Here is a 55,891-nt window from a genome sequence, read left to right as displayed (position 1 = left end):
TTCTGCACGGAAGCCAAGGTAAGACCTCTCTGCTTACGTATTGTCTTAATGCTTTTTCCGAGCTCTGATACGTTCATTTCAATTGATTTTTTGCTAAAATTGTGCAAAATATTTGCACAATTTTTGATTGAAGGCGAGCGCCATGGCAGTCTATGTTGACGCAGAAGGAATCAAGTGGCGCGGGCGAGAATGGAGCCATCTGGTTGCCGATTCGCTGAATGAGCTGCATGCCTTTGCCGACAAGCTAGGGTTGCGGCGCAGCTGGTTCCAATCCAAGACCCTCTATCCGCACTACGATGTCACCAAGTCAGTCAGGACGCGGGCGTTGGCCATGGGTGCTCATGGGGCTGACAGAGAAAAAATTGTCAGTTGCGCAAGGCAGATGCGATCCGAGATGATTCAGGCTCATCGAGATGCCATCTGCGGCATCTGACCGTTGGAAAGGGACCTTCCATGCCAGTACCGACACCGCAGCTACCTTCACTATCAATTCCTCAATATCGTCTGAAAGCCGGCGGCACAAATCAGTTTCAGACCGATGAAAGTGGGTACCAGAAACTGAAGTTTGGCTATTTCGGTGAAGTGGGCGGCCTGCTTTCAGCGGTCAAAAAAGTTGGCCGCGACCGGCTGGCAGCTACCGTTAGCGAGTTGGCTGCCGAGGAGCTAGGAGATGCGCTGTGGTATCTGATCAACATCGCTGCTGCCGTTGATGTCGGCCCGGACATGATAGGCGCCAGTTGCATTGCCTACCTACGCTCCCACTATGGCGAGAGCGAGCTGGACCCCACTCTGCCGGTGACCTTTCGTCACATCGACAGTCTCATGGAGATGCGCAGAAGCCCGGACAATGTCGATCGTTCCGTCCAGCTCGCCAGACTGGCCAACCGTGCAGGCGCCTTAGCAGAGGTGTCGTTTACTTCCATGTGGGCAATGTCTCCCCCGGCGCGCGCACAGCATTTGGGAATCCATCTAGCCGAGTTGGCCATTGCCTGTGCCAGTTTCGACCTGAGACTTGAGGACGTAGCGCGCAGCAACATCGAAAAAATCCTCAGCCGGTGGCCCGACGACGAAGCCGTTTATCTTCCACCGTTTGATTTTAAATGCCCTGAGCATGAACAATTTCCCGCCGAATTGGCGATAGAGTTCAATGAGCGGGGCACTCCGGAGAACGGCTATGTCGTACAGAGCCTCCGGGGAGTATTCATCGGTGATCGACTCACGGACAACAGTAACGAGCCGGACGACTACCGCTTCCACGACGTATTCCACTTGGCCTACGTTGCGTTCTTGGGCTGGTCACCGGTGCTGCGGTCGCTGCTCAAACGCAAGCGCAAATCTGATCCGAAGAAGGACGAGAACGAAGACGGTGCCCGCGCAATGATCATCGAAGAAGGCATCGCGACCTGGATCTTCAACCATGCCAAGAGCCGCAAGTTTTATATCGATGCCAAGCCAGGAGCTTTGGATTACAGCGTGTTAAAACAGATTGAAAGCATGGTCGAAGGCTACGAGGTTGAGGCATGCAAGTTGTGGCAGTGGGAGAAAGCAATCCTCACTGGGTTTCAGGTTTTTCGAGAATTGCAGAAACATCGGTGCGGCACCGTACATGTCAACGTGCATGCGCACACTATGCACTTTGAACCTTTAGAGAAGAAAGAACAGCCATGACCCCTACCGCCTTTGTAAACGCCCTGTCTGAGCTGAAGTTGGACAACGTCTTCAATCCCTACGCTGACAAATGCCCCGTCCACGACCGTAGCGATGCCGTCGCCGCACGTAGGCGCAATCTGCGGGGCTACTTGAAGGCTGCGACTGACATCGGCGTCGACACGATCTGGATGGGACGAGATCTGGGATACCGCGGCGGACGGCGGACCGGGCTTGCCTTGACCGACGAATTCCACCTGCCGGAAATGATGCAGCGCTATCCCGGCTCCAACTTCACGCAGACGACAGTGGGGCCGGCATTAGTCGAGCGCACGGCATCCGAGATCTGGTCGGTACTTAGGTCGCTTGCGCTACCCCCATTGCTTTGGAACGTCTTCCCGTTTCATCCCCACGAACCAGGCAACCCCTTTACCAATCGCAAGTTTACCGCCCGTGAACTGCAGAAGGTCGACATGTTAAACGAGACTCTCATTAAGTGGCTGGGCGTGCGCCGAGTCGTCGCCATAGGCGGTGATGCCTACAACTACGCGAGTCGGTTCGATGTAGAAGTGGTCGCCATCCGACACCCCAGCTACGGTGGCGTCAGGGACTTCCGTAACGGGATGAGCGCCTTGTACAACATCCCTGTTGAGACATTCAGTTCGAACCGCCAGGCCTCACTGTTCTAATCACGGAAATGCGGCAAGCATTTGCTTAGCGGCTTTTGCCCCGCCAAGCGTTTCCACGTCCAGAAATGCGTGAGTAGCTATACACGTCAAAGCCCCACGTTCGAATCCGGACTCATCGCTCACAAACTTATGCAGGTTACTCAAACCGAGCAGATTGCCAAGGGCCCTCTGCCCATACCAGTGAGATCGATACACTGCCGTCAGATCCAGCTTTTCGCCAGTGACCTTGAAACTGAGATGGCTCAAGCACGGCATGTTCATCGGCTTGTTCCGATCAGAAGCAGGATCGTACAACGGCAATTCAAAGCCGAATCCATCGTCTTCAATGTCGTATTCGATATCCACCACACCCAACTCGTAGACCGCCTGAAAGCTGCGCCCAGTCTTTGAGGCCTGAAGCTTGCGCACGATTACTTCCAGCGGATTAAAGATTGTCTGACCGTCTCGACTGACCCTGTGCATCATCCTGTAGGCGTAGGTCCCCCACGTTCCAGCTTTCATCCCGCGAGCCATCGCGTTCAGGTAAGTCTCGTAGAACGCAGGGCGCCCATCACGGCGATATATCTCGTTCGGGAAAATAGTCCCCGCTACCGTCTGCACGCTGAGACCAGGCCAGCGGTGCCGTATCGCAGCATCAACGGCCCCAATGACATTTCTGTCCTGTGCATCCAGGAGTCCGGGCGAAGCGATCTCCAGCACCAGGTTTCGGGCGGTGTAATCCGGACAGGTCGTTAAATGGCGGGCCGCGGCCAGCCAAGCGGATACCACTCGGTCATGCTGAATCAGGACTGCCATGTTCCACTCCAAATGCGCAGGTCGCATGCATAGCGATATATGCAGCCGGTATCCAGGCGTGACCATTATGGCCCCAGGCCTCTCCCCAGCTGTTACGGATCAAAAACCAGATTTCACCGCGAGCGTCATGCCCCAAGCCGACAGTCACCACTGCATGCTGCATCGCTCCGGGCAGGATCGAGTGAGTGAACGGGACCATCCCATCGACAGGCGAATAGAATTCATAGGTAAGCCGAAGAGCCAAACCCACAGGCACGCCCATGCGCAGATTGTCGATCATCTCGTCAACGTCGGGATGAAAGAAGTGGATTGGGCGGCCAAACAAATCAAGCGCATCAGGCAGCATCTCCAGCGGGACGACTGGCTCATCTGCCTGATAAGAATAGTGGGCTTCCAAGGCATGACCGGCCTGTGAAGCTTCAGCCACCGCAGTGAGCTGAACCCCGTCGCCGGGCTTCCAACCTGGAATCCGACGGATCGTCGCGCGGTAAAAGTACTCGGGGCCAAGCTCATCATCAGCAAAGCGACGATTCAGATCGGTCACGGCGAAGGCCACGCACGTCGGTCGATTGCCCTGATTTCTCGCCTTGACCGGAATGCTATCGGTGAGGCATTCGGTTGTTATCACGACCCCGCAACCTCCTGAATCAGGGCACACTTAGACTCGCGAGAAAGCCCCTCGGCCATAGGCTCGAAATGGGCTTTTGAGTTAAATGAGGCATCCCCGTTCTGCTTGCCCAGCCATGGTCGAACTTCGCACAACGTAACAGGATGAGGTTGCTCGGCATCCACCTGATTCGCGCGAAGCACATAATCCAATGTGGAATCGGCACCGAATACCACGGCTCCCGGGTCCGCAGGACGTGCGGATTCTAATGGGGCCAAGGTGAAGCCCTGATCGGCCAAATGGGCTATAGAATCAGCTTTCCAGAGGTAGCCAGCCGACGCATGGCTCTTGAGCCGCACCACAAGATGGTCGTCAGGTCGAGGTTCAAGGACCGAGGATTGATCCGCTTCGTCAAACAACCAGACATCTTTAGAGGCATCCGGTAGCTGCCCTTGCAGGAGCGACTGCTTGATGGAAGCCGGCTGTACTTTCAGCAACCCCTGAACAACGTCATAGGCGAGGATTTTATGGCGGACCAGAGACCAAGCCGCGGCAGAATAACTGACGCCTAATCTGAGGGACATCTGGTAGAGCACATGGGGATTGGTCAACGATGCCTTGTCCCAGCCCTTGCGCTTGCAAATGATGCCCAGAAGCGGCCGCGGGACAAGCAGGTGATAGCCGAAGGTTTCTGCTTCCTGCTCCATTACTTCAGCTTGGCCGCCGTAATCAATGGTCTCATCCAGCGCGCTTTGATGCCCCATGAAGTAATGCCCTAATTCATGGGCGCAGGTCATGTGGATCAAGCCGGCAGAGCGAGCCGAGTTGACCAAAATCCCAGGACAATCCTCACGCACGAACGCGCCGAGGAGTTTTTCCATAGGCCGTAGCAAAACTGAGATCCCTTCTCCTGCTGCAATGCGAAAAGGATCAATGCGTGTATAGCCGTCTTGTTCAATGCGCTCCATGGCGCGAGATGATGCGAAGACCTCGGCAGCCACTTTGGCGGTCGCCATCGCAATGTCGCGTACGGCCATGACTTACTCCCCGCGCTTACGCACTGACTGCTTGAGAAACTCAGCAAATCGTGCAACTTCTTCCAAGTCTTTTTCAGACAAGCCTTTCACCGCGCGAGCCAAGAATGCAAGCTGCTCCGGCCCACTGGGAGCTGGTTCAACGCCCGATAAAAGGTACTCAAGTGTTCGACGGTAAAGCTTTGCAAGCTTCCCCAGCTCAGTTGCCTCGACCTTTCTGGCTCCTAGTTCGATGTTGGTGATCGATGGTCGAGACAGCCCCAAGACTGTTGCAACCTCCTCTTGCGAAAGCCCGACGTATTCGCGGGCCTGCCGCAGACGATCGCCTAAGTCATTGCCGTCAGAATGCGTCAGGTCAGTCATTTCGGTACCTCCTTGAGATACCGAATGACCTTGTCAGTGATGTCACTGACGAACTGATCCTTCGAGTTGTACCCCCCGTGGCGAATAATCAATTCTACGGGCAGCTTGCACTGGACCAGCTTGTCGATACCGACAAACGCATCGACAGCCGAGATGGAATCCAAAGGAGCCCCCAGTTCATCAGTCGACAGAGGGTCGTCGATGATTTCCTGCGCTCGCCTATCCCAGAAGGCACTCAGCAGCTTTTCGATCTGCGTCTTAATATCCATCATGCCCCACTAGTAAGAAAATCAAACAATAGACGTAAGAAAAGGATACGTCAAAAAAGCGCAGTTACGATGAATAAAACGTCGGCATGAAACCGATAGTAACATTGGATCCGAAGCAAAAATCAATTTGCCACTACCTGGGCGGCCCGCTTGTTGTTCGCAACGCAGGCAGCAACCTTGATGACCTGTGGTCAGCACCTAGCCCGGCATGTGATTGCGATAAAGAGGCCAGCATTTGGAAAGTCAGCGAGACGTCGCTCCCGAAAGATCTGGATTGCGGCACATCCGGGTACTAGAATCGCTTGACTCTTCCCGTTCACTGCCCCGCTTACCAGTAACCACCTTGAGCGGCATGTGTTGACTAAATGTTGACTTTCTGGCGATACATGCTGATACTTTGCTGGCTGATGACCCACTGCCGCCGATCTTTTGATGATCGGAGTAGGTTTAAAATCGACCTGGCGGTGGGACCTGATAGCTGAAGATTACTAGGATCTCGACAGCGAGTCGCATGCAGGCGACTGACTCACGCTACGTCAAGATGACTGCCTCATTTGCGCCCTAGTATTTCTGACCCCTGCAAAAAGCAACTACAGATATCACCCCTTAGGCACGTGCCTAAGGGGTCTATTTTGCTTATGGGGATCAGCTATGGAAAAGTCAGCCTACTTCGACGAAGTTGTTCGCATCGCCTCTAGTACCATCCCCCCTGGAACCCCCTACGTGACGGCCGCCGCGCTTGGAATGCACCTGCGCAAAGCTCACCCCTCAGTAGACTGGAAAACCTTCGGTTTCAAGAGCATGTCGGGGCTGCTGACTGATCCCTACCTTAGCTCCAAACTTCAGATTGTGAAGACAGAGAAAGATGCCTTAGCCGTCACTGTCATCTCCAATAATTCTCAGATCCCGACTCCCCATGTCGAGACCTACAATCCGCTACGCAAAGCTGTCTGGGAAGCGTTCACGCTCCCATCACCTCCTGGGCGCCGCTTCTTCAACCGTCTAACGGGCGCCATCAGAATCGGCCTCGATGCTGCTCCGACGCCGGCAGATGACTGGGTCGAAATGGAGAAGATCGGTTTACTCGAACAAAAAAGGTGGGCCGAGTGTTTTATCGAGGAGCAGCTCAAAGATTGTTCTTGTGCGGATGACGCGAGGAAGCTGGTCTCTCTGCCCACATGGCACCCGCATCAGTTTGGGCTGGAACTGGAAAGTCTCAGCGAAGGGCTGATGCGCCACTGGAACCTGTACAGGTCAGCTCGGGTGTCTGCCTTCGCCAAGAAATGGCTCGCCGATAAAAATCTTCCAATTCACTGGGCGTTTCAAACCAAATCTGAAATCCCAGAACCGGTACAGCCTGAAGTGGTAACAATTGCTGCGCAGCATTGTCTTCAGCACTCCCCGGAAGAAACCAAGCGTGTGATCCTCGCAGCACTCAGCCAGATGCCTGTTGAGCAACTGCTCGAAATCCCTATCCCCTCTCGCCTGATCCTTTCTGCCCTGTCCTCTGCAAAACCGCGCTAACGGAGGAGCGAAGCAGGAGGACATACGATGACTTCACTGTACATAGGATTCCCAAAGAACTGCTTTCTCGACGGTAGCAACGATATCGGTGCCACAGTCGCGCGCCTGGGCAATGCTTTCCCCGCCGTCACAATCAAGCATGTCGTCTACGACGACAGTTACTCTCTGAACATTCTCAATTTCAGTTCGATGGTTGGCCAGAAACCCGGGCCTGTGCTGCTGTTGCAGCCCATAAAAGCCACAGTGCTCGATCGTATTCGTGTTCGCTTGGCTGTAACTGTCCCCGTGGCAGCACCTACCATAGCAAGCGAAGCCGAGTTGCACGAAGCCGTGACCTCGGTTATCGACCATTTTACAAACGGCGAGCCGCTGGTAGCCGTGGACATCATCGTCGCGCTGCTCGTCATGGCAAAGCTTGAGGCAAATCACATGTGGGCCGGCAATGCCAAGGGTTACATGTGGGCAGCCGACATACCCAAAGGCCGGGGCGTCGACGAGATGTACAAAGATCGTACACCTCACGTGCTCAACCTTCTGTACCAGCACCATCTGTTGGTCAAAAAGCCAAGCCAGGGTAAGGCCAAATACGCTCTTAACGTTCAATGCAGGACGGAAATCTATGAGGTCCTCAGGGACAGAAAGCTACCCCGAGAGGTAGAGCGCTTGCTGCAGCGCCATCCGACATTGGAATCAGTTAGAAGCCTAGACGTGCTTCCCGACTATGAGGTTGCGCGATGAATCCGTTTGTTACCGTTGATGCCCGGTCTCGCCAAGTTGCGGACAGAGCTCAGCGCATTACCAGGACGTCTTAAGTCTGCAATTGAGAGGGTACGCCGTTGAAGATGACGAACATAGAACTGTTGCACCGGAGCATGCTCTGTCAGCTGGATCAGTACGGAGAAGCGATCGAACACCAGAGTTTTCGCAGCCAACATGGTGCAGTGGAGTTCGAGTGCATCTTTTCCACCAGCCAACAAACCTACATGCTCTCGATGGCCAGCAGAGGTACGGAGCAACAGCCGATTGCCGAGTTTTTCTTGTTCAAAGTCAGCAGAAGCTACGAAATCTCGAGTTTTTTCGAAAACGATGACTACAGGCGGCTCGCAGCATTGCTGAGAACGCGCAACGGCGGCACCTTTCGTGCTCTGAATCCGAACGATTTTCTGGCGCAACTGAACATCAACACCCCCACCGTGGCGAATCATGCCGCAACGCCGGATCTAACGACCAGGCTGGGAAACAGGCCCGACATTACTGAAGAGCAGGATAAGCCCTACTTCAGTCATTGGAGACGACCAAATCGACGAGACAATGGGACTCCAGGGCAGGTGTCACAGGAAAATCGACGAAAGACCGCAATGATAAGCGCAGCCGCTCTCGCCTACAGCGACCGGATCGGTAAATCCTCTTGCTGGAGCCCGATCCCGACCAACGTAAATTGGCGAGAACAGGGTTGACTCCAAAAAGCATCGTGAGAGCGAGGAATGAGCGGCAAACCTGTCACGTCGGCTTGGGAATCAGATCAGGGCGTAGACGCAACGTTCCCCATTTCCATCCAGCGACCGGAACGGCAACAGCAAGAGGAGTTGCTGGCCATCAATGCCATGGATGCGCACCGGAAGTTGCAAGATCGCACGATGGCGAACGCAACAACCTTTATCTAATCGGCTGCGCATTCGCCAACGACACTGAGTTGCTGGCACCTATCCCGTGCTGGCGGATATCTCTGTCTATTGCGGTAAAGACGGTGATGATAGACAACATAATGTTTGGCTTGGCCGAACAGCCTTTGATCCCTGAAGACCGGAGTAAGTTTTGTCTCAACGTTTAAGGCGGATCATGCCTCGCGACAATTTATGTACCACTAATGACGGCGACGCAATCCTACATGTTCACGGTACGGTGGTCGTGTGGTGGTATGAACGCATTCAGCGCAACCCAGATGCTCAGACCATACCCATGGTAGTTGTAATATTCCGGTTTCTGGATAAGGACGATCGACCGGCCGGAGTGACTCAGGTTTCAATCGGTGTAAGTCGGATGGGGAGCTTTCGCATCGGCACGATCTGGAAAGACGGCAAGTGCATCGCTGAAACCTATTTCGGTAAGACACAAGAATTTTCGGTCGATTTCACGGAGGGCGCATGGTCACACCTGAGCGTCACGGGAAGACATAACTTTCCGTATTTCAAGAAGGATTATGAGCTCCGTAACTTAAAAACCGATAGCGTAGTCTGCGATCTGCTCAATTTTCCGTTACCAGATGAAAAAAACCTGCTTATTCCATGTATCGACTTTCTTTACCGATGCTATGGGACGACATCTGACATGGCCAGAATCCTCGTGACTTACGAGTGGTCAGATGTGCTTGAGAAGCTGTACGCGTCATTTGAGGAGGAAGACTCTGAGACATGGACGGTTAGTCCTCATCCGGATGTCGAGGATAGCGATGCTCTTCTCTTGGCAACTCTGCGATATAACGCGAAGGCTGAGCTTGCTGCCAAAAATCTGTACGCACAAATCGATAATGCGCTCGGACGCGGCATTCATGAAACAAGTCTAAAGGTCGCTCCATGGTTCGAGGGGCCGGCTAAAGTCCGGGCGCGCGGGCGCTGGATCAATAACGGCCGGACATTTCTGAGCTTGGAAGTTACTGGCATGAGCGAGCCGCTGCACCACTCATATAACATCCGCCGAGACAAACGGTTGAATAATGGTCCCGAGCCGACAGAGCCCGCGACACCTCTAACAAGAATAATCGTTGATATCCCGAAGCCTCAGGACCCTTTTCCCGTTACCGATAAAATTGAACCGGGGAGGAACGCGGGGTCCTGGGGCAAACCAGATCCGTCGTTTGCTAAACTCGGTCCCGCCTGCCCATTTACTCGTACATCCGTCGAACGCAGCTATTTGAAGAAAGAGACAGTGACTATACGAGTTGAACCTCCTTCTCTTTTTTCGACTGGGGATCCTCAAGGAGCACCTAACGGTGTCAGCCATATCGTCCATCACGCCAAACGCGTTATTGGCAACGGCGGCATTCTCGGAGAACTCTGGGCAGAGCTTCAGTATCTAAAAGACGTATACCCAAGCTTTACCAGCTTGGCGTGGTATTCAGAAGCGCAAGGTTTTATCCAAGACCCCGAATTCAGGCTCTACACTCTCGAATCATTCGACGAAGAAGACGATGTGGAAGATGGCGCGAGGAGGTGGCTGCGGTACATCGATAACGCTACTCGGCTGCGCGGCCTACTGCTCATCCAGGCGGTAATAGATGGGAAAACAATCTACCTTTTCGAGCTACAACGCAAAAAGAAACGCCAAGGCAAGGTGTTCAAAGACGAGCAAATCTCCGGATTGGCCATCAACGTTGATGATTCGGAACAGGCGCGAGAAGTAATCTCCAAGGTCTGCGACGAAATTCGGAATGCAATGGGCAATTTTGCCCGACTGGAAATTCTAGGTGTTTCACCCAACATTTTCCGCCACTACAGCCACAACAGAGCTTTCGCGGCAGGCCTCACCATACGCAAAGCCCTCGAGCCGTTCGGTATAAATCTGCCCTTTCTAAAGCGGGACAAAGGTTCGCATGCAGCCAAGCCAGTCCTGGATGACTGATTGCGTTGACCACCAATCATCTGCATCGGATTTGAGCGAACGCGATGACCATTTATCTGGGGGATCCAAAGCGTCAACGTATCTCCCACTCCTGCATTTGACGAGCGCGGGCTAGCAAGCTTGGCTATTCACCCTGGTGATTACATGGACGCACGATCACTGAGTGGCTCAATGCTTCGTTGATGAACACAAGCGTACCGCTGCAGTGCTGATGCATTGCTACCGACTGAAAATATCCGAATATATCCTGCTGACTATAAATTATAGTCAGCAGGATATATTCGGATATACACCAAAATCGATGCGCCCTCTGCCTGATCGAATGGAACGCAGGGCAGGTCGTCGTCATCACCGATCACAAGGTCGCCGGGCTCAATCACCATACCGCCTAAGGCGATGGACACCTTGATTTCGCCTAGGCAGTCCTTGTAAGAGCGATATAGATTGAGGTGTCGACGCCCTAGGCGTCGGAGCCGATTCAGCAGCGAGTATCTTTTTTCCCTTAGGTCCGTTCGAGCCGAACAGGGCCCTGCGCATTTCTTCTTCAGTCAGAATTGAGCCATTGCTCAAATCTGTTCATGGATTCATTGTCACTCAGCTTCAATTTTAGCAGGTGTCGGTTTGTGCTCAGGGCTAGGTACCCAGTAATCTTGCCGCTTCAGCGTCACGCTAAAACCTGACTGACCTCGGAATGACTGGGGACGGTAAATTACTGTTTTTTTGTTCACGCTTGCCACTCCGTGTAAGAGCATCAAAGCAGTCTTTATCCAGGTGCGTTCGAACGCTTCCCCTTCGCCTGCACTTTGGTACAACTCCAACAGCTCAGATTCCAACTTGTTCGTACGAGCACGAGCCTTGGCCAACCCATCAACTTCAGCCAACAGCCCAGAGCCATGAGTCCGGTTTAAATAACTGATGAACCCTTGGACGGCAGCGGCCTGCCCGGGCTTGTGGGTCAGATAGGCCGTCACTGATTTTTGAGTGGGCAATATGTCGAATGTCGAAGATGTGGAGGCGAGCACATCGGTGGCAGCTCTCAACGAAATGCGCACAGATCGGGTCGTCGTGCGCCCTTCGGCTTGCTTCGTCTGTAGAAAAGCCCTGTAGCCCAACAGGGCCTCGGCAGCTACTCCAGCGGGAACCGCCTCAATCATCCGATCGATCCGTCGTTTCTCGGAATGCTCCTCTCGCAATAATACATCAGGCTCTACGCCATACCGGACCTTTAGCCACAGCATGGGTGTCTGCATTCTGCGCAACCCGTCAGCGTCGAAGTGGTTGAGCAACGACACGTAGGGCGGTATACCCGCTTGGTGCGTTTCGAGAAAGCTGAAGAAGATGAGGTAGTTCTCAAGCTTCAGCGTGGCTTTATGCGGCCCCATTTCGCTTTTAAGCCAACGGCAAAAATCAACGAATTGCTGACGGGTGGAGGCACATTCGAAGCTTTCGACAAGTATCGCAGAACGTTGGTTGAAGCTTCGCTCCCAACTACAGTACTCGCATTCCGCCACCCGTCCAGCTGGCATGGGCTTTTCGCAGGTGTGGCACAGACTTTCGCCTACCTCAGTACAACGCTTGCAGCGACTGCGGCCATCCGGTCCTTCAATCAGAAACCTGTGACGTCTGCAATCTGGGCACGTGGCAGCACCCTCCCGGGCACATTTGGGACAACACCTAAGATCAGGGTCAACATTCAGCACACGCGTCAGACGAGTCGACAGCTCGCCACATTTCCCACAGGGTGCAGGGGCGGAGTAGTAATGAGCACAACTGCTGCACGCTGGGCCTTGTTTCGTCATCAACCCTACTGGCCTACCGACTTTTGCGCATCGAACGCAAGGCGCTGCAGATTCGCAACGCCGGCATATGGCGTTCTCGTCAAAGGTAGGTATTGGTAACCTGGCATGGTTGCCACAGGCCGGGCAGAGTCGGCGCTTAAATAGGCGCGCATAGCAGGTGCTACAGAATGGACGTCCTTTGTAAACACGATGCACTTTTTTCCCTATGCAAAGACATTCATTTCGAAGCCTTCGGACTAGGGGTGTTGCCTCTGTCATCGCTGAAACTTCCTGAGCAAACGGTTCCATCTCATTAAGACGCTTGAGGGGGAGCGAGGCGAACCTGAATGGAGATGACCACCCCGTCCGCGTTGCGAGACTTTTAGTACCGTTTCAAGCTCGGCTAGTGCAAAAGGCAGCCGGCCTGACCGCGGTATCAAAAGCGAACGCCTGATTCCTTCCTGGACGGCGGCGCTGATTAGCTTGTCTGGACCCGCCTGGATCATTTTCCATACGTTAGAAAGCAAGCTTGCGCGTTCACCGGGGGCGAGATATTCAAACGGTAACCCAGTGGGCGGGGGGTGCAGCGTTTCCACGCAGACGTCCAGTCTATCGAAAAAGCCCGAGATGCACGAACCATGGTTCCGTGCGGCGGACCGCAACACTCCGAGCATCCAGTGGGCGAGTTCAAACCACTCAACCAGATTCAGTCGAGAGTTGCCATATCGCAGCGTAAGCCCGTCGAAGAGCGAGTCGGTGGCAACTTGAAAAGACATTGCACTTGCAAGCGATGGCACCACAGGGGCCGAACACAGCTCAAAGGCGCACCGATGACAGCGCCCGATATTTTCTTGAGGGGGGCCGATCAGTTGTGGGCATAACGGGGCATGACAGCGATCGCAGCAATCCAACAGAGCTACTCGATGAACAGGACAGCTCGTATGCCACGCACATCGGTCCTGAATGCGGTAGTAAGGTTCATGCTGGGCAAAGCACAAGGGACAGTATTGCAATCCGCTGCATCTTCGACGGTTTCGAATGCCCAGGCAGAGAAGCCAGGTGGCGACACCACGTGGAAAGACCGTCTCGCCAGCGATGCACTGGTGCACGGCAGTCATCGTCGAAGCATTCAGCGCCTCTGAGGTCAGGCCTGATAGCCTACTTAGTGCAGCTAAATGCTCGGAGCTCAAACTTCGATCTGGGTCGATACACCAGATACGGTATCCAGGCCAAACGTGGTTGGTAAGAACAAGCGGTTCGCATCCGTGCTTGAGCGCGCACCTCACCAACCAAGATGAAATGATCTCGTCGTCGAGTAAAGGCGGTACGAATGGCCATACCGGTTTTACAGGGTACGTACACGCACGCCATCGGCACTGGTTGGGCGCATCCATGAGTTTTTCTCGAGGAGCGAGCGGTCGATTAGCTCAGAGCCAGTTCGGATGGCCTCTTTTGCGCACTCGCGGAGCAAGTATTCAATGTTCCCGGTGTTTCCCCCCGAAATGCGATGGATCACGGGGGTGAGCTCAGGACTGAACAACCTGGATGGTTTTTTAAGCGGAAGCACCGACTCAAAGGATTTGAGGAACCGCTGCAAATCCGCATTGACGGTCCACTCGGGCAGCGCGACGACTTCAAAACGACTGGTGTATTGCGGATCGAGCATCAGCAATTGCAAAGCCGTTCGCGTACCGACCAATACCAGCGGGATGTGCAAGGTATTCGAGAGCATCTTGATCTCATTCATCACATCCATCGCCTTTCGAGGAGTGCCGTTGTTCGCGGTATGGATCTCATCGATGATTAGCATGCGTGTCCGGGCTTTACGCATCAGATGCAAGGCTTGGTCTCGGAGCTTGGAAAGCACTGCAGCCGGGTTGTGAGGCGCCCAGAACTCGCGAAGGATAGCGCTGTAGAGTTCTCGCTCGTCAGGCTTATGAATTTCTATGTAGATGACAGGACGAACACTGACTGCATCGTCGCTGACATAGGGCGTGCCGGTAGTGTTCTTGAACCGCGTGACCACCGACGTCTTGCCAGAGTTGGACTGGCCGACCACTAACAAGTTAGGCATCCTTGTTCGATCAGGTACTCGCAGCAGACCATCGAGAATCGCCCTGAGCTTGGTTGCCGCCTGGTACTCGATCCAGCGAGACTCTTCCAGAAAATCGAGACGCTCAAGATCTGTCTTAAGCATGACCTCTTTGAACTGTAGGGCGATGTGCGCGTAGTCGGTCACCAGACATCTCCAAACGTTTCAACATCATCGATCGATAGCAATCCCGGAACAACCACAGGTATCGGTGGGGCCACTGGCACCTCCGGCTTAGGTTTAGCGGGCGTGCTTTGCTTGGCATTGTTGGTACGCTTCTGAGTGCTCTTGCGTGCCTGCTTCGTTCGAGCTGCCGCTTCGAGTTCTTGCTGACGGTTTTCCTCGATCAGACGCTCGATGAGTTCATGGTCCACAGCGTTCCGCCCCATCTGCTTCGCTTTTTTCTTCGCAGAGACATACTCACTCACCGTGACGCCGGCGTAGCGACCACGTAGGATCGGGATCTCGAAATACTCTCGCAGGCCAGGGTCATAGAACCAAATGCGGTTGATGTCCCGCGGATCACGACGAAACAGGAACTTGCGAGGAGTCTTGGTCACTGGATCAAGTGCCCCAACATAAGGGCGTAGGGCTTCTGCGTAGTACATCGCGTCCATTTCGACGCCATCTGGGCGGATCGTGCGACGAGCCGATGGCAGAAATTCAAGCTGGAAAGCCCAAGGGTCTGCAATGCGAGGCGGGAGCGGCAGCAAAGCATCGTTCTCCTTATCGCCGAAAAATGCGGTGTTCCATTTGTGAGTCGGCGAGCAGTCAATTTCCTCGTGATATTTGTTGTTGTAGATAATGATGTTTTTGACCAGCCGCTCCTCATACTCGGCAAAGGTATAGGTCGACTTCTCGTCCGAATCATATTCACTGCGTTCAACGGGGTTGCTGAACGTTGCGCCTTTGTCCTTCTTGGCTATACCCGCAAAAGTACCCATTAACCGCTCGATATGCCCGCCCCAATGCGGTTTCTTCTTAGGTCTGAATTCACGTTTGATCTCGTGAAGAATGCACGACTGGACGAGGCTGTGGGTACGGAAGTCCGCACCGTTATCACTGTGCAGTGTGCCCATCTTGCCCCAAACGGGCCACGTGGCATCCACGTTGTGATGCGCGAGCCACCGCTCTTTGGGCAAGATGGAGTGAACGAGACACATTGCAACTGACACCGCCGAGGGCGCATCCATCGAGAAGAAATACCCGGTGACCATCCGCGTGTACACGCAAATGGCAAGAGTTAGCCACGGGCGTCCAATCGGGCGACGATGTACGTCGTCGACGAGTATCACATCCATTGGCGTGTGATCGATCTGAACGATTTGCAGCGGATATTCGGTATGTAAGCCACCTGGACGCGGATCATATTTGTTCCCCGCCAGCTCCTTATCGCCGCGCTTGCGCAGCCGGATATGAATAGGGATTTTGTTGATTCTGGCTTGAACCGTCGTGATATTGGGTGGCTGCAGTCTCAACGCCTTGCAGCGCTTGCGGATCACCTCGTTCGTCGCCTTGACGTTCGGTTTCTGATCGGTGAGGTAGAAATCCTTAAGCGCTTCTCCGATGACAGCTTCAACCGCGTCGGAAATCCGGGGCCGCCCTTTACTCCATCCACGTTTAATGGGAACAAGAGCGATGACTTCTCCTTGTTCTTTATAGCGGCGCAACCAACGATAGATCGTGACCGGATCAACCCCCGCAGCCTTTGCACGCTGTTCGACCACGCTGCGTGACTGACCTTCTATACCCAGCAGAGGGGAGATGACGGAGTAGCGCTGCTGTGCAACGGCCCACTCTTCTGCGCCCAGCTCTTCGAGATCGTAGTCTGCGTATGCGCCTCTGATTTTGCTGCCTAGGAATGGTTTGAGTTCCGCAATCGGCATCACGGAGGCTCGCCCACTTTCCACATTGATTCCAAGCACAGACTCAAAATCGAGCACCTGGGTTATTCGAAAGGTCTCCTTTTGATGGCAGACCAATCCCCCTGGCAAGACGTTTACCGTCGAGCGGTCAAGTTTGGTGCCGCGAGGCACATCGATGGGCTGTTGGCTCATTGCGGCACCATGACTTCAAGTGAATCGCCCAAAAGTGCCGAGATGTCACAGTCGAGGCGTCGAATGGCGATCAAATGGAAAATATGGGATTTCCCTAACGCCTCCGCACCATTGAAATGAAGCGCCACAAGGTACTGCACCGTGGTGATTCCCATGAACGAGACAGTTCGGATGATCGCGTCCAAGTCTACCTCTTCGTAGTCAGCCCTCTTGAAGCGCTCCAGATATTGAATGTTTCTCAGAGACTGTCCTCGGATCCGCGACTCATCGTAGATATGAAAACTCCATTCTTGCTGCTTGGCATAACGCAGCGCTGCCTTCCACTTCGGAAGCGAATCGCGCCACGATTTACGCCAGTTCTCCTCAGGTTTGACCTCCACAAGCATCGGGCTCTGCCGAGTGTGTGAATGAAACCGAACGAGGAAGTCCGGGGTGTATGTGTAGGAACGGCCATTGCGCGCAACAAAATTCAGCTGAATAGGTTGGGCGACGGCAGACATGACATCCCTCCTGAAATCCATGCGAATTAGAAAATCACGTTCGAGGCCGGACTCAAACGCAACGCCTTCTCCGCGGAAAGCAAACACTCCAGAGAGGCTGCGCGTCGTAGATTTCACGCGTCGGGCAATAGAGAACGGGTGCTGGTTGCAGCTATTGCTATCCATAACAAACCTAGTTGCACGTATTGGTGGATTTCAGTTGCATCAATTGAAGGGGTAATCATACGGTAGAATGCGACCTGCGCCCGAAATGCGTTGCATCAATTTCCAAATGTCACAGCGGCTCAAAACCGCAACCGGGTGAAATCACCCTGGCCCACCACGGGGTGCTGTTCCTGGATGAACTGCCGGAGTTTGATCGCAAGGTACTGGAAGTGCTGCGCGAACCATTGGAGTCGGGGTATATCGTGATCTCCCGCGCCCGCGACCGGGTGAGTTTCCCGGCGCGCTTTCAACTGGTCGCGGCGATGAACCCCTGCCCTTGTGGCTATATGGGTGAACCCAGTGGGCGTTGCCGGTGCACGCCGGAGCAGATCCAGCGCTATCGCAACAAGCTGTCCGGGCCGTTGCTGGACCGGATCGACCTGCACCTGACGGTGGCGCGGGAGACCACTGCACTGAACCCCTCCCAACAGGCCGGCGAAACCACCGCGCAAGCGTCCGCCCAGGTCGCGCAAGCCCGTGAGCGCCAGCAACAGCGCCAAGGGTGTGCCAATGCGTTTCTCGATCTGCCGCGGCTGCGTGAACACTGCCATTTGGCGAAAGCCGATGAAAGCTGGCTGGAAGGCGCGTGTGAACGGCTGACGCTATCCCTGCGCGCAGCCCATCGGTTGCTCAAGGTCGCGCGTACCCTGGCGGACCTTGAGCAAGTGGAAGACATCGCTCGCCATCATTTGGCGGAGGCCCTGCAGTACCGACCGGCAGCAGTTGGCTAGCAGCGCTCAGGAAAAATCCAGCAGCAGCCTCGCCACTTCCAGCACCTCATCCAACACTGCTTTGGCCGACTCGGCGGAAGGATTGAGCATCAGGTCATCGGCGTAGCCCATCGCCAGGGCGAAGATCTGCCGTGCAGCGCGCTGGGGCGACTCGCAGCGAAACACACCGGCAGCAACGCCCCGCTCGATCACCTCGGCAAGCATGCCTTGCCATTGGGCGTTGATCACCAGGTAAGCCTGGGCCATTTGCGCGTCGTGCATAGCCTCGTCCCAGGCGTCCAGCCAGAGAGCCCAGCCTGCATCGGCGGTGCTCGGCAGGCAGTCGCTCAAGAACCCCACGAGAGCCTCCTGCGGTGGCGCATCGGCCAAGGGCTCGCGCACTTCATCCAATTGCTCATTGGCAAAGCGCACAAAGGCTTCGCGGCGCAGTTCATTCCAGTCGCTGAAGTAGTGATAGACATGGCTGCGCGACAGCCCTGCATGTTCGGCCAGGTCACGGGTGGAAACATCGGCAAACCCCTTGCTGCGAAACAGTTCGAGGGCGGCGGCGATGATCTGGTCTTTACGGTCGATACGCGACATGGGCAATTCCTTCGAGCGCGGGTAGATAAGCGGCGCTTGCTTATTGAGCGATCGCTCAAGGATACTTGAGCAGTCGCTCAATAATAGCGTCTATCACTCCTTTGGTGCACCCATGACATCCGTCACCCCACAAATTCTGATCGAAGAAAGCAAGAGAATCGGCCAGCAGTCCGCCAGCCAAACGCTCAAGGCCATTGCCAAAGCCTATCCCGGCAAGCTGTTCTGCACGCTGTCGCTGGTGGCGCTGGAAAACGCACTATTGCTGGCTTACCCACTGTTTGCCGGGTTCGCGGTGGATTCGATTATCCGCGGCGATGCCACTAGCGCGTTGTTCTACGCCGCCGTGGTCATGGCATTCTGGGTGGTCGGGGCTGCGCGGCGGGCGCTGGACACGCGCACGTTCACACGCATCTACGCTGACCTCGCGGTGCCGGTCATTCTCAACCAGCGCCAACAGAACCACAGCACCTCGAAATCGGCGGCGCGGGTGGTGCTTGCACGGGAGTTCGTCGACTTCTTTGAAAAGCACGTGCCGATTATCGCCACAGCGTTGGTGTCGATCGTGGGCGCGGCAGTGATGTTGATCGTGATTGAACCGTGGGTAGGCATGGCGTGCCTGGCCGCGCTGCTGCTGTGCATCACCTTGTTGCCACGTTTTGCCCAGCGCAACCAGGAACTACACGAGCGCCTGAATAACCGCCTGGAGAAAGAAATCGGCCTGGTCGAAAAGGTCGGCGCGCCGACCCTGCGACGCCACTACCAGGTGCTGTCTCGCCTGCGCATCTGGCTTTCAGACCGCGAGGCCGCGGCGTACCTGTTTCTCGGCGCGCTGGCCGCCTTGCTGTTTGTGGTTGCGATCAGCCAATTGGCCTTGTCCCCAGCGGTCAAGGCCGGCCACATCTACGCGGTCATGACTTACCTGTGGACCTTCGTCACCAGCATGGACGAAGCGCCAGGAATGGTAGACCAACTGGCGCGGCTCAAGGACATTGGCAAGCGTGTGGACCCTGGGTTGGGAGACCACTAAGCCTCAACGAAAGCGGTCCACCTCATGGCGTAAGCCAGCCGCCAAGGTCTCCAGTTCCTTGGCGGTAACCGCCAGGTTCGACACCACTTCGCGCTGCTCACTGTTGGCCAGCGCAATGCTCTGCAAGTTGCTGCTGAGCAAGGTCGCGGTGCTGCTCTGCTCTTGGGTGGCGGTGGTGATCGCAGCAAACTGCTGGCCGGCCGAGCGGCTTTGCTCGTCGATACGCGCCAGGGCCGAGGCCACGTCGGCGTTGCGCGACAGGCCTTCCTGCATCAGTACGTTGCCGTGTTCCATGGTGCTGATGGCGTTGCCGGTTTCTTGCTGGATGCTCTGGATCATCGCGGAAATTTCATCGGTGGCCTGGCGGGTGCGCGAGGCCAGGTTGCGCACTTCGTCGGCGACCACGGCGAAGCCCCGGCCTTGCTCACCGGCACGGGCGGCTTCGATGGCAGCGTTGAGCGCCAGCAGGTTGGTCTGTTCGGCGATGGAAGTAATCACACCGACGATCCCGCCGATTTCCTGGGATCGCTGGCCCAGGGTGTTGATCACCGCAGCGGTACTGTTCAGGGCGGTAGCGATATGTTCCAGGGACGCTGACGCCTCTTGCATCGAGGTACGGCCGATACGGGTCTGCTGGGCATTCTCTTGCGCCAGGCGCTCGGTATTGCCCATGTTGTCGGCGATGTTCAACGAGGTGGCGCTGAACTCTTCCACCGCGCCGGCCATGCTGGTGATCTCGCCGGACTGCTGCTCCATGCCTTCATACGCACCACCGGACAAACCCGACAACGCCTGGGCGCGGCTGTTGACCTGTTCGGCAGCACTGCGGATATGCGAAACCATGGTCGACAACGCTTCACCCATCTGGTTGAAGCTGCGCGCCAGTTGGCCGATCTCGTCATGGCTGGACACATTAAGGCGCGCACTCAAGTCGCCCGCTCCCAGGGCTTGGGCCTGGCGTACCAGGTCGCTCAAGGGCGCCAGCTTGCTGCGCAACAGCCACACCGTGGCACCCACTGCCAGCAACATCGCCAGCACACTGCCGATCACCAGGCGGATGCCGACGTCCCACGTCACTGCGCGAATTTCAGCCTTGGGCATGCTCGCCACAACCGCCCAGGGGCCGCCTTCGAACGGCACCGAGACGCTGTAGAAATCTTCGTGCTTGTCGCTCCAGAAACGGCCTGCTCCCGGTTTCTTCGCCAGGTCGAGCATCACCGCAATGGCCTCATCCGGCGCCTGCACCCCAGCCGGCGCCACCAGCCAGTGCTTCTGTTCATCCAGCAGCGCGAGGGAGCCAGTCTGGCCGATGCGGAAGCGCTTGAGGTTTTCAAACTGGGCGTTCTGGGCGTCGGTGTAATCGAAACCGATGAACAGCACGGCGATAACCTTGCCACTGCTGTCACGCACCGGGCTGTATTGGGTCATGTAGGAACGGTCGAACAACACCGCACGGCCAATGTAGGTCTGGCCACTGGCAACACGCTGGTAGGCCGCGCCCTGACGGTCAAGCACGGTGCCAATGGCGCGGTTACCGTCCTGCTTGGTCAGTGAAGTGCTGACGCGGATAAAGTCGTCGCCGCTGCGCACGAACACCGTGGCCACGCCACCGGACATCTGCTTGAACTCATCCACCTCTTCGAAGTTGTTGTTCAGTACCTCGTTGCCCAGGTAAAGGCTCGGGGTCTGCACGCCGGCCACGGCCACCGGCTGGTCCGCACGCACACTCAAGCCAGCACCGAAGCGCTTTTCAAACAGCCCGCTCAAACGCTGGGTACTTTCGCGCAAGGTGCTGTGGAAGGTATTGAGTTGATCGGCGAGCAAACGCGCCTCGCTGGCCAGGTGCTCCTCGCGGGTGTCGAGGTTGGCGGAGTCGAGGGAACGCAGGGCGAAGACGGTACTGCCGCTGATAACGACAGCCAGAATCACGGCGAGTGCGAGACCTAACTGGGAGGCAATCCGGGCACGAGGTTGAGGCATGACAGCTCCTGGCCGAGGCCAGGATCATCCTGATCTCTTAGCGCTGCTCGGCAAATTATCGAGTGGGAAGCGTTGGTGCACGATGGTTCCAACACACCTTCTTCGGCGGCGCTTGGCAATACTTGAGCGAATCACAGGGGTATCCCGCAAACGATTGCACCAGCGGCCTGGCCCCACTCAATCGAGGCGTTCGACCCGGGGCAAATCCATCGCTTTGACTTCACCTTGAAGAAACTCCGCCAACCGCCGCAAACGCTCGCCGCCTGGGCGGGTTTTCGGCCACACCAGGTAGTAGTTCTCCCCACTGGCCACTGCCGTTGGCCATGGCAGGCTCAGTCGTCCTTGTGCCACATCTTCAGCCACCATCAGCAAATCGCCCATTGAGACGCCATAGCCTCGCGCCGCCGCGATCATGCCCAGCTCCAGGGTGTCGAACACCTGCCCGCCCTTGAGGGACACCTGGGACGAGAGCCCCATGCGCTCCAGCCAGTTGCGCCAGTCGCGGCGGTCTGGCGTGGGGTGCAGCAACTCGGCGCTCGCCAGCCGCGCGGCGTCCCAAGGCCCATCAGCGAGCAAGTTCGGCGCGCCCACGGGAATCAGCAATTCGGGGAACAGGTAGCTGGCCTCCCAGTCCGCCGGAAAATGCCCATAGCTCAACAACACCGCACAGTCGAAGGGCTCCTGGTTGAAGTCCACCTCGTCCACACTCATCCACGCACTGGTCAACTGCACCTCATTGCCTGGCTGCAACGCGCGGAAGCGACTCAGCCGCGCCAACAGCCAGCGCATGGTCAGTGTCGACGGCGCTTTCATGCGCAAGATGTCATCTTCAGCGTTCAGGGTATGACAGGCGCGCTCCAGCGCCGCAAACCCCTCGCGCACCCCGGGCAACAATAGGCGTGCGGCTTCGGTGAGTTGCAGATTGCGGCCGCTGCGCTGGAACAGTCGGCAGGCGAAATGCTCTTCAAGGGTACGGATATGTCGGCTCACCGCACTCTGAGTAATGGACAGCTCCTGCGCCGCGCGGGTGAAGGAGTTATGCCGGGACGCGGCTTCAAATGCACGCAGGGCATACAACGGAGGAAGACGGCGAGACATTGAAAAGCTCCGACGGCGCGATATCGGCACCCTACCAGAATCACTCAGGCATGAGTTTTAATCATGCGGACGATCGCTTTTATCCTTTTGTGCAATGGGCTTAAAGCGTCGAGAATCAACCCTCCCCCAACCCCCTGACTTTTCGAGTGTGATGATCATGCAACATCCGGCGCGTATCGAACTCTGGGCCATTCTGCGGCTGTCGGGGCCGTTGATTGCCTCACAGTTGGCGCACATGCTGATGGTGCTGACCGACACCCTGATGATGGCGCGCCTGAGCCCCGAAGCCCTGGCTGGTGGTGGCCTGGGCGCAGCGAGCTATTCGTTCGTGGCGATTTTCTGCATCGGCGTGATTGCCGCCGTAGGCACCCTGGTCGCCATTCGCCATGGCGCGGGGGATATCGACGGTGCCACACGCCTGACCCAGGCCGGGCTTTGGCTGGCGTGGTTGATGGCCCTGGCGGCGGCGTTGCTGCTATGGAACCTGAAGCCAGTGCTGCTGATGTTCGGCCAGACCGAAACCAACGTAACCGCAGCAGGGCAATTCCTGACGATGCTGCCGTTCGCCCTGCCCGGCTACCTGAGTTTCATGGCACTGCGCGGGTTCACCAGCGCCATCGGCAAGGCCACCCCGGTGATGGTCATCAGCCTGTGCGGTACGGTGGTCAACTACCTGCTCAACCACGCGCTGATCGAAGGCATGTTCGGCCTGCCGAAACTGGGCCTGATGGGCATTGGCCTGGTGACCGCCATCGTTGCCAATGGCATGGCGCTGGCACTGATGTGGTACATCCGCAGCAACCGCGCCTACGCCGCCTACCCACTGAGTACCGGCCTGCTGCGCCTCAATACTCAATATCTGCGCGAGCTGTGGCGCCTGGGCCTGCCGATTGGCGGCACCTATGCGGTGGAGGTCGGGTTGTTTGCCTTTGCCGCGCTGTGCATGGGCACCATGGGCAGTACGCAGTTGGCGGCGCATCAGATCGCCCTGCAAATCGTCTCGGTGGCGTTCATGGTGCCGGCGGGGATGTCCTACGCAGTGACCATGCGCATCGGCCAGCATTACGGCGCCGGGCAGTTGCTGCAGGCGCGCGTGGCCGGGCGGGTCGGCATAGGCTTTGGCGCCATGGTGATGTTGGGATTTGCCGTGGTGCTGTGGCTGTTTTCCGACCCATTGATCGGGTTGTTCCTTGATCATGATGACCCGGCGTTCCACGACGTCATCGTCCTGGCCGTCAGCCTGCTGGCCGTCGCCGCCTGGTTTGAACTGTTCGACGGCGTACAGACCATCGCCATGGGCTGCATCCGTGGTTTGAAGGACGCCAAGACCACCTTCCTGGTGGGGTTGGGCTGTTACTGGCTGATTGGCGCACCTTCGGCCTGGCTGATGGCGTTCACTTTAGGCTGGGGGCCAACCGGTGTGTGGTGGGGCCTGGCGTTGGGCCTGGCGTGTGCGGCGGTGAGCCTGACGTGGGCGTTTGAGGCCAAGATGAAGCGGATGATTCGGCAGGAGCCGGATGTTCGCCCAGGATTCCAGGCTGCACTGCCTGACTAGCGAATGCGCACAGTCAATGTGGAAGCCAGCTCCCGCATTTGATCGGGTTTACAAGGCTCAACCCAGCAGTGCCTGTTGGCTCTTGCCAAACATCAGGTATTCCACCAACTCCGGCAACGGCAACGGCTTGCTGATCAGGTAACCCTGGGCCTGGTCGCAACCAAACAAGCGCAACAGCGCAAGCTGCTCGGGTGTTTCCACGCCTTCAGCCACCACTTCCAGGTTGAGATTGTGGGCCAGGTTGATCATCGCATGCACCAACTTGCGGTTTTCTTCGCGCTCTTCCATGCCGCCGACAAAGCTCTTGTCGATCTTCAACAAGGCAATCGGAAGGCTGTTGAGGTGCACGAACGAAGAAAAGCCGGTGCCGAAATCATCCAGGGAGAACCGCACGCCGAGCCGCCCAAGGGCGTCCATGGTCTGCTTGACCAGGTCGCTGCGGCGCATCACGGCGGTTTCGGTCAGCTCGAACTCCAGCCATTGCGCCTCCACACCGCGCTCGGCAATCAGGCGGCTGAGTGTGGAAAGCAATTGGCTGTCCTGGAACTGGCGAAACGACAGGTTGACCGCCATGTGCAGCGGCGGCAGGCCGCGCTCGCGCAGGTCTTGCATGTCGCGCAGGGCCCGGGAAATCACCCAGTAACCCAATGGCACGATCAAGCCGCTCTGTTCGGCCAGGGGCACGAATTCGCTGGGCGGCAACAAACCGCGCTCGCCGTGGCGCCAGCGCACCAGGGCTTCGAGGCCGACAATATGCCCGTCGTCCAGGTCCAGGCGCGGCTGGTAATGCAGTTCCAATTCATCACGGCGCAAGGCCCGGCGCAGTTCACTTTCCAAGTCGGCCAGGCTGCGGGCGTTGCGGTTGATGCGCTCGTTGAAGATGTGAAAGGTGCAGCCCTGGGTGCTTTTGGCCTGCTGCATGGCGATATGGGCATGCCACATCAACGGGTCGGCGCCGGCTCGGGCGCGAGCATGCGCCACGCCCAGGCTGCAGCCGATCAACAGGCTTTCGCCATCCACCCAGTAGGGCTCGGCCATCACTTCGGTGATGCGCTCAGCCATCCACTCGGCGCGCTGCGGCGCCCGGCGGGTATCGATCAGCAGGGCGAATTCATCGCTACCCAGGCGCGCCAGTTGGTCCCCGGCTTCGAGCTGGCTCTTGAGCCGCGACACCACTTGCAGGATCAAGCGGTCGCCGGCCTGATGGCCAAGGGCATCGTTGGCGTGACGAAAATTGTCCAGGTCCAAATGGCCGAGGGCCAGGCCGCGGCCTTCGTTTTCTGCCAGCCGCGCCGCCAGCAAGGTCTGGAAACCCTGGCGGTTGGCAATACCGGTGAGCGGGTCCTGCTCGGCCAGGCGCTGCAAGGTGCTCTCCAGCACGCCGCGCTCGCGCACGTGACGCAGGCAGCGGCGCAGTGTGTCGGCGTCCAATACATCCAGGATCAACCAGTCGCTGACACCCAGCGGCGAAACCAGCGGCTCCTGCTCCAGCAGCAATACACACGGCAAGCTGCAACGGCCGGGGCCGGGTTGCAGGCTGGGCGTGGTCAATAGCACGGCACCTTGGTCGTCATCGAACAGACGACTCACCGAGTCCCAGTTGGGCGCACTGATCAGCACAGCCCCTTCGCCCATCGGCGCCAGGCACTCGCGCAACAACGCTGCCCACGCCGGCGTATCGGCCAGCAGCAGCAAACGCAAGGGTTCGACAGGCGTAGACAAGCTAACTCCCTAGACTCTGCAAAATTTCGTTGGCGGTGGCATTATGACGTGCGGCCTGACAATGACAAATGCATGACAAATGATAGGTATTATCAAATACGCAGACTGTGAATAATAGTCTCGATTATTCCCCCACATCCTGCGGCAAAGTAGCAAAACCGGCAAATTTAGATCGAGTGGTACGTCACACCGTCGTTCTATGGAAGCAGAATCTTTCCAGCCTGTTAAAATGCCCGCCCTTTTGAACAACGACTCCTCACATTCCGTATGTCCCGACTCAATCCCCGGCAGCAAGAAGCCGTGAACTACGTCGGCGGCCCTCTATTGGTGCTCGCCGGCGCTGGCTCCGGCAAGACCAGCGTGATCACCCGCAAGATCGCGCACCTGATCCAGAGCTGCGGCATCCGCGCCCAGTACATCGTCGCCATGACCTTTACCAACAAGGCGGCGCGGGAAATGAAAGAGCGGGTCGGCACCCTGCTCAAGGGTGGCGAAGGCCGCGGCCTCACCGTGTGTACCTTCCACAACCTGGGGCTGAACATCATCCGCAAGGAGCATGTGCGGCTGGGCTACAAGCCGGGCTTCTCGATCTTCGACGAGACCGACGTGAAAGCCCTGATGACCGACATCATGCAGAAGGAATACGCGGGCGACGACGGCGTCGACGAGATCAAGAACATGATCGGCGCCTGGAAAAACGACCTGGTCCTGCCCGCCGAGGCCCTGGAAGCCGCCCGCAACCCCAAGGAACAGACCGCCGCCATCGTCTATACCCACTACCAGCGCACGCTCAAGGCGTTCAACGCGGTGGACTTCGACGACCTGATCCTGCTGCCGGTCAAGCTGTTCCAGGAACACAAGGACATCCTGGAGAAGTGGCAGAACAAGGTGCGCTACCTGCTGGTGGACGAGTACCAGGACACCAACGCCAGCCAATACCTGTTGGTGAAGTTGCTGATCGGCACGCGCAACCAGTTCACCGTGGTAGGCGACGACGACCAGTCGATCTACGCCTGGCGCGGCGCCCGCCCGGAAAACCTGATGCTGCTCAAGGACGACTACCCGTCCCTGAAGGTGGTGATGCTGGAGCAGAACTACCGCTCCACCAGCCGCATCCTGCGTTGCGCCAACGTGCTGATCTCCAACAACCCCCACGAGTTCGAGAAACAACTGTGGAGTGAGATGGGCCACGGCGATGAGATCCGCGTGATCCGCTGCCGCAACGAAGACGCCGAAGCCGAGCGCGTGGCTGTGGAAATCCTCAGCCTGCACCTGCGCACCGACCGGCCCTACAGCGACTTCGCGATCCTCTATCGCGGCAACTACCAGGCCAAGTTGATCGAGCTGAAATTGCAGCACCACCAGGTGCCGTATCGCCTGTCGGGCGGCAACAGCTTTTTCGGACGCCAGGAAGTGAAAGACCTGATGGCCTACTTCCGGTTGATCGTAAACCCGGACGACGACAACGCCTTCCTGCGCGTGATCAACGTGCCGCGCCGCGAGATCGGCTCCACGACCCTGGAAAAACTCGGCAACTATGCCACCGAACGCAAGATTTCCATGTATGCCGCCACCGACGAAATCGGCCTGGGCGAGCATCTGGATACGCGCTTCACCGACCGCCTGTCGCGCTTCAAGCGCTTCATGGACAAAGTGCGCGAGCAGTGCGCCGGTGAAGACCCGATCAGCGCCCTGCGCAGCATGGTCATGGACATCGACTATGAGAACTGGCTGCGCACCAACAGCTCCAGCGACAAAGCCGCGGACTACCGCATGGGCAACGTCTGGTTCCTGATCGAAGCGCTGAAGAACACCCTGGAAAAAGACGAAGACGGCGAAATGACCGTCGAGGACGCCATCGGCAAGCTGGTGCTGCGCGACATGCTCGAGCGCCAGCAGGAAGAGGAAGACGGTGCCGAGGGTGTGCAGATGATGACCTTGCATGCCTCCAAGGGCCTGGAATTCCCTTACGTGTTCATCATGGGCATGGAAGAAGAAATCCTCCCGCACCGCTCCAGCATCGAAGCCGACACCATCGAGGAAGAACGGCGCCTGGCCTACGTGGGCATTACCCGTGCGCGTCAGACACTGGCCTTCACCTTCGCCGCCAAGCGCAAGCAATACGGCGAAATCATCGATTGTGCGCCCAGCCGGTTCCTTGACGAGCTGCCACCGGACGACCTGGCCTGGGAAGGCAATGACGACACCCCCACCGAGGTGAAAGCCGTTCGCGGCAACACCGCCTTGGCGGATATACGCGCGATGCTAAAGCGCTAGAATCGACTACTTTTTAATCTACTTTCGGCGCCTGTTGCGCCATCAGAGGAAGCTTTCCGTGGAAGCACTGCACAAGAAAATTCGCGAAGAAGGCATCGTGCTTTCCGATCAGGTTCTCAAGGTCGATGCCTTTCTGAACCACCAGATCGACCCGGCGCTGATGAAACTGATCGGCGACGAATTCGCCGCGCTGTTCAAGGATTCGGGGATCACCAAGATCGTCACCATCGAAGCCTCGGGCATCGCCCCGGCGATCATGACCGGGCTGAACCTGGGCGTGCCGGTGATCTTCGCCCGCAAGCAGCAGTCGTTGACCCTGACGGAAAACCTGCTGTCGGCCACGGTATATTCCTTCACCAAGAAAACCGAAAGCACCGTGGCCATCTCCCCGCGCCACTTGACCAGCAGTGACCGCGTGCTGGTGATCGATGACTTCTTGGCCAACGGCAAGGCGTCCCAAGCGCTGATCTCGATCATCAAGCAGGCCGGCGCAACCGTGGCCGGCCTGGGCATTGTGATCGAGAAGTCGTTCCAGGGTGGGCGTGCGGAGCTGGATGCGCAGGGTTATCGGGTTGAGTCGCTGGCGCGGGTGAAGTCGCTGACCGGTGGGGTGGTCACCTTCATCGAGTAATTTGCTATACAGCAAATACCAGGTGAACACAGATCAAAATGTGGGAGGGGGCTTGCCCCCGATTGCGGTGTATCAGTCACCAAATAAGTTGGCTGACCCACTGCTATCGGGGGCAAGCCCCCTCCCACATTTGCCTTGTGGTGTTTGTTAGTGCGCGGTGGCCTGTAGGCCCGCGAGCAGCAGGCGCTGGTACAAGTCTTCCTTCAATCCCTCCGGCTGATCCAAGCGCATACGCTTGAGATGCTCGGGATACGCCTGCGGCTCCGGCGCGTCGAGTGCCGCCTTACCCAATTCCAAAATCTCCGTCAGCTTGAATTTGCTCTTGAGCCAGTTCAGCGCCCGCAACAGATCACGCTCCTCATCCGTAAAGTCACTGCCCAGCGGATACTCCGGAAACAACTGGCGGTGACGCGCCTGGATCCCCTTGAGCCGCTCTGGCGTATTGTCGGTAAAGCGTGGGTCCAAGTGAAAATCCTTGGGCAGCTTGCCGGCCTTTTGCGCCTGCTCGATCAAGTCACCCTGGAACCGTGAGTCGGTGATATTCAGCAGCGCTTCGATCACCTTGGCATCCGTCTGACCGCGCAAATCGGCAATGCCGTATTCGGTAATGACAATATCCCGCAGGTGCCGGGGAATGGTGCAGTGGCCGTACTCCCAGACGATATTGGAGCTGACCTCCCCCCCTGCCTCGCGCCAGCTGCGCAGGATCAGGACTGAGCGCGCACCTTCCAGCGCATGCCCCTGGGCCACAAAATTGTATTGCCCGCCCACACCGCTGAGCACACGGCCATCTTCCAACTGGTCGGCCACGCCAGCGCCGAGCAACGTCACCATGATCGCGCTGTTGATAAACCGCGCATCCAGCCGCTGTAAACGCTTGAGCTCTTCCTGGCCGTACAGCTCGTTGATATAGCTGATGCCGGTCATGTTGAATTCGAGGCGCTTGGCGTGGGTCATTTCCTGTAAGCGCTGGTAAAAACTTCGCGGCCCTAGAAAGAAGCCGCCATGGATCGACACGCCATCGGGTTGCGCCGCATCGTCCAGGGTGCCTGCGTTGGCCTGCGCCTGGGTCGCCACATCCGGGTAGACCTTGCGCCGCACAATCCCGGCATCCGCCAGCACCAACAGGCCGTTGACGAACATCTCGCTGCAACCGTAAAGACCACGGGCGAAAGGTTCGACACCGCCCTCACGGCTGATCAATGGCGCCCACTGATACACATCCAGGTCCGTCAGCAACAGCCGGTAGGCTTCGTTATCGGCCTGGCGCGCCAGCAAGGCCGCGGTCAGCGCATCGCCCATGGAGCCGATGCCGATCTGCAAGGTGCCGCCGTCACGCACCAGGGTGCTGGCGTGCAAACCGATAAAGTGATCCTGGAAACCTACCGGCATGTTCGGCGTGGAGAACAGCGTGGTGCTGTCCTTTTCGTCGATGAGGTAATCGAATGCGTCCATGCCCAATTCGGCGTCGCCGGGCATGTAGGGCAAATCGCTGTGGACCTGGCCGACAACGAGGATGGTTTCCCCCGCTTCACGGCGCTTGGCGATCATCGGCAGCAGGTCGAGGGTGATATCCGGGTTGCAGCTCAGGCTCAGGCGGTCAGGATGCTCGGCGCTGCTGGCAACCAGTTGCGCCACCAGGTTCAGGCCGGCGGCGTTGATATCGCGGGCGGCATGGCTGTAGTTGCTGCTGACGTAATCCTGCTGCGCTTGAGCGCTGTGGAGCAGGCTGCCGGGCTGCATGAAAAACTGCTGCACCTGGATATTCTTCGGCAGGCTGTCCTTGTGCAGGTCGGCGAGGAAATCCAGCTCTGGGTAGTCGCCAAACACCCGCTCGATGAAGGGTTCAAGGAAGCGTTTCTGCAAGCCATCGCCCATGGTTGGGCGGCCCAGGGCCAGCGCGGTGTAGATCGTCAACGCCCGCTCCGGCAACTTGGCAATGCGCCGGTATAGCGCATTGGCAAACAGATTGGGCTTGCCCAGGCCAAGCGGCATACCCATGTGGATATGCGCCGGCAACCGCGCCAGTACGTCGTCAACTGCTTGCTCGATTGAACACAACTGCACCATCCGACCCTCCTGAACATTCCATGATTAGGGGTTGGACCGAGCTTGCCGGGTCTTTGCTGCAATGACCAGCAATCAATTTGACAACTCCATAACCGTGCGCATGAAGAAGCTGAAATAAAAGCCTAATAAAAACAGAAACATATCATAAAAGTTTAACCAACAACCTCAACAAGAGAAAAACCCTACAAGTCGCTGAATAAAAACCTACGCTCATTTAGGACATATTCAAAACACAGATTACACCCACGCACTACTATCGACTTCAGCATAAAACAAATTCCAAAATACTGTCCCCCACCGAATGCAACTATCCAAGGAAGCGCAATGAAAAACATTGAACATATAATAATTATCGGCTTCGGAAGCGTCGCCCAAGGCCTGCTCCCACTATTATCGAAGCATTACAGTGGAGTGAAAGTGACAATTTTTGAGAAGCACGTTAAAAAAGGTTTTACCGATATCACCACTGAATTCTCAGCCATTCTAGAAGAAAAAACCATAACAGCTGAAAATTTCAAACATATACTCTCGCCACACTTAAACGGAAATACTTTTTTAGTGAACCTTGCAGTATCTGTCTCAAGCCTAGAGCTTCTAAAGCTGGCTCAAAAGCATGACTCACTTTATCTAGACACTTGTATAGAGCCGTGGGACTACAAAGACGAAAAACACAAGGCGTTTACCAGCAACTATCAGCTTCGGGAGATGATGAAAACGTATCAACAGAAAACCAATGGCCCAACAGCTATTATCGCCCATGGCGCAAATCCTGGATTCATCTCAATATTATTGAAGAAAGCTCTAGTAGAAATGGCAGCAGCAAACAGCATAGTGTCAGAGCCGAAAAACCAGATCGAATGGGCGGCACTTGCTAATACCCTTGGAATACAAGTTATACAAATTTCCGAACATGACTCCCAAGTCAGCGCGTCAGTGCGTCCCCCGTTAAACTTCGTCTCTACATGGTCTGTGGACGGGCTTATTACCGAATGCCTACAGCCAGCGGAGTTGGGCTGGGGAACACATGAAACAGAAATGCCTTTCGGCGCACGAAAAAATGGCTATGCGCTAGAAATGTTAGAGCAAGGGTGCAACGTTAGAGTTAAAAGCTGGTCACCTAACTATTTGGAATTTTCTGCCTATTTAATAACCCATAACGAAGCGCTGTCGATTTCTGAATACCTGACGTTAGGCGACCCAGAGAGTCCCACCTACCGCCCAACTGTTTACTATGCATATGAACCTTGTGATCAGACACTCGATTCAATGCGACTTTTGGATCAGAGTGTGGGGGCAGAAAACGTTACAAAATCGATTTTGAAAGATGACATCATTTCAGGAATAGATGAGCTTGGCATTTTTTTGATTAGTAAAAAGTTTCGCGCCTTCTGGCTAGGGTCAAACCTATCGATTGGTAAAGCTAGGAAAATGGCCAAATATAACAGTGCAACAACTTTACAAGTTGCCTCCAGCATAATTGGCGGCATGAAATGGGCCGAAGACTTTCCAAATGCGGGAGTCATAGAATCCGAAAAATTAGATTGGCGTTACGTGTACGACATCACTGTTAACTATTGGGAACCCATCGTAAGTCAACAGATAGACTGGAAACCATCCGACGCCGACCACACGCTGTCATTCAGTAATTTTTTAGTATGAAAACTTTTATATGAAAAATAACTCCACCAAAAGGCCGCTATCATGAGTAACACTCAGAGCACCTCTAATGCACCGAAAGGATTAAACAATGCGTCTACAATCCTTAAGGATTTTTGCTTTCCGCCGGTAACGCTTAGCAAGGCAGATAAAGCTGCCTGGAAAGAAATTTTCTTCGACTCAATAATCACAGAATACGATGCAAGGAGGCTTTATTGGCATATAGCCAATCAGAGTCCAGGCTGCATCTCTGGATTGGCAAATATCTTAAAGCCTTGGCTTAGAGATGAAATCGATCACGCTTATGGATTTTCTCTGATTTATTCAGCATATACCAAAATTCCGCTTGATGTAGTAGCCATGGAAGTTGAAACTAGAAAATCTGACTTCAACAGTCTGACCCCCTTTATACAGGACCCACTTAAACTTTTAATCTTGCTTGCGTATGACGAGATAATCACGACGCACGTCTATCAGCGCAGCATAAAAAATTACGACAAGTTTAGTTCCTCGCAGTTGTCAGTCTGGATTAGAAAAACCAAAAGAGACGAGGTTAACCATTTTTTCTTTTTCATAGAACAAGCTAAACAGCTATTCCCAAATAGGCTTCACGAAGCCCCATCCATACTTAAAGAACTTTTCAAATTGGATTTTGAAAAAACTCAATACACAGGAACATTCGTGTTAGACCACAATACGCCTGACTATCCAATCACTAAAAGAGAAATAGAAGAAATAATAATTCCAACAATTATCAAGAAATTGAGTCATGACGTTAGCACATCAAACGGAGCAAAAAAATGAAACCGCCTTTCCTTAACAAACGTCATTGGAGCGCTAGAGCTCTATTCAAAGAAATTTCCAATAGCGAATGGATCAATCCAGGCATTGATCCACAATACGAGAATTTCTTCTTGGCCGATTTAGTTTCTGAATACGACTCGATAAACCTGTACCATTACCTTTATCCGAGACGACCAGAGCTTTCCCCGTACGCTGTGCAATATTTAGACTTATGGTTTTCAGATGAAAAAAATCATGCCGATGGCTTCATAGAGCTGAATCGCTTGATATTTAATTCAAATGAAGAAACCATCTTAGAAAACTTAAAATTAAGATGCAGCAATTTTGAACCCTTTGAAGAAATTCTATCAAACGAATTAAGTTTACTTACTGCATTTGCTTACGATGAATACATCTCAGTTAAAACATACAAAAAAGACATATTTTACAATCAATTTGGACACGTGGGCTTCAACACATGGATTTGCAACCTAATAGCCGATGAAGCGACACATTTCGCAAACGCCATCAAACTAATAAGAATTAACCATTCATCCAAGTTAGATCTGATTGAAAAAACCTTAGACCACATCATTCAACTTGAACGCATGCCTTACAAAAATACCTTCTTGCTTGATCATGACGGGCCACACTTTCTTCTAGGCGATAGTGATTATGCGGAAGCCGCCGCGAGTGAAATACTAGAGATCCTAACTAGGGATAAAAAATGAAAAGTAGTCACTATTTAATAGCATCCATGGTGCTTATGGTATTTGGCGAAATACTAACCATCTATAGTGAAGTGTATGCATCAAAACTTTCTGGACGAGTTATAGAAAATCCAGAGCTTTTTATAAAACCAATTTTGTTGATATGCATTGCTGGCATAAGCCTGATATTCGCTTATTGGCTAGGTTACCAAGGCACAGGCAATATATGGGTCGTGACAGTGGCGTCACTCACTCTGCTGCTTATATTAGAACCTATAGTCATTTATGCGATGTTAAAGGAACTACCGGGGCCCGGGGCGCTAATCGGGTTCATTCTTGGCGCCATAGGGCTACTGGCGACCTTGGTACTTTAATATGCGAAGGGACTCTTGTTATCCAAAAAGGTTAGCTCACTTTGTGGGCTAACCTTTTGTAAACGCCAAAATTTTACTTCAATCCAGACATCTTCTCGATTGCGGCCTTCAGGTCGTCATCCGAGCAATCGGCACAGGTGCCCTTCGGCGGCATGGCATTGATACCCGTGATCGCTTTCGCCAGGATGCCATCGAGGCCACCTTGATGATCGGCGCGCTCTTTCCACGCGGCGGTGTCGCCAATCTTAGGCGCACCCAACAACCCAGTGCCGTGGCAAGCATTGCAATGCTTGGCAATGACTTCGTCTGGCGTCTTCGCGCCACCGCCACCACCCGCCGCCACGGCCACTTCCATGCCCTTGCATTCCTGGCCCTGGACGCACACCTGGCCCACAGGCTCCAGGCGCTTGGCAATGTCATCGTTGGTCGCAGCTTGAGCGCTGACAGCCCATAGGGCCAGTACGGTTGCTGGTGCAGCCAGCATTTTCATAATTAGGTTCACGCGTTCACCCTCAATGGTGGCTATTCACGCCTGCGGCCACGGTTTCGCAGGCGGCGAAAGTATAACGGTTAGCCCGCCCCGCCGAAACAACCCTATTAAATAAAGGGAGATTCGGCCGCACGGATACAGCTACGGGAGCCTCTGCAACGCTGGCAGGGCGCCTCTGTTCTTAAAAGTTCGCGGGCGTCGCTGCGCTGATTAGTCGCGCCGGCACCTCGAACGGATTACGAAAACGATGGGGCTTGGTGCTTTCAAAGTAGTAGCTATCGCCAGCTTCGAGCACAAAAGTTTCAAGACCGACCACCAACTCCAGGCGACCTTCCACCACGATCCCGGTTTCTTCGCCTTCGTGGGTGAGCATTTCTTCGCCCGTATCGGCACCCGGCGGGTAGATTTCGTTGAGAAATGCGATGGCCCGGCTCGGGTGCGCACGGCCCACCAATTTCATGGTGACGGCACCATCAGAGATGTCGATCAGCTCATTGGCTTTATAGACGATCTGCGTCGGTATTTCCTGGAGGATCTCCTCGGAAAAGAACTCGACCATGGACATGGGGATACCGCCCAGCACCTTGCGCAAGGAGCTGATCGAGGGGCTGACGCTGTTTTTCTCGATCATCGAAATGGTGCTGTTGGTGACGCCCGCACGCTTGGCGAGCTCACGCTGGGAAAGACCTTTGAGTTTACGGATGGATTGCAGTCGTTCGCCGACGTCCAATGCAGGAGCCTCCTAGGATTCAGGCTTTGTTGTAATTGAGCGTTATCATGGCGACAGCGTTCAGTATTTACAACACTTGGGCCTAAATCCCGGCCTGCTCGGTTCGTTGCCGACGGCTAAGCGCCGCAATAGAGCCGCGGCACTCGGCGCAGATTGCAGAAGATCTGGTAGGGAATGGTCTCGGCGGCCACGGCAACGTCGCTGGCAAGGATATTCTTGCCCCACAGCTCCACCGTGGAGCCGAGGCCCGCCTGAGGCACGTCGGTGAGGTCGACACAGAGCATGTCCATCGACACACGCCCCAGCAACTGGCTGCGCTGGCCCGCCACCAGTACCGGCGTGCCGGTGGGCGCGTGGCGCGGATAGCCGTCGGCATAGCCCATGGCAACCACGCCGATGCGCATCGGCTTGGATGTGACGAACTTGGCGCCATAGCCCACGGGTTCGCCGGCGGGTAGCTCGCGCACGCAGATGACTTTGGACTCAAGGCTCATCACCGGCTGCAATCGAGCGGCGAGAGCCTGGTCCTCACCAAATGGTGTTGCACCGTAGAGCATGATTCCCGGGCGCACCCAGTCGCTGGACACACTGGGCCAGCCCAGTACAGACGGTGAGTTGCGCAAGCTGACTTCAGCAGCCAAACCTCGGCGCGCCGCTTCGAATACCGCCACTTGTTCGTTGCTGCTGACGCAATCAAGTTCATCGGCGCGGGCGAAGTGGCTCATCAACACGATCTTGGCCACTTTGCCGCTGGCCAGCAGGCGCTGATACGCCTCGGGGTAATCCTTGGGATGCAGGCCGACACGGTGCATGCCCGAGTCCAACTTGAGCCACACCGTCAACGGCGTGCTCAGGCGAGCCTGTTCGATCGCGTCCAACTGCCACAGCGAATGCACCACGCACCACAAATCATGCTCGATGATCAGCGGCAGCTCGTCGGCTTCGAAAAAGCCTTCCAACAGCAGCACCGGCGCACGAATGCCGGCAGCACGCAGCTCCAGCGCTTCCTCGATGCACGCTACGGCAAACCCGTCGGCCTCGGCCTCCAGCGCCTGGGCCACACGCACAGCACCATGGCCGTAGGCATCCGCCTTGACCACGGCGAGAGCCTTGGCCCCCGTGACTTCACGGGCCAATTGGTAGTTATGACGCAGGGCTTGGAGGTCGATCAGGGCACGGGCTGGACGCATGGCGGCAGGCTTCTAGGCAGCAAGGTAAAAAAAAACCGGTGCCGACCAACAGCGTCGGCGCCGGGAGAGGGATCGTTATTAAGGCAGTGCAGCCACGACTGAAAGCTCGACCAGGATTTCTGGTTCGCACAGTTTGGCTTCAACCGTGGCACGGGCCGGGGCGACGCCCTTGGGCAACCACTTGTCCCATACCGCGTTCATGCCGGCAAAGTCGGCGTCGATGTCTTTCAGGTAGATGGTCACCGACAGCAACTTGGTCTTGTCGGTGCCGGCCAAGTCCAGCAAACGCTCGATATTGGCCAGGGTTTCACGGGTCTGCTGTTCAATCCCGGCACTCATGTCGTCGCCGACTTGCCCTGCCAGATACACGTTACCGCTGTGGACAACGATCTGGCTCATGCGCTCATTGGTGAGCTGGCGCTGGATTGACATGTTTTGCGGACTCCTGGTGGTTGCCATAACGGGAAATATCGAGGCCTGCGGCGCTGATCTGCGGGGTTTTCTTCGCCATCAGGTCGGCCAGCAAGCGACCGGAACCACAGGCCATGGTCCAACCGAGCGTGCCGTGGCCGGTATTCAGGAACAGGTTCTTGAATGGCGTGGCACCGACAATCGGCGTGCCGTCGGGAGTGGTCGGGCGCAGGCCGGTCCAGAAACTGGCTTGGGTCAAATCGCCGCCCTGAGGATAAAGGTCGTTGACGATCATCTCCAGGGTTTCGCGTCGACGTGGGTTCAGCGACAGGTCAAAACCGGCTATTTCAGCCATGCCACCCACGCGAATGCGGTTGTCGAAACGGGTGATCGCGACCTTGTAGGTCTCGTCAAGAATGGTCGAAGTCGGCGCCATGGCCGGGTTGGTGATCGGCACAGTCAGCGAGTAACCCTTGAGCGGGTACACCGGTGCCTTGATCCCCAGTGGCTTGAGCAACTTCGGCGAGTAGCTGCCGAGGGCCAGCACGTAGCGGTCGGCGGTTTCCAGCTTGCCGTCGATCAACACACCATTGATGCGATCGCCCGCGTAATCGAGGCGCTGAATGTCTTGTTCAAAACGGAATTCCACACCCAGCTGCGTGCACATCTCGGCCAGGCGCGTGGTGAACATCTGGCAGTCGCCAGTCTGGTCATTGGGCAGACGCAGGGCACCGGCGAGGATATCGGTGACGCTGGCCAGGGCCGGCTCAACGCGGGCAATGCCGGCGCGGTCGAGCAGTTCGAACGGCACGCCGGACTCCTTCAGCACGGCGATGTCCTTGGCGGCACCGTCGAGCTGAGCCTGGGTGCGGAACAGCTGGGTCGTACCGAGGCTGCGGCCTTCGTAGGCAATACCGGTCTCGGCGCGCAACTCGTCAAGGCAGTCGCGGCTGTACTCGGACAGGCGCACCATGCGCTCCTTGTTCACCGCATAGCGGCTGGCCGTGCAGTTGCGCAGCATCTGCGCCATCCACAGGTATTGATCAATATCGGCAGTGGCCTTGATCGCCAGCGGCGCGTGGCGTTGCAGCAGCCACTTGATGGCTTTGAGCGGCACGCCCGGCGCGGCCCATGGCGAAGCGTAGCCAGGGGACACCTGGCCGGCGTTGGCGAAACTGGTTTCCATGGCAGCGGCGGGCTGACGGTCGACCACAACGACATCGAAGCCGGCCCGAGCCAAATAGTAGGCACTGGTCACCCCAATGACGCCGCTACCCAAGACCAGAACGCGCATTTTTATATCCTCATCACGGGCTTCGCCGCTGACGTGTGTTATTCGAGCAATGATGGGCGCAGTATAAAAAGCAATCACCAGTGCATTTCACTATATAAATGCCTATATTTGGCGACAATTCTCGGCAAAAACCCTTTTCACAGAGGCGTATCCCCTATGCGTACCAACACCCAGACCAAGCGGGAGCTGGACAAGATCGACCGCAATATCCTGCGCATCCTGCAAACCGATGGGCGTATTTCGTTCACGGAGTTGGGGGAAAAGGTCGGGCTGTCCACCACACCCTGTACCGAGCGCGTGCGACGCCTGGAGCGCGAGGGCATCATCATGGGCTACAACGCCCGGCTTAACCCTCAGCATTTGAAGGGAAGTTTGCTGGTATTTGTCGAGATCAGCCTCGATTACAAGTCTGGCGATACCTTTGAAGAGTTTCGTCGCGCCGTGCTGAAACTGCCCCATGTGCTGGAGTGCCACCTGGTGTCAGGGGACTTCGACTACCTGGTGAAGGCGCGGATTTCCGAAATGGCCTCGTACCGCAAATTGCTTGGCGATATTTTGCTCAAGCTGCCCCATGTGCGCGAATCCAAGAGCTACATCGTGATGGAGGAGGTGAAGGAGAGCCTGAATCTGCCGATCCCGGATTAACTGGCACAAACACGGTCAGACCAGTACCTGCCGGGTGCTCGCCATGTACTCATGGATCTGCTTTTCCACCCGAGGATGAATGAGCTCCACCGGTCGCCGGCCATTGGGGCACGGCAAGGTCTTGGTGGTGCCGAACAGGCGACAGATCAGCGGCCGCTCGTCATACACCGTGCAACCATTGGGCCCCAGGTGCACGCAGTTCAGCTCATCCATCGCCGCCTCCTGCTCGGCGGCGGTCTTGCGGGGCAGGCGCGACATTTCCTCGGGCGAAGTAGTCACCGGCCCACAGCAGTCGTGGCAACCGGGGACGCACTCGAACGAAGGAATCTGTCGACGCAGCGTACTGATTTTCTGCCTGTTGCAACTCATCGAAACACGTACCGAACGGTGAATAGGCGTGGATTCTGACGCAAAACGCCCCGCGCAGACAGCGTCGTCCGACCGCTGTATCCTGCGTCAAATTTTCCAAACAGGGATGCCCACGATGACCACCAGCGCCCGGCACACCGCTTCCTACTACGCCGCCAGCAGCGTGCCGCAACCGGATTACCCGTCGTTGACCAGCGATGTGAGTGCCGATGTGTGCGTGATTGGCGGCGGTTTTTCCGGGCTCAACACCGCGTTGGAACTGGCCGAGCGCGGCTTCAGCGTGGTGTTGCTGGAGGCGCACAAGATCGGCTGGGGCGCCAGCGGGCGTAATGGCGGCCAGTTGATTCGCGGCGTAGGACACGGGCTGGATCAGTTCGCCAATGTGATCGGCAGCGACGGTGTACGCCAGATGAAGCTGATGGGTCTGGAAGCCGTGGAGATCGTGCGGGAACGCGTGGAGCGTTTTCAAATTCCCTGCGACCTGACCTGGGGTTACTGCGACCTGGCCAACAAACCCCGCGACCTGCAAGGCTTGGCGGAAGACGCCGAAGAACTGCACGGCCTGGGCTACCGCCATGAGGTGCGCCTGCTGCAAGCCAGCGAGATGGGCAGCGTGATCGGTTCAGACCGCTATGTAGGCGGCATGATCGACATGGGTTCAGGCCACCTGCACCCGCTGAACCTGGCACTCGGTGAGGCCGGCGTCGCACAGCAATTAGGCGTGAAGCTGTACGAACAATCGCAAGTGACCCGCATCGACTACGGCCCCGAGGTCAAGGCGCACACCGCTCAAGGCACCGTGCGCGCCAAGACCCTGGTGCTGGCCTGCAACGCCTACCTGAACGGGCTCAACCCGCAACTGAGCGGCAAGGTGCTGCCCGCCGGCAGCTACATCATCGCCACCGAGCCCTTGAGCGAGGCGCAAGCCGCCAACCTGTTGCCGCAAAACATGGCCGTGTGTGACCAGCGCGTGACGGTGGACTACTTCCGCCTATCCGCTGACCGCCGCCTGTTGTTCGGCGGCGCCTGTCACTATTCCGGTCGTGACCCAAAGGACATTGGCGCCTACATGCGGCCGAAGATGTTGCAGGTGTTCCCACAATTGGCCGATGTGAAGATCGACTACCAATGGGGCGGCATGATCGGCATCGGCGCCAACCGGTTGCCGCAGATTGGCCGCCTGGCGGATCAACCCAACGTGTATTACGCCCAGGCCTACGCCGGCCACGGCCTCAACGCCACCCACCTGGCGGGCAAGCTATTGGCCGAAGTCATCAGCGGCGAGCAGCAGGGGCGCTTCGACCTGTTCGCCCAAGTGCCGCATATCACCTTCCCCGGCGGCAAACACCTGCGCTCACCGCTGCTGGCCCTCGGGATGCTCTGGCACCGCCTCAAGGAACTGGTCTGATCAGTCGCGCCAAAAGGGTTTCAAACCTTCATGGCGCGCCTGTTCAACTGTAAGCCCTACGTCGCGCAATTGTTCACAGGTCAGGTCCAGCAGGGCCTTGCGTGTATGACGACGATGCCAGAACAGCCCCCAGCGGCTGTTGGTCGGCGCAGTCATTGCCCGCTCCTGCCCCGCTTCCAGTTCCTGACTGTGTAACGCCAGCCGCACATCGCTCATACCGTTCATTTTATTGCCCCTCATTGGCGTGTTGCCTCGAGTGACCAGAATGCGCCTGCGGCCAAAACCATTACAGATTCAACCTGCCTTTATTAAATCCATACAGATACTGCCTATGCACGGCTGAATCCTGTATTTTCCCCCTATCTGTACTGGTCTCCAGGAGCGACCTCCATGACCCTCTACGTCAACCTCGCCGAATTGCTTGGCACCCGTATTGAACAGGGCTTCTACCGTCCCGGTGATCGACTGCCCTCGGTGCGGGCCTTGAGTGTTGAACATGGGGTCAGCCTGAGCACCGTGCAACAAGCCTATCGGTTGCTCGAAGACAATGGCCTGGCGACGCCCAAACCCAAGTCTGGTTACTTTGTGCCGGTCGGCCGCGAGCTGCCGGCGCTGCCCGAGGTGGGTCGCCCAGCGCAGCGCCCCGTGGAAATCTCTCAGTGGGACCAGGTGCTTGAGCTGATTCGTGCGGTGCCGCGCAAGGACGTCATACAGATGGGCCGTGGGATGCCAGATGTATTGTCGCCCACCCTCAAGCCGCTGTTACGCAGCCTGGCTCGAGTAAGCCGGCGCCAGGATCTACCGGGGCTGTATTACGACAATATCCTCGGCTGTATGGAACTGCGCGAGCAGATCGCGCGCCTGTCATTGGACTCCGGCTGCCAACTGAGCGCCGAAGACATCGTGATCACCACCGGTTGCCACGAGGCGCTGTCCGCCAGCATCCACGCGATTTGCGAGCCCGGGGATATTGTCGCGGTGGATTCGCCCAGCTTCCACGGCGCCATGCAGACCCTCAAGGGCCTGGGCATGAAAGCCCTGGAAATCCCCACCGACCCGCTCACCGGTATCAGCCTCGACGCACTGGAACTGGCGCTGGAACAGTGGCCGATCAAAATCATCCAGCTCACTCCAAACTGCAACAACCCGCTGGGCTACATCATGCCGGAGGCGCGTAAACGCGCACTGCTGACCCTGGCCCAACGCTTTGACGTGGCGATTATCGAAGACGATGTATATGGCGAACTGGCCTACAGCTACCCCCGCCCGCGTACGATCAAATCCTTCGACGAAGATGGCCGCGTGCTGCTGTGCAGCTCGTTCTCGAAAACCCTGGCACCGGGCCTGCGCATTGGCTGGGTCGCACCGGGGCGATACCTGGACCGGGTGCTGCACATGAAATACATCAGCACCGGCTCTACGGCCACCCAGCCGCAGATCGCGATTGCCGAATTTCTCAAAGGCGGCCATTTCGAGCCGCACTTGCGCAGGATGCGTACGCAATACCAGCGTAATCGCGACTTGATGCTCGATTGGGTCAGCCGTTACTTCCCGGCTGGCACGCGCGCCAGTCGACCCCAGGGCAGCTTCATGCTGTGGATAGAACTGCCGGAGGGCTTCGACACCTTGAAGCTCAATCGTGTACTGGTGGAACAAGGCGTACAGGTAGCAGTAGGAAGTATCTTTTCTGCCTCCGGCAAGTACCGCAATTGCTTGCGCATGAACTACGCTGCCAAGCCAACGCCACAGATTGAAGAGGCCGTGCGCAAGGTCGGCGCCGCCGCGAGCAAAATGCTGGCTGAGACGGCGGACTGACCTTTCCCGGTCAATTGCCGTCATATGCCGACAACCGCCTTGACCTGGAAGCAGTTTCCTTGATGATTCGACGGCTTTTACCGTTTTTCCTGCTCGCCGCGCTGGCCCTGGGCGGCTGCGCTTCGGTCAATACACCGCGCATCCCCAGCGATGCCCTGCCGGCGACGGACTCATCATTCGGCCGCTCGATCCAGGCCCAGGCGGCGCCGTACCAGGGGCGCTCGGGCTTCCGCTTGCTGCCCAACAGCAGTGAAGCCTTCATGGCTCGCGCCGAGTTGATCCGCAACGCCCAGACCAGCCTCGACCTGCAGTACTACATCGTGCACGACGGCATCAGCACGCGCATGCTCGTGGATGAACTGCTCAAGGCCGCCGACCGAGGGGTGCGCGTGCGCATTCTGCTGGATGACACCACCAGCGATGGTCTCGATCAGATCATCGCCACCCTCGCCGCCCATCCCAAGATCGAAATTCGCCTGTTCAACCCCCTGCATCTGGGGCGCAGTACGGGCGTTACCCGCGCCATGGGCCGGGTGTTCAACCTGTCGCTGCAACACCGGCGCATGCATAACAAACTGTGGTTGGCGGATAACAGCGCGGCCATCGTTGGAGGACGCAACCTCGGGGATGAGTACTTCGACGCCGAACCCAACCTGAACTTCACCGATATCGACATGCTCAGCGTCGGGCCGGTCGCCGAGCAATTGGGCCATAGCTTCGACCAATACTGGAACAGCGCCCTGAGCAAACCGATCGATGACTTCGTCTCGAACAAGCCCTCTAGAATCGACCTCGCCGTCGCTCGCGCACGCCTGGAAGCCTCGCTGGCCGAATCGCGCCAGCAGAACCATGCCTTGTATAACCGCCTGCGCACTTACCAGACCCGGCCCCGCATGGACATCTGGCGCCGCGAGTTGATCTGGGCCTGGAACCAGGCGCTATGGGATGCACCGAGCAAGGTGCTGGCCAAGGCTGACCCCGACCCGCAATTGTTGCTCACCACCCAACTGGCGCCAGAGCTGAAAGCGGTGAGCCATGAGCTGATCATGATTTCAGCGTACTTCGTACCGGGGCAGCCCGGGCTGGTTTATCTCACGGGGCGCGCCGATGCGGGCGTATCGGTGAGCCTGTTGACCAATTCCCTCGAGGCCACCGATGTGCCGGCCGTACACGGCGGCTACGCGCCCTATCGCAAGGCGTTGCTGGAGCACGGAGTGAAACTCTACGAACTGCGCCGACAGCCGGGCGACCCTAGCGCGGGCAGCGGGCCGCACCTGTTCCGTCAAGGCGGCTTCCACGGCTCGGACTCCAGCCTGCACAGCAAGGCGATGATCTTTGATCGCGAGAAGTCGTTCATCGGCTCGTTCAATTTTGACCCGCGTTCAGTGCTGTGGAACACCGAGGTCGGCGTGCTGGTGGACAGCCCTGAACTGGCAGAGCACGTGCGTAACCTGGCATTGGAAGGCATGTCGCCGGCATTGAGCTATGAGGCGAAGCTGCAGGATGGCCAGGTGGTGTGGGTGACCGAAGACAACGGGCAATTGCACACCCTAACCCGTGAGCCCGGCAGTTGGTGGCGACGGTTCAATGCCTGGTTCGCCACTTCAGTTGGCTTGGAACGCATGCTCTAAAAACGGCGTAGATCCGATGTGGGAGCATTTCAGGTCAGGCAGGCTGCGCTGCGCCAAACGCACCTTGGCGCAACAACAACACCACCAACCCCAACGCACCCGCGGCCATCAGCAATGGCAGTGCATGCCCACTGATCCACTGGCTGCCCGCACCGGCCACCAACGGCCCGATCAGACAACCAATGCCCCACAACTGCGCCACATGAGCATTGGCACGCACCAACGCATCGTCGCGGTAGCGCTCGCCGATCAAAATCAGCGACAAGGTGAACAACCCACCGGCACTGGCACCGAACAGCACCCACACCGGCCAGATCAGCAGCGTGTGCATCAACACTGGAACCGCCAGGCTGGACGCCAGCAACAGCAGCGCACAGCCCAGGAACAGCGTGCGTCGCGGCAGATAGTCGGCCAAGGCGCCGATCGGCAATTGCAGCAATGCATCGCCCACCACCACCGTGCTGACCATCGCCAAGGCGATCTCGGCAGTGAAGCCCTGTTGCAGGCAATACACCGGCAACAGCGTCAGAATCATCGCTTCGAACGCAGCGAATAAAGCCACCGCCCAGGCAATCGCAGGCAGGCTCAGGCAGAACCGCCACAGCTCGCTGAAGGTGACGCTGAACGAATCAGCGGTCGGGGCCCCGGAACGCCCCAGCAACAGCAGCGGTGCCACCAACAAAAGGCCCACGCCCACCCAGATACCGTAATCATGGTCTGTGCCAATCAAGCCCAGTAACAATGGCCCCGACAACTGGCTCAAGGCATAGGTGCAGCCATACAACGCCACCAGGCGGCCACGCCATTGCTCTACCACCAATTGGTTGATCCAGCTTTCGCCGAGGATAAATACGATGGTCAGGATCACCCCGATCATCAGCCGCAGCACCAGCCACACCGGGTAGCTGGGCAGGATCGCCAGCAAGCCGATGGACACCGCCCCGGCCCACAGGCACAGGCGCATCAGGTTGGCGGTGCCAAGCCAGGACGCCATTCGGCTGGAGACCTTGGCCCCCAGCAACACACCGAACGCTGGCATCGCCGCCATCACGCCAATGGCGAAACTGCCATAGCCCCAGCTCTCAAGACGCAGGGATACCAACGGCATGCTGACACCCAAGGCCAGGCCAACGCTGAGTACCGAGGCCAGGACGGCGAAATAAGTCGCCCAACGCATTGCCACGCTCCTGTGGATAATTAAGTGTGCACACAAAACAGTGTGGGAGGGGGCTTGCTCCCGATAGCTTGGTATCAGCCACCGCATGTGGTGACTGGTCTACCGCTATCGGGAGCAAGCCCGCTCCCACATTTGGCCTGCGGTGATACTTAGAGCTTGATCCAGGTCGCCTTCAGCTCGGTGTACTTGTCGAACGCATGCAGCGACTTGTCGCGGCCATTACCCGACTGCTTGAAACCGCCAAACGGCGCAGTCATGTCGCCGCCGTCGTACTGGTTAACCCACACGCTGCCGGCACGCAGGGCCTTGGCGGTCAGGTGCGCCTTGGAGATATCCGCCGTCCACACCGCCGCGGCCAGGCCGTATTGGGTGTCGTTGGCGATGGCAACGGCTTCTTCGGCGCTGTCGAAAGTAATCACCGACAGGACCGGGCCAAAGATTTCTTCCTGGGCGATCTTCATGGCATTGGTCACACCGTCGAAAATCGTCGGCTCGACGTAGGTGCCGCCAGTTTCTTCCAAGGTGCGCTTGCCGCCTGCGACCAGCTTGGCGCCGTCGGCGTGGCCGGCCTCGATGTACGAGAGCACGGTGTTCATCTGCTGCGTATCCACCAGTGCACCTACGGTAGTAGCAGGGTCCAGCGGGTTGCCCGGCTTCCACCCCTTGAGGGCCTCGATTACCAGCGGCAGGAAGGTGTCCTTGATCGAACGCTCTACCAGCAGGCGCGAACCCGCAGTGCAGACTTCGCCCTGGTTGAAGGCAATGGCGCCAGCGGCAGATTCGGCGGCCGCTTGCAGGTCTGGCGCATCGGCAAACACGATGTTCGGGCTCTTGCCGCCCGCCTCCAGCCAGACGCGCTTCATGTTCGATTCGCCGGAACGGATCAACAGTTGCTTGGCGATCTTGGTAGAACCGGTGAATACCAGGGTGTCGACGTCCATATGCACCGCCAGAGCGTTGCCTACGGTGTGGCCATAACCAGGCAATACGTTGAACACGCCTTTTGGAATGCCGGCCTCAACCGCCAGCGCGGCGATACGGATGGCGGTCAGCGGGGATTTTTCGGACGGCTTGAGGATCACCGAGTTACCGGTGGACAGCGCCGGGCCGAGCTTCCAGCAGGCCATCATCAACGGGAAGTTCCACGGCACGATGGCGCCGACTACGCCGACCGGCTCGCGGGTCACCAGGCCCAACTGATCGTGCGGAGTAGCAGCGACTTCGTCGTAGATCTTGTCGATGGCCTCGCCACTCCAGCTCAGGGCATTCGCCGCGCCGGGAACGTCGATGTTCAGGGAATCGCTGATGGGCTTGCCCATGTCCAGGGTTTCGAGCAGCGCCAGCTCTTCGGCATTGGCCTTGAGCAGTGCGGCGAAACGGATCATCACGGATTTGCGCTTGGCCGGCGCCAGGCGCGACCAGACACCAGAGTTGAAGGTGGCGCGGGCGTTTTCCACGGCGCGCTGGGCGTCGCTGGCGTCACAGCTGGCGACGGTAGCCAGCAAGCGACCATCCACCGGGCTGATGCATTCGAAGGTGTCACCGGAAACGGCGGCGGTGTATTCGCCATTGATATAGGCACGGCCTTCGATCTTCAGATCCTTGGCGCGTTGTTCCCAGTCGGCACGGGTCAGGGTGGTCATGCGAGTGTCCTCCTCTTATTGAATACAAGGGCCTGGGGGGGTATCCCGGCGCCTTCACGAATTCTTGCCCGGCCAGCCTGCTGTTCGGCCCAAGGCAGCTGCCACCCTAAACCAGCGGCTGGGGGTGTTTCAATATATTTGACATAACGGCGGTAAACGCCCTTGCGATGTTCATTTTAATAAACATAGACTTTGGCCTCTCCAACCGCAGGCCAGACGGGACACGCACATGAGCATCCAGGATATCGTCGATTTCAGCCAAGCCAACACGGCCCCCGAGCGCTACCGCCCTGCCGCCGAAAAAGTCCTCAAGGGCGATCCCGAACAAACGATCTACAACCACTACAACAGCCCATGTGGCCAGATGAGTGCCGGGGTGTGGGAAGGCGAGGTCGGGCAGTGGAAGGTCAACTACACCGAGCATGAGTACTGTGAGATTGTGCAGGGCGTTTCCGTACTGCGTGACGTCGAGGGCAACGCCAAGACCTTGCGTGCCGGCGACCGCTTCGTGATCCCGGCCGGCTTCAGCGGTACCTGGGAAGTACTGGAGCCCTGCCGCAAGATCTATGTGGTGTTTGAACAGAAAGCCTGATCAGCAAACTCCAGGCAAAAAAAAGCCCGCATCGTGAGATACGGGCTTTTTTTCACAAGGAAGAAAATCAATTACTTGATTTTGCCTTCTTTGTAGATCACGTGCTTGCGAACGCGCGGGTCGAACATTTTCTTTTCGAGCTTGTCCGGGGTAGTACGCTTGTTCTTGTCGGTAGTGTAGAAGTGACCAGTACCGGCGCTAGAGATCATTCGAATCAATTCACGCATGATAGAGCTCCTTAGATCTTGCCAGCGGCGCGGATTTCGGCCAGCACGACAGTGATGCCGCGCTTGTCGATGATACGCATGCCTTTGGCAGATACACGCAGGCGAACAAAACGTTTCTCTTCTTCAACCCAGAAGCGGTGATGCTGCAGGTTCGGCAGGAAACGACGACGGGTTTTGTTATTTGCGTGGGAAATGTTATTCCCAGTCACCGGACCCTTACCGGTAACTTGACAGACTCTCGACATGCCTCAGCCCTCTAAAACCACATGCCCAACCCGGCATGGGTTGGCCGCTTAATCTCTCAGTCATTTGGCGCCAGGCGCCGCGTTTCTTTAGGGTCTTACCGGCTACACCTACAAGCGAAGGAACCGGGCCCCTAGAAAAGAGCGCTGCTTTATACCAGAAAGACCCCAGTGCAACAACAGCCCGTGTGTTTTTACCACCGTAAATCTTGGCGACAGACGCCCGAACCGTTGCCAGGAGGGGCCGCTGCAATAGCCGACCGCTCGTCGCACAGAATGATTTACAGCGCCCGCAGGCACGGGGAAGTGCACGGCGAAACGCGCTGAGGCGCCATCAAAACAGCATTTGCGCCAAAAGCACAGGCAAAAATGGGCTAGTCATTTATCAACCAGACCTCTACGGTAGGCTTTTTCCAGACTGCACTCGCAGATGGGCCTTCGATCTGCACAGGAAACCGAATATGCGCCTCGCTGCCCTACCGCTATTGCTCGCCCCTCTCTTTATCGCACCGATGGCCGTTGCGGCCACCAACTTGAGTGTCTGCACCGAGGCCAGCCCCGAAGGGTTCGATGTGGTGCAGTACAACTCGCTGACCACCACCAACGCCTCATCGGACGTGCTGATGAACCGCCTGGTGGACTTTGACGCGGCCAGCGGCAAGTTGGTACCGAGCCTGGCAGACAGCTGGGAAGTTTCACCCGATGGCCTGACCTACACCTTCAAGTTGCACCCGGGCGTGAAATTCCACCGTACCGACTATTTCAACCCAAGCCGAACGCTGACCGCCGAAGACGTGCGCTTCAGCTTCGAGCGCATGCTTGACCCGGCCAATCCGTGGCACAAGATCGCCCAAAGCGGCTTCCCACACGCCCAATCCCTGCAACTGCCAGCACTGGTCAAGAAGATCGACGCCCTTGACCCGTTGACGGTGCGGTTCACCCTCGACCACGCCGACTCCACCTTCCTGCCGGCGCTGAGCATGGGCTTTGCCTCGATCTACCCGGCTGAATATGCCGACAAACTGCTCAAGGCCGGTACTCCCGAAAAGCTCAACAGCCAGCCAATCGGCACCGGCCCGTTCATTTTCGTGCGTTTCCAGAAAGATGCCGTGGTGCGCTACAAGGCCAACCCGGATTACTTCGCCGGCAAACCGGCTGTGGATAACTTGATCTTCGCTATCACCCCGGACGCCAACGTACGCCTGCAGAAACTCCATCGCGATGAATGCCAGATCGCCCTGTCACCCAAGCCTCTGGATGTAGGCGAGGCCGAAAAAGACCCAGCATTGAAGGTAGAAAAAACTGCCGCCTTCATGACCGCATTCGTCGCTATCAACAGCCAGCACCCACCGCTGGACAAGCCCGAGGTGCGCCAGGCGATCAACCTGGCTTTCGACAAGGGCAGTTACCTCAAGGCCGTATTCGAAGGCACCGCCGACGCAGCCAATGGTGTTTACCCACCGAACACCTGGAGCTATGCCAATAATTTGCCAGGTTATCCACAGGACCTCGCTAAAGCCAGGGCGCTGCTGGACCGTGCGGGGCTCAAGGACGGCTTCAAGACCACGATATGGACTCGCCCTACCGGCAGCCTGCTGAACCCCAACCCGAACCTCGGTGCCCAGTTGTTGCAGGCCGACCTGGCCAAGGTCGGCATCCAGGCCGACATTCGCGTGATCGAATGGGGCGAGTTGATTCGCCGCGCCAAGGCAGGCGAGCACGACTTGCTGTTCATGGGCTGGGCCGGCGACAACGGCGACCCGGATAACTTCCTGACTCCGCAGTTCTCTTGTGCTGCGGTGAAGTCCGGTACCAACTTCGCCCGCTATTGCGACCCTACGCTGGACAGACTGATCAGCGCCGGCAAGACCACCAGCGAGCAAGGGGTGCGCAGCAAGCTGTACCAACAGGCCCAGGCGCAGATCCAGCAGCAGGCGCTGTGGTTGCCACTGGCGCATCCGACGGCGTTTGCCTTGACCCGCAAGAATATCGAGGGCTACCGAGTGAGCCCGTTTGGGCGCCAGGATTATTCGAAAGTCAGCGTCAAACCCTAAGCTGCAAGCTGCAAGCTGCAAGCCCGCTTGAGGCTTGCAGTTTGAAACTTGCGGCTGCCGTTTTTCTACATCCACCCGTATTCCGCCATCGACAACGGGTCACCATCCCCCACGATAATGTGATCCAGCACCCGCACGTCCACCACCTCCAACGCCTTTTGCAGCAACTTGGTCAATTTTCGATCAGCCGCACTGGGTTCCACACTCCCGGACGGATGGTTGTGACACAGGATCAACGCCGCCGCGTTGTACGCCAAGGCACGCTTTACCACTTGTCGCGGATAGACAATTGCGGTGTCGATGGTGCCCTGGGACATTGCCTCGAACCCCAGCACCCGGTGTTTTGAATCAAGGAACAGGCAGCCAAAGATCTCATGGGGCTCATGGCGCAGCAGCGCCTTGAGGTACTCGCGCACGGCCAGCGGGCTCTCCAGTACCGAATCATCACGCAAGCGTTCGGCCATGTGGCGCCGGGACATTTCCAGCACCGCCTGCAATTGGGCAAACTTCGCCGGCCCCAGCCCCAGGTGCTGGCTGAACAGCGCCTGACTGGCCTCCAACAATGGGCGCAGGCCACCAAATTGCGCCAAAAGATGGCGCGCCAGATCGACCGCACTTCGACCAGCAACTCCAGTGCGCAGAAAGATCGCCAACAACTCGGCATCGGACAGGCTCGCCGCGCCGCCTTCCAACAGTTTCTCCCGTGGGCGCTCCGCCACGGGCCAATCACGAATACTCATCCCACCTCCGCATATACCTGCTCCACTGTTGCCCGGCGGGCGCTGTGTTATCGTAGGCCCTCTTTTTTGCGTGCGATTTCACCTGGGGAGGGGTCATCGCAGGCGTCACTGAACTGGCATCACTGAACTGGAAAGGCAAACCAATGCAGCGTCTGTATCGGAAACGCATCGTTCTCGGCGTCGGTGGCGGCATTGCCGCCTACAAGAGCGCAGAGTTGGTTCGCAGGCTCCTGGACCAGGGCGCCGAAGTGCGCGTGGTCATGACCCGTGGCGGCAGCGAGTTCATCACTCCGCTGACCATGCAGGCCCTGTCCGGCCACCCGGTTCACCTGGACCTCCTGGACCCGGCGGCGGAAGCCGCCATGGGCCATATCGAGCTGGCCAAGTGGGCCGACCTCGTACTGATCGCCCCGGCCACTGCCGACCTGATCGCCCGCCTGGCCCAAGGCATCGCCGATGACCTGCTGACCACCCTCGTACTGGCCACCGACGCCACCGTCGCCATCGCCCCGGCCATGAACCAGGCAATGTGGCGCGACCCCGCCACCCAAGCCAATACCCAACTCCTGCAAAGCCGCGGCCTCAAGGTGTTCGGCCCGGCGTCCGGCAGCCAGGCCTGCGGCGACGTCGGCATGGGCCGCATGCTCGAAGCCACCGACCTGGCGCAATGTGCCGCCGAGTGCTTCCAGCACCTGGCCCTGACCGGCAAGCACGTGCTGATCACCGCCGGCCCAACCCAGGAAAACATCGATCCGGTGCGCTACATCACCAACCATAGCTCAGGAAAAATGGGCTTTGCGTTGGCAGAAGCTGCGGTCGAGGCAGGCGCACGGGTCACCCTGATCACCGGCCCGGTACATTTACCGACGCCTGATCGTGTCACGCGAATCGACGTAGTCAGCGCCCGGGACATGCTTGCAGCCTGTGAAGCGGCCATCCCCTGCGACCTGTTCATCGCCTCCGCCGCGGTTGCAGATTACCGCCCGGAAGTCGTGGCCCCGCAGAAGCTCAAGAAAGACCCTACAAGCGGTGACGGCCTGCTCCTGCAAATGGTGCGCAACCCGGACATCCTGGCCACCATCGCCACCCGTCCGGATCGCCCGTTCAGTGTCGGCTTCGCCGCCGAGACCGAGCACCTGCTGGACTACGCCGCACGCAAACTGAAAGACAAAAACCTCGACCTGATCGTTGCCAATGATGTCGCCAACCCAAGCATCGGCTTCAACAGTGAGGAAAATGCGTGCAGCGTGATCGACCGCGAGCTGCACGCCACCCTTTTCGCCCAGACCAGCAAGGGCAAGATTGCCCGCCAACTGATCTCTTTTATCGCCCAACGGCTGAACCAGGTTTAATTTCCATGCACGCTTTGCAAGCCAAGATCCTCGACCCCCGCATCGGCAACGAATTCCCCCTGCCGGCCTACGCCACTCCAGGCTCCGCCGGTCTGGACCTGCGCGCCATGCTCAAGCAAGACACCGTCCTTGAGCCGGGCCAGACCATCCTGATCCCCACCGGCCTGTCGATCTATGTCGGCGACCCAGGCCTGGCGGCGTTGATCCTGCCGCGCTCCGGCCTGGGCCACAAACACGGCATCGTGCTGGGCAACCTGGTGGGCCTGATCGACTCCGACTACCAGGGCGAGTTGATGGTGTCGTGCTGGAACCGTGGCCAGACCGCGTTCAACATCGCAGTCGGCGAGCGCATCGCCCAACTGGTACTGGTGCCCGTGGTACAGGCGCACTTCGAACTCGTAGAAGAGTTCGACGAAACCCAGCGCGGCGCAGGCGGTTTCGGGCATTCCGGCAGCCACTGACTAAGCTGAATCAGGCCGGACGCGCTCGTCCGGCCACGATGCCACCGCCTGGCGTTTCAGGATGAAGAATGCGCGGATCTCACAAGCGAAATTTTATAAGCGAAATCAATGCATTACGCGACCATACGGGTGAATATCAGACCCCGATGGCACTTTTACACCACGAACTCTCTGCCGAAAACGCCGTCATACCCTTCAGTTTGAGCCTGCCGGCCAGCCACATTCAGGCCAGCCCCGCCCCTTTCAGATGGAGTTCCCCCCCGCGATGAGTACCGCAGCCCGCGTAGCCCCGACCTTCCCCGACAGCATCTTTCGCGCCTATGACATTCGTGGCGTGGTACCCAAGACCCTGACCGCCGAAACTGCCTACTGGATCGGCCGCGCCATCGGCTCCCAGAGCCTGGCCCAGGGCGAGCCCAACGTCTCGGTAGGCCGTGACGGCCGCTTGTCCGGCCCCGAGCTGGTCGAACAACTGATCCAGGGCCTGGCCGACAGCGGTTGCCACGTCAGCGACGTCGGCCTGGTGCCGACACCCGCGCTTTACTACGCCGCCAACGTACTGGCCGGCAAATCCGGGGTGATGCTCACCGGCAGCCACAACCCGTCGGACTACAACGGCTTCAAGATTGTCATTGCCGGCGATACCCTGGCCAATGAGCAGATCCAGGCCCTGCATACCCGCCTGAAGACCAACGACCTGACCAGCGGCACCGGCAGCATCACCAAAGTCGACATCCTGCAGCGCTACTCCGATGAAATCACCCGTGACGTCAAGCTCGCACGCCGCATGAAAGTCGTGGTGGACTGCGGCAACGGTGCGGCCGGCGTGATCGCCCCGCAGTTGCTCGAAGCGCTGAATTGCGAAGTGATCCCGTTGTTCTGCGACGTCGACGGCAATTTCCCTAACCATCACCCGGATCCAGGCAAGCCAGAAAACCTGGTTGACCTGATCGCCAAGGTCAAGGAAGTGGGCGCCGACGTGGGCCTGGCCTTCGATGGCGATGGCGACCGCGTGGGTGTGGTGACCGAGACCGGCGAGATCGTATTCCCTGACCGCCTGCTGATGCTGTTTGCCCGTGACGTTGTGGCTCGCAATGCCAACGCCGAAATCATTTTCGACGTGAAATGCACCCGCCGACTGACACCGCTGATCAAGGAATATGGCGGCCGTCCGCTAATGTGGAAGACCGGTCACTCGTTGATCAAAAAGAAAATGAAGGAAACCGGCGCGCTGTTGGCCGGTGAAATGAGCGGCCACGTGTTCTTCAAGGAGCGCTGGTTCGGGTTTGACGACGGTATTTACAGCGCCGCTCGTCTGCTGGAGATCCTCAGCAAGGAGAAATCCACCTGCGACGCGCTGTTTCAGACCTTCCCGAATGATATTTCTACGCCAGAGATCAATATCCATGTGACCGAGGAGAGCAAATTCAGCATCATTGAAGCATTGCACGATGCGCAATGGGGTGAAGGCGCCAATCTGACCACCATTGATGGTGTGCGAGTCGATTACGCCAAAGGCTGGGGCCTGGTACGCGCGTCCAACACCACACCGGTGCTGGTCCTGCGTTTCGAGGCGGATACCGAGGCTGAGCTGCAGCGCATCAAGGACGTGTTCCACGTCCAGTTGAAACGTGTTGCCCCTGATCTCCAATTACCGTTCTGATTTTTTTGCCCGGAGCCCTGAATGACCCTCGAACGCGAAGCCGCTGCCAACACCGCCAAGGTCCTGTCCGAAGCGTTGCCCTATATTCGACGCTACGTCGGCAAGACGCTGGTGATCAAGTACGGCGGCAATGCCATGGAAAGCGACGAGCTGAAAACCGGCTTTGCCCGCGACATCGTGTTGATGAAAGCCGTGGGGATCAACCCGGTGGTGGTACACGGTGGCGGCCCGCAAATCGGCGATCTGCTCAAGCGTTTGTCGATCGAGAGTCACTTCATCGATGGCATGCGTGTCACTGACGCGCAGACCATGGACGTGGTGGAGATGGTCCTCGGCGGCCAGGTCAACAAAGACATCGTCAACCTGATCAACCGCCACGGCGGCAGCGCCATCGGCCTGACCGGCAAGGATGCGGAACTGATCCGCGCGAAGAAACTTACCGTTACCCGCAAGACCCCCGAGATGACCCAGCCGGAAATCATCGATATCGGCCAGGTGGGCGAAGTGATCGGCATCAACACCGACCTGCTGAACCTGCTGGTCAAGGGCGATTTCATTCCGGTGATCGCGCCGATCGGCGTGGGCGCCAACGGCGAGTCCTACAACATCAACGCCGATCTGGTGGCTGGCAAAGTGGCCGAGGCCCTGAAAGCCGAGAAGCTGATGCTGCTGACCAACATCGCGGGCTTGATGGATAAGGAAGGCAAGGTATTAACCGGCCTGACCACCCAGCAAGTGGACGATCTGATCGCCGATGGCACCATCTATGGCGGCATGCTGCCGAAGATCCGCTGCGCGCTGGAAGCCGTGCAAGGCGGCGTCGGCAGCTCGCTGATCCTCGATGGCCGGGTTCCGAATGCAATCCTGCTGGAAATCTTCACCGATACGGGTGTGGGCACGCTGATCAGTAACCGCAAGCGTCCTTAAAACGCTGAAAAAAAAAGCCCCGCTCAATCAAATTGAGCGGGGCCTTTTTATACAGGCGATTAACTTGAGCCTTGTGGTGATCCAAATGTGGGAGGGGGCTTGCTCCCGATAGCGGTGGGTCAGTGCTGAAAATACCAACTGAGACACCGCTATCGGGAGCAAGCCCCCTCCCACACTAGCCCTCAAACACAAGGGGGCTCTGTGTCAGACGCCGAATTGCTCACGGTACGCACGAACAGCAGGCAAGTGCTGCTTGAGCTGCGGATCATCTTCCAGGAACTGCAACACCTGGTTCAACGACACGATGCTCACCACCGGAATACCGAAATCACGCTCCACTTCCTGGATCGCCGACAACTCACCGTTGCCACGCTCCTGACGGTTCAAGGCGATCAGCACGCCAGCGGCCTTGGCGCCGTCCTGGGAAGCGATGATCTGCATCACCTCACGAATGGCG

The 55,891-nt window shown here is 57.4% G+C and carries 54 protein-coding genes and 4 pseudogenes (2 of these 58 only partly in view); 27 read left to right on the top strand and 31 right to left on the bottom strand.

What is annotated here, in order from left to right:
• Positions 1 to 77: the start of a helix-turn-helix domain-containing protein gene (locus tag JFT66_RS30250; protein WP_198859683.1), read on the bottom strand. It extends 250 nt beyond the left edge of the window; 77 of the gene's 327 nt are visible here — the first part of the coding sequence; the start codon lies at positions 75 to 77; the stop codon falls past the left edge of the window.
• Between the two features lie 65 nt (positions 78 to 142).
• On the opposite strand from JFT66_RS30250, the gene JFT66_RS16890 reads away from it, so the two are divergent.
• Genes JFT66_RS16890 through JFT66_RS16880 form a run of 3 tightly spaced genes read left to right on the top strand, consistent with a single transcriptional unit; the run spans position 143 to position 2,336 of the window.
• A complete protein-coding gene (locus JFT66_RS16890; protein ID WP_198859682.1) occupies positions 143 to 433 on the top strand; it encodes a DUF4031 domain-containing protein in 291 nt (96 codons plus the stop codon).
• 20 nt (positions 434 to 453) lie between these two features.
• Positions 454 to 1,668 (top strand): nucleoside triphosphate pyrophosphohydrolase family protein, encoded by a 1,215-nt coding sequence (locus JFT66_RS16885; protein WP_198859681.1) that lies wholly within the window; start codon positions 454 to 456, stop codon positions 1,666 to 1,668.
• Positions 1,665 to 2,336: a uracil-DNA glycosylase gene (locus tag JFT66_RS16880; RefSeq protein ID WP_198859680.1), complete on the top strand. Its 672-nt coding sequence runs from the start codon at positions 1,665 to 1,667 to the stop codon at positions 2,334 to 2,336. The genes JFT66_RS16885 and JFT66_RS16880 overlap by 4 nt, the downstream gene beginning before the upstream one ends.
• Here JFT66_RS16880 and JFT66_RS16875 read toward each other — a convergent pair whose 3' ends face one another.
• Genes JFT66_RS16875 through JFT66_RS16855 form a run of 5 tightly spaced genes read right to left on the bottom strand, consistent with a single transcriptional unit; the run spans position 2,337 to position 5,404 of the window.
• A complete protein-coding gene (locus JFT66_RS16875) occupies positions 2,337 to 3,131 on the bottom strand; it encodes a hypothetical protein (protein WP_198859679.1) in 795 nt (264 codons plus the stop codon).
• Positions 3,109 to 3,759: a C1 family peptidase gene (locus tag JFT66_RS30090; protein ID WP_198859678.1), complete on the bottom strand. Its 651-nt coding sequence runs from the start codon at positions 3,757 to 3,759 to the stop codon at positions 3,109 to 3,111. Before JFT66_RS30090 ends, JFT66_RS16875 begins: the two co-directional genes overlap by 23 nt.
• Positions 3,756 to 4,775 carry an ImmA/IrrE family metallo-endopeptidase gene (locus tag JFT66_RS16865; RefSeq protein WP_198859677.1) on the bottom strand — a complete coding sequence of 340 codons (1,020 nt, stop codon included), beginning with the start codon at positions 4,773 to 4,775 and terminating at the stop codon, positions 3,756 to 3,758. The genes JFT66_RS30090 and JFT66_RS16865 overlap by 4 nt, the downstream gene beginning before the upstream one ends.
• A gap of 3 nt (positions 4,776 to 4,778) precedes the next feature.
• Positions 4,779 to 5,135 (bottom strand): helix-turn-helix domain-containing protein, encoded by a 357-nt coding sequence (locus JFT66_RS16860; RefSeq protein WP_198859676.1) that lies wholly within the window; start codon positions 5,133 to 5,135, stop codon positions 4,779 to 4,781.
• Positions 5,132 to 5,404, bottom strand: coding sequence for a hypothetical protein (locus JFT66_RS16855; protein WP_233097112.1), 273 nt, complete (start codon positions 5,402 to 5,404; stop codon positions 5,132 to 5,134). Before JFT66_RS16855 ends, JFT66_RS16860 begins: the two co-directional genes overlap by 4 nt.
• Positions 5,405 to 6,055: 651 nt before the next feature.
• Between JFT66_RS16855 and JFT66_RS16850 the strand changes: the two genes are divergently transcribed.
• The 5 genes from JFT66_RS16850 to JFT66_RS16830 all read left to right on the top strand — a co-directional run bounded on the left by JFT66_RS16850 (position 6,056) and on the right by JFT66_RS16830 (position 10,546).
• Positions 6,056 to 6,928, top strand: a complete 873-nt coding sequence (locus JFT66_RS16850) for an OST-HTH/LOTUS domain-containing protein (RefSeq protein WP_198859674.1) — start codon at positions 6,056 to 6,058, stop codon at positions 6,926 to 6,928.
• 27 nt (positions 6,929 to 6,955) lie between these two features.
• The gene (locus JFT66_RS16845; protein WP_198859673.1) at positions 6,956 to 7,666 is read left to right on the top strand and encodes a hypothetical protein; all 711 of its coding nucleotides are present in this window, start codon (positions 6,956 to 6,958) and stop codon (positions 7,664 to 7,666) included.
• A 98-nt stretch (positions 7,667 to 7,764) separates the two neighbouring features.
• Positions 7,765 to 8,385 (top strand): DUF6037 family protein, encoded by a 621-nt coding sequence (locus tag JFT66_RS16840; protein ID WP_198859672.1) that lies wholly within the window; start codon positions 7,765 to 7,767, stop codon positions 8,383 to 8,385.
• A 27-nt stretch (positions 8,386 to 8,412) separates the two neighbouring features.
• Positions 8,413 to 8,592 carry a hypothetical protein gene (locus JFT66_RS16835; protein WP_198859671.1) on the top strand — a complete coding sequence of 60 codons (180 nt, stop codon included), beginning with the start codon at positions 8,413 to 8,415 and terminating at the stop codon, positions 8,590 to 8,592.
• 175 nt (positions 8,593 to 8,767) lie between these two features.
• Positions 8,768 to 10,546: a hypothetical protein gene (locus JFT66_RS16830; protein ID WP_198859670.1), complete on the top strand. Its 1,779-nt coding sequence runs from the start codon at positions 8,768 to 8,770 to the stop codon at positions 10,544 to 10,546.
• Between the two features lie 317 nt (positions 10,547 to 10,863).
• Here the strand turns inward: JFT66_RS16830 and JFT66_RS29810 are convergent.
• From JFT66_RS29810 to JFT66_RS16805, 6 genes and pseudogenes are all read right to left on the bottom strand, one after another.
• Positions 10,864 to 10,977 (bottom strand): annotated as a pseudogene (locus JFT66_RS29810) (RraA family protein); the annotation flags it as partial.
• Positions 10,978 to 11,136: 159 nt separating this feature from the next.
• Entirely contained in the window at positions 11,137 to 12,072 is a 936-nt protein-coding gene (locus JFT66_RS16825; RefSeq protein WP_233097111.1) for a hypothetical protein, read from the bottom strand.
• 527 nt (positions 12,073 to 12,599) lie between these two features.
• On the bottom strand, positions 12,600 to 13,718 hold the full coding sequence (locus JFT66_RS30245) for a TniQ family protein (RefSeq protein ID WP_198859669.1): 1,119 nt from the start codon (positions 13,716 to 13,718) through the stop codon (positions 12,600 to 12,602).
• A complete protein-coding gene (locus JFT66_RS16815; RefSeq protein WP_122281517.1) occupies positions 13,670 to 14,563 on the bottom strand; it encodes a TniB family NTP-binding protein in 894 nt (297 codons plus the stop codon). The genes JFT66_RS30245 and JFT66_RS16815 overlap by 49 nt, the downstream gene beginning before the upstream one ends.
• A complete protein-coding gene (locus JFT66_RS16810; protein ID WP_198859668.1) occupies positions 14,560 to 16,473 on the bottom strand; it encodes a Mu transposase C-terminal domain-containing protein in 1,914 nt (637 codons plus the stop codon). The genes JFT66_RS16815 and JFT66_RS16810 overlap by 4 nt, the downstream gene beginning before the upstream one ends.
• The gene (locus JFT66_RS16805; RefSeq protein WP_319804764.1) at positions 16,470 to 16,973 is read right to left on the bottom strand and encodes a TnsA endonuclease N-terminal domain-containing protein; all 504 of its coding nucleotides are present in this window, start codon (positions 16,971 to 16,973) and stop codon (positions 16,470 to 16,472) included. The genes JFT66_RS16810 and JFT66_RS16805 overlap by 4 nt, the downstream gene beginning before the upstream one ends.
• Before the next feature lie 281 nt (positions 16,974 to 17,254).
• On the opposite strand from JFT66_RS16805, the pseudogene JFT66_RS16800 reads away from it, so the two are divergent.
• A pseudogene (locus JFT66_RS16800) lies at positions 17,255 to 17,908 on the top strand (ATP-binding protein); the annotation flags it as partial.
• A 6-nt stretch (positions 17,909 to 17,914) separates the two neighbouring features.
• Here the strand turns inward: JFT66_RS16800 and JFT66_RS16795 are convergent.
• Entirely contained in the window at positions 17,915 to 18,490 is a 576-nt protein-coding gene (locus JFT66_RS16795; protein ID WP_034116392.1) for a TetR/AcrR family transcriptional regulator, read from the bottom strand.
• 112 nt (positions 18,491 to 18,602) lie between these two features.
• On the opposite strand from JFT66_RS16795, the gene JFT66_RS16790 reads away from it, so the two are divergent.
• Complete coding sequence (locus JFT66_RS16790; protein WP_198859666.1) at positions 18,603 to 19,517, top strand: ABC transporter six-transmembrane domain-containing protein; 915 nt, start codon at positions 18,603 to 18,605, stop codon at positions 19,515 to 19,517.
• A gap of 3 nt (positions 19,518 to 19,520) precedes the next feature.
• Here the strand turns inward: JFT66_RS16790 and JFT66_RS30240 are convergent, their stop codons facing one another.
• The 3 genes and pseudogenes from JFT66_RS30240 to JFT66_RS16780 all read right to left on the bottom strand — a co-directional run bounded on the left by JFT66_RS30240 (position 19,521) and on the right by JFT66_RS16780 (position 22,595).
• Positions 19,521 to 20,243 (bottom strand): methyl-accepting chemotaxis protein, encoded by a 723-nt coding sequence (locus tag JFT66_RS30240; RefSeq protein WP_425338804.1) that lies wholly within the window; start codon positions 20,241 to 20,243, stop codon positions 19,521 to 19,523.
• Between the two features lie 180 nt (positions 20,244 to 20,423).
• Positions 20,424 to 21,497 (bottom strand): annotated as a pseudogene (locus JFT66_RS30235) (Cache 3/Cache 2 fusion domain-containing protein); the annotation flags it as partial.
• Positions 21,498 to 21,674: 177 nt separating this feature from the next.
• The gene (locus JFT66_RS16780) at positions 21,675 to 22,595 is read right to left on the bottom strand and encodes a LysR substrate-binding domain-containing protein (protein ID WP_034116395.1); all 921 of its coding nucleotides are present in this window, start codon (positions 22,593 to 22,595) and stop codon (positions 21,675 to 21,677) included.
• Between the two features lie 151 nt (positions 22,596 to 22,746).
• Here JFT66_RS16780 and JFT66_RS16775 point away from each other — a divergent pair, with 151 nt between their 5' ends.
• Entirely contained in the window at positions 22,747 to 24,150 is a 1,404-nt protein-coding gene (locus JFT66_RS16775) for a NorM family multidrug efflux MATE transporter (RefSeq protein ID WP_198859664.1), read from the top strand.
• Positions 24,151 to 24,207: 57 nt separating this feature from the next.
• Here JFT66_RS16775 and JFT66_RS16770 read toward each other — a convergent pair whose 3' ends face one another.
• The gene (locus JFT66_RS16770) at positions 24,208 to 25,872 is read right to left on the bottom strand and encodes a putative bifunctional diguanylate cyclase/phosphodiesterase (RefSeq protein ID WP_153837362.1); all 1,665 of its coding nucleotides are present in this window, start codon (positions 25,870 to 25,872) and stop codon (positions 24,208 to 24,210) included.
• 267 nt (positions 25,873 to 26,139) lie between these two features.
• Here JFT66_RS16770 and rep point away from each other — a divergent pair, with 267 nt between their 5' ends.
• Both rep and JFT66_RS16760 read left to right on the top strand, forming a co-directional pair.
• Positions 26,140 to 28,149: a DNA helicase Rep gene (gene rep / locus JFT66_RS16765; RefSeq protein WP_198859663.1), complete on the top strand. Its 2,010-nt coding sequence runs from the start codon at positions 26,140 to 26,142 to the stop codon at positions 28,147 to 28,149.
• Between the two features lie 58 nt (positions 28,150 to 28,207).
• Positions 28,208 to 28,780, top strand: coding sequence for a xanthine phosphoribosyltransferase (locus JFT66_RS16760; protein ID WP_057022713.1), 573 nt, complete (start codon positions 28,208 to 28,210; stop codon positions 28,778 to 28,780).
• 147 nt (positions 28,781 to 28,927) lie between these two features.
• Here the strand turns inward: JFT66_RS16760 and JFT66_RS16755 are convergent, their stop codons facing one another.
• Entirely contained in the window at positions 28,928 to 30,850 is a 1,923-nt protein-coding gene (locus JFT66_RS16755; RefSeq protein ID WP_198859662.1) for an acetyl-CoA hydrolase/transferase family protein, read from the bottom strand.
• Between the two features lie 324 nt (positions 30,851 to 31,174).
• On the opposite strand from JFT66_RS16755, the gene JFT66_RS16750 reads away from it, so the two are divergent.
• Genes JFT66_RS16750 through JFT66_RS16735 form a run of 4 tightly spaced genes read left to right on the top strand, consistent with a single transcriptional unit; the run spans position 31,175 to position 34,373 of the window.
• Positions 31,175 to 32,509 carry a saccharopine dehydrogenase C-terminal domain-containing protein gene (locus tag JFT66_RS16750; RefSeq protein WP_198859661.1) on the top strand — a complete coding sequence of 445 codons (1,335 nt, stop codon included), beginning with the start codon at positions 31,175 to 31,177 and terminating at the stop codon, positions 32,507 to 32,509.
• 42 nt (positions 32,510 to 32,551) lie between these two features.
• Positions 32,552 to 33,310 (top strand): ferritin-like domain-containing protein, encoded by a 759-nt coding sequence (locus tag JFT66_RS16745; protein WP_233097109.1) that lies wholly within the window; start codon positions 32,552 to 32,554, stop codon positions 33,308 to 33,310.
• On the top strand, positions 33,307 to 34,020 hold the full coding sequence (locus JFT66_RS16740) for a hypothetical protein (RefSeq protein ID WP_052224504.1): 714 nt from the start codon (positions 33,307 to 33,309) through the stop codon (positions 34,018 to 34,020). The genes JFT66_RS16745 and JFT66_RS16740 overlap by 4 nt, the downstream gene beginning before the upstream one ends.
• Positions 34,017 to 34,373 carry a hypothetical protein gene (locus tag JFT66_RS16735; protein ID WP_034116400.1) on the top strand — a complete coding sequence of 119 codons (357 nt, stop codon included), beginning with the start codon at positions 34,017 to 34,019 and terminating at the stop codon, positions 34,371 to 34,373. Before JFT66_RS16740 ends, JFT66_RS16735 begins: the two co-directional genes overlap by 4 nt.
• A 73-nt stretch (positions 34,374 to 34,446) precedes the next feature.
• On the opposite strand, the gene JFT66_RS16730 is transcribed toward JFT66_RS16735, so the two are convergent.
• The 5 genes from JFT66_RS16730 to dadA form a co-directional block, all read right to left on the bottom strand.
• Entirely contained in the window at positions 34,447 to 34,863 is a 417-nt protein-coding gene (locus JFT66_RS16730; protein ID WP_034116401.1) for a c-type cytochrome, read from the bottom strand.
• 181 nt (positions 34,864 to 35,044) lie between these two features.
• Positions 35,045 to 35,593, bottom strand: coding sequence for a cupin domain-containing protein (locus JFT66_RS16725; protein WP_034116402.1), 549 nt, complete (start codon positions 35,591 to 35,593; stop codon positions 35,045 to 35,047).
• A 116-nt stretch (positions 35,594 to 35,709) separates the two neighbouring features.
• The gene (alr, locus tag JFT66_RS16720) at positions 35,710 to 36,783 is read right to left on the bottom strand and encodes an alanine racemase (RefSeq protein WP_198859660.1); all 1,074 of its coding nucleotides are present in this window, start codon (positions 36,781 to 36,783) and stop codon (positions 35,710 to 35,712) included.
• 78 nt (positions 36,784 to 36,861) lie between these two features.
• A complete protein-coding gene (locus JFT66_RS16715) occupies positions 36,862 to 37,215 on the bottom strand; it encodes a RidA family protein (protein ID WP_198859659.1) in 354 nt (117 codons plus the stop codon).
• Positions 37,187 to 38,488, bottom strand: a complete 1,302-nt coding sequence (gene dadA / locus JFT66_RS16710; protein WP_034116405.1) for a D-amino acid dehydrogenase — start codon at positions 38,486 to 38,488, stop codon at positions 37,187 to 37,189. The genes JFT66_RS16715 and dadA overlap by 29 nt, the downstream gene beginning before the upstream one ends.
• A gap of 156 nt (positions 38,489 to 38,644) precedes the next feature.
• Here dadA and JFT66_RS16705 point away from each other — a divergent pair, with 156 nt between their 5' ends.
• The gene (locus tag JFT66_RS16705; RefSeq protein WP_003176896.1) at positions 38,645 to 39,133 is read left to right on the top strand and encodes an Lrp/AsnC ligand binding domain-containing protein; all 489 of its coding nucleotides are present in this window, start codon (positions 38,645 to 38,647) and stop codon (positions 39,131 to 39,133) included.
• A 15-nt stretch (positions 39,134 to 39,148) separates the two neighbouring features.
• Here JFT66_RS16705 and JFT66_RS16700 read toward each other — a convergent pair whose 3' ends face one another.
• Positions 39,149 to 39,502, bottom strand: coding sequence for a YkgJ family cysteine cluster protein (locus tag JFT66_RS16700; RefSeq protein ID WP_034116406.1), 354 nt, complete (start codon positions 39,500 to 39,502; stop codon positions 39,149 to 39,151).
• Between the two features lie 115 nt (positions 39,503 to 39,617).
• Here JFT66_RS16700 and JFT66_RS16695 point away from each other — a divergent pair, with 115 nt between their 5' ends.
• Positions 39,618 to 40,910, top strand: coding sequence for an NAD(P)/FAD-dependent oxidoreductase (locus tag JFT66_RS16695; protein ID WP_198859658.1), 1,293 nt, complete (start codon positions 39,618 to 39,620; stop codon positions 40,908 to 40,910).
• On the opposite strand, the gene JFT66_RS16690 is transcribed toward JFT66_RS16695, so the two are convergent.
• Positions 40,911 to 41,135 (bottom strand): DUF1127 domain-containing protein, encoded by a 225-nt coding sequence (locus JFT66_RS16690; RefSeq protein ID WP_198859657.1) that lies wholly within the window; start codon positions 41,133 to 41,135, stop codon positions 40,911 to 40,913.
• 165 nt (positions 41,136 to 41,300) lie between these two features.
• Here JFT66_RS16690 and JFT66_RS16685 point away from each other — a divergent pair, with 165 nt between their 5' ends.
• Together JFT66_RS16685 and JFT66_RS16680 are read left to right on the top strand one after the other, a co-directional pair.
• On the top strand, positions 41,301 to 42,725 hold the full coding sequence (locus JFT66_RS16685; protein WP_034116409.1) for an aminotransferase-like domain-containing protein: 1,425 nt from the start codon (positions 41,301 to 41,303) through the stop codon (positions 42,723 to 42,725).
• A gap of 62 nt (positions 42,726 to 42,787) precedes the next feature.
• Positions 42,788 to 44,356, top strand: coding sequence for a phospholipase D family protein (locus tag JFT66_RS16680; RefSeq protein ID WP_198859656.1), 1,569 nt, complete (start codon positions 42,788 to 42,790; stop codon positions 44,354 to 44,356).
• Positions 44,357 to 44,390: 34 nt separating this feature from the next.
• On the opposite strand, the gene JFT66_RS16675 is transcribed toward JFT66_RS16680, so the two are convergent.
• Positions 44,391 to 45,533, bottom strand: coding sequence for an MFS transporter (locus JFT66_RS16675; RefSeq protein ID WP_034116411.1), 1,143 nt, complete (start codon positions 45,531 to 45,533; stop codon positions 44,391 to 44,393).
• 149 nt (positions 45,534 to 45,682) lie between these two features.
• The gene (locus JFT66_RS16670) at positions 45,683 to 47,176 is read right to left on the bottom strand and encodes an aldehyde dehydrogenase (protein WP_034116412.1); all 1,494 of its coding nucleotides are present in this window, start codon (positions 47,174 to 47,176) and stop codon (positions 45,683 to 45,685) included.
• Between the two features lie 229 nt (positions 47,177 to 47,405).
• On the opposite strand from JFT66_RS16670, the gene JFT66_RS16665 reads away from it, so the two are divergent.
• Positions 47,406 to 47,768 (top strand): cupin domain-containing protein, encoded by a 363-nt coding sequence (locus JFT66_RS16665; RefSeq protein WP_153871291.1) that lies wholly within the window; start codon positions 47,406 to 47,408, stop codon positions 47,766 to 47,768.
• Positions 47,769 to 47,839: 71 nt separating this feature from the next.
• Here the strand turns inward: JFT66_RS16665 and rpmG are convergent, their stop codons facing one another.
• The gene (rpmG, locus tag JFT66_RS16660; RefSeq protein ID WP_003176906.1) at positions 47,840 to 47,995 is read right to left on the bottom strand and encodes a 50S ribosomal protein L33; all 156 of its coding nucleotides are present in this window, start codon (positions 47,993 to 47,995) and stop codon (positions 47,840 to 47,842) included.
• An 11-nt stretch (positions 47,996 to 48,006) separates the two neighbouring features.
• A complete protein-coding gene (rpmB, locus tag JFT66_RS16655) occupies positions 48,007 to 48,240 on the bottom strand; it encodes a 50S ribosomal protein L28 (RefSeq protein WP_003176907.1) in 234 nt (77 codons plus the stop codon).
• A gap of 458 nt (positions 48,241 to 48,698) precedes the next feature.
• On the opposite strand from rpmB, the gene JFT66_RS16650 reads away from it, so the two are divergent.
• Complete coding sequence (locus JFT66_RS16650; RefSeq protein ID WP_198859655.1) at positions 48,699 to 50,291, top strand: ABC transporter substrate-binding protein; 1,593 nt, start codon at positions 48,699 to 48,701, stop codon at positions 50,289 to 50,291.
• A 65-nt stretch (positions 50,292 to 50,356) separates the two neighbouring features.
• Here JFT66_RS16650 and radC read toward each other — a convergent pair whose 3' ends face one another.
• Positions 50,357 to 51,031: a RadC family protein gene (gene radC, locus JFT66_RS16645; protein ID WP_034116415.1), complete on the bottom strand. Its 675-nt coding sequence runs from the start codon at positions 51,029 to 51,031 to the stop codon at positions 50,357 to 50,359.
• A gap of 143 nt (positions 51,032 to 51,174) precedes the next feature.
• On the opposite strand from radC, the gene coaBC reads away from it, so the two are divergent.
• The 4 genes and pseudogenes from coaBC to argB all read left to right on the top strand — a co-directional run bounded on the left by coaBC (position 51,175) and on the right by argB (position 55,434).
• Positions 51,175 to 52,383 carry a bifunctional phosphopantothenoylcysteine decarboxylase/phosphopantothenate--cysteine ligase CoaBC gene (gene coaBC, locus JFT66_RS16640; RefSeq protein ID WP_043048060.1) on the top strand — a complete coding sequence of 403 codons (1,209 nt, stop codon included), beginning with the start codon at positions 51,175 to 51,177 and terminating at the stop codon, positions 52,381 to 52,383.
• A gap of 5 nt (positions 52,384 to 52,388) precedes the next feature.
• Positions 52,389 to 52,844 (top strand): dUTP diphosphatase, encoded by a 456-nt coding sequence (gene dut / locus JFT66_RS16635; RefSeq protein WP_003213270.1) that lies wholly within the window; start codon positions 52,389 to 52,391, stop codon positions 52,842 to 52,844.
• Positions 52,845 to 53,091: 247 nt separating this feature from the next.
• Positions 53,092 to 54,507, top strand: a pseudogene (locus tag JFT66_RS16630) (phosphomannomutase/phosphoglucomutase); the annotation flags it as partial.
• Positions 54,508 to 54,528: 21 nt separating this feature from the next.
• Positions 54,529 to 55,434 (top strand): acetylglutamate kinase, encoded by a 906-nt coding sequence (gene argB / locus JFT66_RS16625; protein ID WP_003213275.1) that lies wholly within the window; start codon positions 54,529 to 54,531, stop codon positions 55,432 to 55,434.
• A 204-nt stretch (positions 55,435 to 55,638) separates the two neighbouring features.
• Here the strand turns inward: argB and pyrE are convergent, their stop codons facing one another.
• On the bottom strand, positions 55,639 to 55,891 hold the 3' portion of the coding sequence (gene pyrE / locus JFT66_RS16620; protein WP_003195489.1) for an orotate phosphoribosyltransferase. It continues 392 nt past the right edge of the window; the window shows 253 of its 645 coding nt (coding positions 393–645); its start codon lies off the right edge, out of view — the gene reads right to left on this strand; the stop codon is at positions 55,639 to 55,641.

It is taken from the genome of Pseudomonas sp. MF6755, from assembly GCF_016405635.1.
GTDB lineage: Bacteria > Pseudomonadota > Gammaproteobacteria > Pseudomonadales > Pseudomonadaceae > Aquipseudomonas > Aquipseudomonas haemolytica.
Note: the sequence above shows the minus strand (reverse complement) of the source record. Positions and strands in the feature narration are given on the sequence as shown.

What these genes read in the sequence shown, in the direction of transcription:
- JFT66_RS16890 (WP_198859682.1), top strand. Translation starts at nt 143, where the DNA reads ATGGCAGTCTATGTTGACGCAGAAGGAATCAAGTGGCGCGGGCGAGAA.
- JFT66_RS16885 (WP_198859681.1), top strand. Translation starts at nt 454, where the DNA reads ATGCCAGTACCGACACCGCAGCTACCTTCACTATCAATTCCTCAATAT.
- JFT66_RS16880 (WP_198859680.1), top strand. Translation starts at nt 1,665, where the DNA reads ATGACCCCTACCGCCTTTGTAAACGCCCTGTCTGAGCTGAAGTTGGAC.
- JFT66_RS16875 (WP_198859679.1), bottom strand. Translation starts at nt 3,131, where the DNA reads ATGGCAGTCCTGATTCAGCATGACCGAGTGGTATCCGCTTGGCTGGCC.
- JFT66_RS16865 (WP_198859677.1), bottom strand. Translation starts at nt 4,775, where the DNA reads ATGGCCGTACGCGACATTGCGATGGCGACCGCCAAAGTGGCTGCCGAG.
- JFT66_RS16860 (WP_198859676.1), bottom strand. Translation starts at nt 5,135, where the DNA reads ATGACTGACCTGACGCATTCTGACGGCAATGACTTAGGCGATCGTCTG.
- JFT66_RS16855 (WP_233097112.1), bottom strand. Translation starts at nt 5,404, where the DNA reads ATGGATATTAAGACGCAGATCGAAAAGCTGCTGAGTGCCTTCTGGGAT.
- JFT66_RS16850 (WP_198859674.1), top strand. Translation starts at nt 6,056, where the DNA reads ATGGAAAAGTCAGCCTACTTCGACGAAGTTGTTCGCATCGCCTCTAGT.
- JFT66_RS16845 (WP_198859673.1), top strand. Translation starts at nt 6,956, where the DNA reads ATGACTTCACTGTACATAGGATTCCCAAAGAACTGCTTTCTCGACGGT.
- JFT66_RS16835 (WP_198859671.1), top strand. Translation starts at nt 8,413, where the DNA reads ATGAGCGGCAAACCTGTCACGTCGGCTTGGGAATCAGATCAGGGCGTA.
- JFT66_RS16830 (WP_198859670.1), top strand. Translation starts at nt 8,768, where the DNA reads ATGCCTCGCGACAATTTATGTACCACTAATGACGGCGACGCAATCCTA.
- JFT66_RS16825 (WP_233097111.1), bottom strand. Translation starts at nt 12,072, where the DNA reads ATGCCAGCTGGACGGGTGGCGGAATGCGAGTACTGTAGTTGGGAGCGA.
- JFT66_RS30245 (WP_198859669.1), bottom strand. Translation starts at nt 13,718, where the DNA reads ATGGATGCGCCCAACCAGTGCCGATGGCGTGCGTGTACGTACCCTGTA.
- JFT66_RS16810 (WP_198859668.1), bottom strand. Translation starts at nt 16,473, where the DNA reads ATGAGCCAACAGCCCATCGATGTGCCTCGCGGCACCAAACTTGACCGC.
- JFT66_RS16805 (WP_319804764.1), bottom strand. Translation starts at nt 16,973, where the DNA reads ATGTCTGCCGTCGCCCAACCTATTCAGCTGAATTTTGTTGCGCGCAAT.
- JFT66_RS16795 (WP_034116392.1), bottom strand. Translation starts at nt 18,490, where the DNA reads ATGTCGCGTATCGACCGTAAAGACCAGATCATCGCCGCCGCCCTCGAA.
- JFT66_RS16790 (WP_198859666.1), top strand. Translation starts at nt 18,603, where the DNA reads ATGACATCCGTCACCCCACAAATTCTGATCGAAGAAAGCAAGAGAATC.
- JFT66_RS30240 (WP_425338804.1), bottom strand. Translation starts at nt 20,243, where the DNA reads ATGGCCGGCGCGGTGGAAGAGTTCAGCGCCACCTCGTTGAACATCGCC.
- JFT66_RS16780 (WP_034116395.1), bottom strand. Translation starts at nt 22,595, where the DNA reads ATGTCTCGCCGTCTTCCTCCGTTGTATGCCCTGCGTGCATTTGAAGCC.
- JFT66_RS16775 (WP_198859664.1), top strand. Translation starts at nt 22,747, where the DNA reads ATGATCATGCAACATCCGGCGCGTATCGAACTCTGGGCCATTCTGCGG.
- rep (WP_198859663.1), top strand. Translation starts at nt 26,140, where the DNA reads ATGTCCCGACTCAATCCCCGGCAGCAAGAAGCCGTGAACTACGTCGGC.
- JFT66_RS16755 (WP_198859662.1), bottom strand. Translation starts at nt 30,850, where the DNA reads ATGGTGCAGTTGTGTTCAATCGAGCAAGCAGTTGACGACGTACTGGCG.
- JFT66_RS16750 (WP_198859661.1), top strand. Translation starts at nt 31,175, where the DNA reads ATGAAAAACATTGAACATATAATAATTATCGGCTTCGGAAGCGTCGCC.
- JFT66_RS16745 (WP_233097109.1), top strand. Translation starts at nt 32,552, where the DNA reads ATGAGTAACACTCAGAGCACCTCTAATGCACCGAAAGGATTAAACAAT.
- JFT66_RS16740 (WP_052224504.1), top strand. Translation starts at nt 33,307, where the DNA reads ATGAAACCGCCTTTCCTTAACAAACGTCATTGGAGCGCTAGAGCTCTA.
- JFT66_RS16735 (WP_034116400.1), top strand. Translation starts at nt 34,017, where the DNA reads ATGAAAAGTAGTCACTATTTAATAGCATCCATGGTGCTTATGGTATTT.
- JFT66_RS16730 (WP_034116401.1), bottom strand. Translation starts at nt 34,863, where the DNA reads ATGAAAATGCTGGCTGCACCAGCAACCGTACTGGCCCTATGGGCTGTC.
- alr (WP_198859660.1), bottom strand. Translation starts at nt 36,783, where the DNA reads ATGCGTCCAGCCCGTGCCCTGATCGACCTCCAAGCCCTGCGTCATAAC.
- JFT66_RS16715 (WP_198859659.1), bottom strand. Translation starts at nt 37,215, where the DNA reads ATGTCAATCCAGCGCCAGCTCACCAATGAGCGCATGAGCCAGATCGTT.
- dadA (WP_034116405.1), bottom strand. Translation starts at nt 38,488, where the DNA reads ATGCGCGTTCTGGTCTTGGGTAGCGGCGTCATTGGGGTGACCAGTGCC.
- JFT66_RS16705 (WP_003176896.1), top strand. Translation starts at nt 38,645, where the DNA reads ATGCGTACCAACACCCAGACCAAGCGGGAGCTGGACAAGATCGACCGC.
- JFT66_RS16700 (WP_034116406.1), bottom strand. Translation starts at nt 39,502, where the DNA reads ATGAGTTGCAACAGGCAGAAAATCAGTACGCTGCGTCGACAGATTCCT.
- JFT66_RS16695 (WP_198859658.1), top strand. Translation starts at nt 39,618, where the DNA reads ATGACCACCAGCGCCCGGCACACCGCTTCCTACTACGCCGCCAGCAGC.
- JFT66_RS16690 (WP_198859657.1), bottom strand. Translation starts at nt 41,135, where the DNA reads ATGAACGGTATGAGCGATGTGCGGCTGGCGTTACACAGTCAGGAACTG.
- JFT66_RS16685 (WP_034116409.1), top strand. Translation starts at nt 41,301, where the DNA reads ATGACCCTCTACGTCAACCTCGCCGAATTGCTTGGCACCCGTATTGAA.
- JFT66_RS16680 (WP_198859656.1), top strand. Translation starts at nt 42,788, where the DNA reads ATGATTCGACGGCTTTTACCGTTTTTCCTGCTCGCCGCGCTGGCCCTG.
- JFT66_RS16675 (WP_034116411.1), bottom strand. Translation starts at nt 45,533, where the DNA reads ATGCGTTGGGCGACTTATTTCGCCGTCCTGGCCTCGGTACTCAGCGTT.
- JFT66_RS16670 (WP_034116412.1), bottom strand. Translation starts at nt 47,176, where the DNA reads ATGACCACCCTGACCCGTGCCGACTGGGAACAACGCGCCAAGGATCTG.
- JFT66_RS16665 (WP_153871291.1), top strand. Translation starts at nt 47,406, where the DNA reads ATGAGCATCCAGGATATCGTCGATTTCAGCCAAGCCAACACGGCCCCC.
- rpmG (WP_003176906.1), bottom strand. Translation starts at nt 47,995, where the DNA reads ATGCGTGAATTGATTCGAATGATCTCTAGCGCCGGTACTGGTCACTTC.
- rpmB (WP_003176907.1), bottom strand. Translation starts at nt 48,240, where the DNA reads ATGTCGAGAGTCTGTCAAGTTACCGGTAAGGGTCCGGTGACTGGGAAT.
- JFT66_RS16650 (WP_198859655.1), top strand. Translation starts at nt 48,699, where the DNA reads ATGCGCCTCGCTGCCCTACCGCTATTGCTCGCCCCTCTCTTTATCGCA.
- radC (WP_034116415.1), bottom strand. Translation starts at nt 51,031, where the DNA reads ATGAGTATTCGTGATTGGCCCGTGGCGGAGCGCCCACGGGAGAAACTG.
- coaBC (WP_043048060.1), top strand. Translation starts at nt 51,175, where the DNA reads ATGCAGCGTCTGTATCGGAAACGCATCGTTCTCGGCGTCGGTGGCGGC.
- dut (WP_003213270.1), top strand. Translation starts at nt 52,389, where the DNA reads ATGCACGCTTTGCAAGCCAAGATCCTCGACCCCCGCATCGGCAACGAA.
- argB (WP_003213275.1), top strand. Translation starts at nt 54,529, where the DNA reads ATGACCCTCGAACGCGAAGCCGCTGCCAACACCGCCAAGGTCCTGTCC.